Below are 57,671 nucleotides of genomic sequence, written 5' to 3'. Positions count from 1 at the left end.
CGAGGAGCCGCATCTGTCCGCCTATCAGGGCGCGCTCGAAGGCGAAGTGTCGATCGTGACGTTCGATGTGCCGATCTGAAGAGATCTGAATCGCGGTCGATCTCACGGGCCGGCGACAAAAGCCCGGCGACTTGCCCGGCACAAGTTCTCTGCTAAGAAGCGACCTCTGGCAAAACCAAGTACACTCAACCTGCGGAGCTCCCATGTCCTCTAATCCCATCAAGCTCGGCATCGTCGGCGTGGGGAAGATCGTCCGCGACCAGCATCTGCCGGCGCTGGCGAAGGACCAGGATTATCGCCTGGTCGCCGCAGCGAGCCGGCATGGCAAAGTCGAAGACATCCCGAATTTCCCGACGATCGAGGCGATGCTCGACTCGGTGCCGGAGCTCGAGGCGGTGTCGCTGTGCATGCCGCCGCAGTTTCGTTACGACGCCGCGCGCTTGGCGCTGGCGGCGAAAAAACATGTCTTCCTGGAGAAGCCGCCAGGCGCCACGGTCAGCGAGGTCGAAGACCTGAAGGCGCTGGCGGCAGCGAACGGCGTCTGCCTGTTCGCCAGCTGGCACTCGCGCTATGCGCCGGCCGTCGAAGCTGCGCGCGCATTCCTTGGATCGACAACGATAAGGTCGGCCGCTATCAACTGGAAGGAAGACGTGCGCCGCTGGCATCCGAACCAGGAGTGGATCTGGGCTCCCGGCGGTTTTGGCGTCTTCGATCCCGGCATCAACGCGCTGTCGATCGCCACCCACATCCTGCCGCCGATGTTTATCAGCTCGGCAGAACTCGATTTCCCCGAAAACCGCGCGGCCCCCATCGCCGCCCATATCGCCTTCCGCACTTCGAACGGTCTGCCGGTGACGATGGAACTCGACTGGCGTCAGACCGGCCCGCAAAGCTGGGACATCCTGGCCGATACCGAGGCCGGATCGATGGTGCTTTCTGGCGGCGGCTCAAAGCTCGCCATCGATGGCCGCGTCGTTCACGAGGAGCCGGAAGCCGAATACCCGATGCTCTACAAGCGCTTTGCCGAGATCGTGCGCGCCGGCACCTCCGACGTCGATCTCGCGCCCCTGCAGCACGTCGCCGACGCCTTCATGCTGGGCAAGCGCAATGTGGTGGAAGCTTTTTTCGATTGACGAGTGGGCGCCGGCCGGATCGCAGGTCTGGTCGGCGCACCGCACAAAATCAATTGACGATCGCTATTGCAAAGCCGTCATAGCCCTTGGCGCCAACAGTCTGGATCGCGGTGCCTTCCAGACGTTTGTCGCTGCCGATGAACGAGAACGCCGCGCGTGCCCCTTCGACATTGGCGTCGCGACCATCTTCATTCACCACCGCGCCGTCACGGATGACATTGTCGCAGACGATGACGGTCCCCGGCCTCGAAAGACGCATGGCCCACGACAGATAGTGCGGGTTGTTCGGCTTGTCGGCGTCGATGAAGATAAAATCGAACGGCCCGGCATTCTCGGCGCCTAAGGCCGCAAGCGATTGAAGCGCCGGTCCGACCCGCAGTTCCACCCGGCCCGACACCCCTGCCCGTTCAAAGTTCGACCGCGCGACACTGGCGTGGTGCGGATCAAGCTCGAGCGTCACGACCTTGCCGTCCATCGGCAATGCTCGCGCCATCCAGATTGTCGAATAACCGCCCAACGTGCCGATTTCGAGTACCTTCTTCGCTCCCTGCATTCGCGCAAGAAGTGAGAGCAGCTTGCCTTGTGCCGGGGAAACGTCGATAGGCGGCAGGCCCTGATCATCGTTGGCCGCCAGAACGGCATCAAGAGCGGGATCCGCCTCGAAAAGAGCTTCGACAATGTAGTCGTCGACAGAAGCCCAGATCTTCCTGCTCATCGTTTCTTCTCCGATCCGATTGAGGAACCAAAATGCGAAAAGGGGCCACTTAGGCCCCTTTTCTATCTTCTCTTGCTTGCGCGCTTACTGCGCCGCGTTAACCATGTCGGTCAGCATCGGCTCGGCGACCTCGACGCCGGACGCCTTGCGGCGCTCGTCGATGATCAACTCGTCACGCGAGGTGGCGATGCGCCGGATCTGGCTCATCGTACCGCCGGTACCGGCCGGGATCAGCCGGCCGACGATGACGTTTTCCTTCAGCCCCTGCAGCATGTCGGTCTTGCCGGCAACCGCAGCTTCGGTCAGCACCCTCGTCGTCTCCTGGAAGGAAGCGGCCGAGATGAAGGACGGCGTCTGCAGCGAGGCCTTGGTGATGCCGAGCAGCACCGGCTGGCCTTCGGCCGGCTTCTTGCCTTCCTCGACCAGGCGCTCATTGACCTCTTCCAGCTCAATCACGTCGACGTGGTCGCCCGGAATGTAGGTCGAATCGCCCTGCGTGGTGATCTCGACCTTCTGCAGCATCTGGCGAACGATCACCTCGATGTGCTTGTCGTTGATCGACACGCCCTGCAGGCGGTAGACCTCCTGGATTTCGTTGACGAGGTAGGAGGCAAGCGCCTCCACGCCCTTGATCGCCAGGATGTCGTGCGGCGCCGGATTGCCGTCGAGGATGTAGTCGCCCTTCTCGATGACGTCGCCGTCCTGGAGATGGAACGGCTTGCCCTTCGGGATCAGGTATTCGACCGGCTCAAGCGTCGAGTCATGCGGCTCGATGATGATGCGGCGCTTGTTCTTGTAGTCGCGGCCGAAGCGGATCGTGCCATCGATCTCGGCGATGATGGCGTGATCCTTCGGACGGCGTGCCTCGAACAGTTCGGCCACACGCGGCAGACCGCCGGTGATGTCCTTGGTCTTGGCGCTTTCCATCGGGATACGCGCCAGCACGTCGCCGGGGCGAACCTGTGCACCCGGCTCGACCGAAAGAATGGCCTCGACCGAGAGCAGGAAGCGGGCGTCGCCGCCCTTCGACAGCTTGCCGACCTTGCCCTTGGCATCCTGGACGACGATCGCCGGCTTGAGGTCGTTGCCGCGTGGCGTCGAACGCCAGTCGATGACCTCGCGCTTGGTGATGCCGGTCGATTCGTCGGCGGTTTCCTGAACGGAAATGCCATCGACCAGATCCTCAAATGCCACCCTGCCCTCGATTTCGGTGAGGATCGGGCGGGTATAAGGATCCCACTCGGCGATGCGCTGGCCGCGTTTCACCTTGTCGCCATCGTCGACGAAGATGCGCGAACCGTAGGTGACGCGGTGCGTGGCGCGTTCCTTGCCGGCTTCGTCGAGGATCAGCACCGCCATGTTGCGGCCCATGACCATCAGCTGGCCGTCGGAGTTGCGCACCACGTTGCGGTTGCGGATCTCGACCTTGCCCTCATAGGAGGCTTCAAGGAACGAGGAATCCACCACCTGCGCCGTGCCGCCCATGTGGAAGGTACGCATGGTGAGCTGGGTGCCCGGCTCGCCGATCGACTGCGCCGCGATGACGCCGACAGCTTCGCCCTGGTTGACGGGAGTGCCGCGGGCCAGATCGCGTCCGTAGCAGACCGCGCAGACGCCGACCCTGACCTCGCAGGTCAGCGCCGAACGGATACGGACCGACTGCACGCCGGCCTTTTCGATCAGTTCCACGTCACGCTCGTCCATCAGCGTTCCGGCCTTGACCAGAACCTCGCCGGTGACCGGGTGGGTGATGTCGTCGAGCGAGGTGCGGCCGAGAACGCGCTGGCCAACCGAGGCGACGACCTGACCGGCATCGACGATCGGCTGCATGGTGAGGCCCTTGTCGGTGCCGCAGTCGAGCGAGTTGACGATGCAGTCCTGCGCCACGTCGACAAGACGACGCGTCAGGTAACCCGAGTTCGCCGTCTTCAAGGCGGTGTCGGCCAGACCCTTGCGGGCGCCGTGGGTCGAGTTGAAGTACTCGAGCACGGTGAGGCCTTCCTTGAAGTTCGAGATGATCGGCGTCTCGATGATTTCACCGCTAGGCTTGGCCATCAGGCCGCGCATGCCGGCGAGCTGGCGCATCTGGGTGGGCGAGCCGCGCGCACCGGAGTGCGACATCATGTAGATCGAGTTCATCGGCTTCTGACGGCCGTTGTCCTCGAACTCGACCGCCTTGATGCGGGCCATCATTTCGTCGGCGACCTTTTCCGAGCACTTGGCCCAGGCGTCGACGACCTTGTTGTACTTCTCGCCCTGGGTGATCAGGCCGTCATTGTACTGCTGCTCGTATTCCTTGGCCAAAGCCTCGGTGTCGGAGACCAGCTTGATCTTGGCGTCCGGGATCAGCATGTCGTCCTTGCCGAACGAAATGCCGGCACGGCAGGCATGGCTGAAGCCGAGAGCCATGATGCGATCGCAGAAAATGACCGTCTCCTTCTGACCGCAATGGCGGTAGACGGTGTCGATCATCTTGGAGATGTTCTTCTTGGTCATCTCCTGGTTGGCGGTCTCGTAGGGCACGTTGTGGTTCTTCGGCAGCAGCTCGCCGATGATCATGCGGCCAGGCGTGGTGTCGTAGATCTTCGACACGACCTTGCCGTCGGCGTCGACCGTGCGGAAGCGCCCCTTGATCTTGGCATGCAGCGTCACCGCCTTGGTCTCGAGCGCGTGCTGGAGTTCGCCCATGTCGGCAAACACCATGCCCTCGCCCGGCTCGTTCTGGTTGACGATCGAGAGATAGTAGAGACCGAGAACCATGTCCTGCGACGGCACGATGATCGGCGCGCCGGAAGCCGGGTGCAGGATGTTGTTAGTCGACATCATCAGCACGCGGGCTTCAAGCTGCGCTTCCAGCGACAGCGGCACGTGGACCGCCATCTGGTCGCCGTCGAAGTCGGCGTTGAAGGCCGTGCAGACCAGCGGGTGAAGCTGGATCGCCTTGCCTTCGATCAGGATCGGCTCGAACGCCTGGATGCCGAGGCGGTGCAGCGTCGGCGCGCGGTTCAAAAGCACCGGATGCTCGCGGATGACCTCGTCGAGGATATCCCAGACCTCCGGACGCTCCTTTTCGACCAGCTTCTTCGCCTGCTTGACGGTCGAGGAGTAACCCTTGGCGTCGAGACGGGCGTAGATGAAGGGCTTGAACAGTTCGAGCGCCATCTTCTTCGGCAGGCCGCACTGGTGCAGCTTGAGCTCCGGACCGGTGACGATGACCGAGCGGCCGGAATAGTCGACGCGCTTGCCGAGCAGGTTCTGGCGGAACCGGCCCTGCTTGCCCTTCAGCATGTCGGACAGCGACTTCAGCGGACGCTTGTTGGCGCCGGTGATGACGCGGCCGCGGCGGCCGTTGTCGAACAGTGCATCGACGGCTTCCTGCAGCATGCGCTTTTCATTGCGCACGATGATGCCGGGCGCGCGCAGCTCGATCAGCCGCTTCAGGCGGTTGTTGCGGTTGATGACGCGGCGATAGAGGTCGTTCAGATCCGACGTGGCGAAACGGCCGCCGTCCAGCGGGACGAGCGGACGCAGATCCGGCGGGATCACCGGAACCACCTTCATGATCATCCATTCCGGACGGTTGCCGGATTCCATGAAGTTCTCGACGACCTTGAGCCGCTTCAGGTACTTCTACTGCTTGCGCTCGGAGGTGGTAGAAGCCAGCTCAGAACGCAGATCGCCGGCGATCTTCTCGAGGTCCATGCCGGCCAGAAGGTCGTGGATCGCCTCGGCGCCGATCATGGCGGTGAACGAATCCTCGCCATACTCGTCGACGGCCATCATGTACTCTTCCTCGCTGAGCAGCTGGTGCTCCTTCAGCGCGGTGAGGCCGGGTTCGGTAACGATGTAGTTCTCGAAGTAGAGGACCCGCTCGATGTCCTTCAGCGTCATGTCGAGCAGCGTGCCGATGCGCGACGGCAGCGACTTCAGGAACCAGATGTGGGCGACCGGTGCCGCCAGCTCGATATGGCCCATGCGCTCGCGGCGGACGCGCGACAGCGTGACTTCGACGCCGCACTTCTCGCAGATGACGCCCTTGTATTTCATGCGCTTGTACTTGCCGCACAGGCACTCATAGTCCTTGATCGGGCCAAAAATGCGCGCGCAGAACAGGCCGTCACGCTCCGGCTTGAAGGTGCGGTAGTTGATGGTCTCCGGCTTCTTGATCTCGCCGAACGACCAGGACAGAATCTTCTCAGGGCTGGCAAGCGAGATCCGGATGGAATCGAACACCTGCGCAGGCGCCTGGGGATTGAAGAGATTCATGACCTCTTGGTTCATGCCGTTCTCCTTTTCGGGGTCCTCGAAAACCCCTTGCATCTAGCGCGGGCCAAACGCCCGCCGACTTGATCGGCCATCGGCCGAGAATTTGGTGCGTCCGGTCGCGGGAAGACCGCGGCCGGACGTCTTGCTTACTCGGCCGCGTCGGGCAGCCGGATCGGGTTGTCGTCGAGCTTGGTGTTCTCCAGCTCGACATTGAGGCCGAGAGACCGCATTTCCTTGACGAGAACATTGAAGCTCTCGGGGATGCCGGCCTCGAATGTGTCGTCGCCTCTGACGATCGCCTCGTAGACCTTGGTGCGGCCGGCGACGTCGTCCGACTTAACCGTGAGCATCTCCTGCAGCGTGTAGGCGGCGCCGTACGCTTCGAGCGCCCAGACCTCCATCTCGCCGAAGCGCTGGCCACCGAACTGCGCCTTGCCGCCCAGCGGCTGCTGGGTAACGAGCGAGTACGGACCGATCGAACGCGCGTGGATCTTGTCGTCCACAAGGTGGTGAAGCTTGAGCATATATATGTAGCCCATCGTCACTTTGCGATCGAACGGCTCGCCGGTGCGCCCGTCATAGAGCTGCGATTGACCGCTGGTGTGCAGGCCCGCCTGCTCCAGCATGATGTTGATGTCGGCCTCGTGCGCGCCGTCGAACACCGGTGTCGCGATGGAGACGCCGCGGCGCATCTGCTCGCTGAGGCGAACGATGCTCTCGTCGTCATATTCGCGGACCGGCTCGTTGCGGTCGTTGGAAGGCATGAAGCTCTCGAGCGTCTTGCGCAGCGGCTTGATGTCGCCCGCCGTCTTGTACGCGTCGATCAGATCGCCGATTTTCCTGCCCATTCCGGCGCAAGCCCAGCCCAGATGCGTTTCCAGGATCTGGCCGACATTCATGCGCGACGGCACACCCAGCGGGTTGAGCACGATATCGGCATGCGTGCCGTCCTCGAGGAAAGGCATGTCCTCGACCGGAACGATCCGCGACACGACACCCTTGTTGCCGTGCCGGCCGGCCATCTTGTCGCCGGGCTGCATCTTGCGCTTCACGGCCACGAAGACCTTGACCATCTTCATGACGCCCGGAGGCATCTCGTCGCCGCGCTGCACCTTCTCGACCTTGTCCATGAAGCGCTGCTCGAGCGCCTTCTTGGAATCGTCGTACTGGCCACGCAGGGCTTCCAGTTCGCTCTGGAGCTTTTCGTTCTCCACGGCAAACTGCCACCACTGCGAACGCGGATACTCGTCGAGCGTGTCCTTCGACAGCTTCGAGCCCTTCTTGAAGCCCTTCGGCCCGGCAATCGCTTCCTTGCCGACGAGAACGTCGGAAAGACGCGAATAGACGTTGCGGTCGAGGATCGCCTGCTCGTCGTCGCGGTCCTTGGCGAGGCGTTCGATCTCCTCGCGCTCGATCGCCATGGCGCGCTCGTCCTTCTCGACGCCGTGGCGGTTGAAGACACGCACTTCGACGACGGTGCCGAAGGTTCCCGGAGGCATGCGCATCGAGGTGTCGCGCACGTCCGAGGCCTTTTCACCGAAGATGGCGCGCAGCAGCTTTTCTTCCGGCGTCATCGGGCTTTCGCCCTTCGGCGTGATCTTGCCGACCAGGATGTCGCCCGGCTGCACTTCCGCACCGATGTAGACGATGCCGGCCTCATCGAGGTTCTTCAGCGCTTCTTCCGAGACGTTGGGAATGTCGCGCGTGATCTCCTCCGGCCCCAGCTTGGTGTCGCGGGCCATGACTTCGAACTCCTCGATGTGGATCGAGGTGAAGACGTCGTCGGCGACGATGCGCTCGGACAGTAGGATGGAATCCTCGTAGTTGTAGCCGTTCCACGGCATGAACGCGACCAGCACGTTACGGCCGAGGGCCAGATCGCCGAGCTCGGTCGACGGGCCGTCGGCGATGATGTCGCCCTTGTTTACCCGGTCGCCCATGCGCACCAGCGGACGCTGGTTGATGCAGGTGTTCTGGTTCGAACGCTGGAACTTCATCAGCCGGTAGATGTCGACGCCGGACTTGCCGGGATCGAGATCTTCCGTGGCGCGGATGACGATACGCGTCGCGTCCACCTGGTCGACAATGCCGCCGCGGCGGGCGCCGATGGCGGCGCCCGAGTCACGGGCGACGATCGGCTCCATGCCGGTGCCGACGAACGGCGCTTCGGCGCGCACCAGCGGCACGGCCTGACGCTGCATGTTAGAGCCCATCAGCGCACGGTTGGCGTCATCGTTCTCGAGGAACGGGATCAGGGCCGCGGCCACCGACACCATCTGCTTCGGCGACACGTCCATCAGATCGACGTTTTCGCGCGGCGCCATCATCACTTCGCCGGCGTTGCGGCAAATGACGAATTCGTCGACGAAATGACCATTCTTGTCGAGCTCGGCATTGGCCTGCGCGACGTGGTGCTTGGCCTCTTCCATAGCCGAGAGGTAAACGACCTCATTGGTCAGCTTGCCGTTGACGATCTTGCGGTACGGGCTCTCGATGAAGCCGTATTTGTTGACTCGCGCGAAGGTCGCAAGCGAGTTGATCAGGCCGATGTTCGGGCCTTCCGGCGTCTCGATCGGGCAGATGCGGCCGTAATGCGTCGGGTGCACGTCGCGCACTTCGAAACCGGCACGCTCGCGGGTCAGACCGCCCGGTCCAAGCGCCGAAAGACGGCGCTTGTGGGTGATCTCCGAAAGCGGGTTGGTCTGATCCATAAACTGCGACAGCTGCGAGGAACCGAAGAACTCGCGCACGGCGGCAGCCGCCGGCTTGGCGTTGATCAGGTCCTGCGGCATCACCGTGTCGATCTCGATCGAGGACATGCGTTCCTTGATCGCGCGCTCCATGCGCAGCAGGCCGACGCGGTACTGGTTCTCCATCAGCTCGCCGACCGAGCGCACACGGCGGTTGCCGAGATTGTCGATGTCGTCGATCTCGCCCTTGCCGTCGCGCAGTTCGACCAGCGTCTTGACCACGGCCAGGATGTCGTCCTTGCGCAGCACGCGCACGGTATCCTCGGCCTTGAGCTCGAGGCGCATGTTCATCTTGACGCGGCCAACGGCCGACAGATCATAGCGCTCGCTGTCGAAGAACAGCGAATTGAACATGGCTTCAGCGGTTTCCAGCGTCGGCGGCTCGCCGGGGCGCATGACGCGGTAGATGTCGAACAGCGCGTCCTGGCGGCTCTCGTTCTTGTCGACGTTGAGCGTGTTGCGGATGTAGGCGCCGACGTTGACGTGGTCGATGTCGAGGACCTTGATCTCATCGTCACCGGTGCCAAGCAGCACTTTCAGCGTCTTTTCGTCGATCTCGTCACCGGCTTCGAGGAAGATCTCGCCGGTCGCGTAGTTGACAATATCCTCGGCAAGGTAGTTGCCGAGCAGATCCTCATCGGTCGCCTTGATCGCCTTGAGACCCTTTTCACCAAGCGCCCTGGCCTGGCGGGCGGTGATCTTCTTGCCGGCCTCGACGACGACTTCGCCGGTGTCGGCGTCGACAAGGTCACCAACGGCCTTGAGGCCGCGGAAACGCTCGACGTTGAACGGGATGCGCCAATGGTCGCCGGCGCGCTTGTAGGTGATCTTGTTGTAGAAGGTCGACAGGATCTCTTCGCCGTCCATGCCGAGCGCCATCAGCAGCGACGTCACCGGAATCTTGCGGCGGCGATCGATGCGGGCATGCACGACGTCCTTGCTATCGAACTCGATGTCGAGCCACGAGCCGCGATAGGGAATGACGCGCGCGGCAAACAGAAGCTTGCCGGACGAGTGCGACTTGCCCTTGTCATGGTCGAAGAAGACGCCCGGCGAACGGTGCATCTGCGAGACGATGACGCGCTCGGTGCCGTTGACGATGAAGGTGCCGTTCAAGGTCATGAGCGGCATGTCGCCCATGTAGACGTCCTGCTCCTTGATGTCCTTGATCGACTTCGCGCCGGTATCCTCGTCGATATCGAACACGATGAGGCGCAGCGTCACCTTGAGCGGCGCCGCGTAGGTCAGGTCGCGCTGACGGCATTCGTCAACGTCGAATTTCGGTCCCTCGAACTCGTACTTCACGAATTCCAGCATCGAGGAGCCGGAAAAATCGGAAATCGGGAAGACCGACTTGAAAACTGCCTGCAGCCCCTCGTCAGGACGCCCGCCCTTGGGCTCCTCCACCATCAGGAACTGGTCATAGGATGCCTTCTGAACCTCGATCAGGTTCGGCATCTCCGCAACTTCCGGGATCTTTCCGAAAAACTTGCGTACGCGTCTGCGGCCATTGAAAGTCTGGGTCTGGGCCATCGTCGCTCCTTAGCTCAATTCTCGGGACGAGCCTCGCCGCGGCTCGCCTTGCATCTCGGGCCACCTCGGCGGCCCTGTCTTGTTGCCCGCCGCCTGTCGGCGGCTTCTTGTCTTTTCACCCACCACCAATTTGGCGGCGGGCCAGAAACGGGAGAAAACCCGTTTCCTGAAGGCCGGTTTGCGGCCCTCAGGAAAGAGGTTTTCGCACTCTTCGCGTTACGCAGCCTCCCTTCGACGCGAAAGGAGTGGCGGGCCGCGCGCCGCCCGCCGCCGGGACTAAACGCGTTCTTGAGTTCGACCTTGGCGCCGGCTGCTTCCAGCTGGGCCTTGAACTTGTCCGCGTCGGCCTTGGAAACGGCTTCCTTGACCGGCTTCGGAGCCGCCTCGACCAGGTCCTTGGCTTCCTTGAGGCCAAGACCGGTGATGGCGCGAACTTCCTTGATGACGTTGATCTTCTGAGCGCCTGCCTCGGTGAGGACGACGTCGAATTCCGTCTTTTCCTCGACCGGAGCAGCAGCGGCCGCAGCGCCGCCGGCAGCGGCAACCGCCACCGGAGCAGCGGCGGAAACGCCCCACTTTTCTTCAAGAAGCTTCGACAGCTCGGCCGCCTCGAGGACGGTCAGCTTCGAAAGGTCGTCTACGATCTTTGCCAGATCAGCCATTGCAATGTTCCTTCATAAGGTTCGAACGTGTGTTTGTGATAGCGAGGAACGGCCTCATGCCGCCTCGTCCTTCCGGGCGTAAGCGCCGATGACGCGCGCGACCGAAGCCGCAGGCGCATTGACGATCTGGGCGATCCGGGTTGCCGGCGTGGCGATCATGCCAACCAGCCTGGCGCGCAGCTCATCGAGCGACGGAAGTGTGGCGAGTGCCTTCACACCGTCGGCATTGAGCGAGGTGGTACCCATTGCGCCGCCGAGAATGACGAGCTTGTCATTTCCCTTGGCGAAATCGGACGCGACCTTCGGCGCCGCAATCGGATCCTCCGAATAGGCGATCAGCGTCTGTCCCTTGAACAGCTCGATGATCGATGCGGAGTCCGTGCCCTGAAGAGCGATTTTGGCGAGACGGTTCTTCGCGACTTTGACGGTGCCACCGGCGGCGCGCATTTTCGACCGAAGGTCGTTCATTTGCGCGACGGTGATACCGGCGTAGTGGGCCACGACGACTGAACCAGCGCTTGAAAACGCATCATTCAGGCCCGTGACGAGTTCGCGTTTTTCCGCTCTGTCCACTGCCTATCTCCAGTTGACCCCTGCCCTCTACGAAGGACAGGCGTCGGGTTGCCTTTTGCCGGCCGGGCCATCCAGTAACGGATCTCCCGAACGACGCTCGAGGATCCTGCCCCCTTTCGCCACACCTGCCGGCAAGCCGGACGGTGCGCAGACAAAAGGCAAACACGGTTCGAACCTTTCATTGGAGCTTGTGGCTCCTTTGTCCGGTCTTCACCCGTCTCATGCAGGCCCGCATGAATTAAGGCCCACATCACCTAAGGCTTGGGGGCCGCCTGCAATCTCGGACAGGATGTCCGGAAGCCTTTCGACTTCCGGTACCGGGCCGCCGACAGGTCGGAGGCCCGGAATTCTTCCACGGATCAGCGTTTTAGCGGCCGATCCAATTGTTCGTATCAGGACGCCGCGAGCGTCGAGACGTCGAGCTTGAGGCCCGGGCCCATCGTCGAGGTGACCGACACCTTCTTGACGTAGTTGCCCTTGGCACCAGCCGGCTTTGCCCTGGTCACCGCGTCAGCGAAGGCGCGGACGTTTTCTTCCAGCGCCTTGACGTCGAACGAGACCTTGCCGACGCCGGCGTGAACGATGCCGGCCTTCTCGACGCGGAACTCGACGGCGCCGCCCTTCGATGCCTTGACGGCGGCGGTAACGTCGGTGGTGACGGTGCCGACCTTCGGGTTCGGCATCATGCCGCGCGGACCGAGCACCTTGCCGAGACGGCCGACCAGCGGCATCATGTCCGGCGTGGCGATGCAGCGGTCGAAGTCGATCGTGCCCTTCTGGACGATGTCGACCAGATCCTCGGCTCCGACGATGTCGGCGCCGGCGGCCTTGGCCTCCTCGGCCTTGTCGCCACGCGCGAAGACGGCGACGCGAACGCTGCGGCCGGTGCCGTTCGGCAGATTGACCACGCCGCGGACCATCTGGTCGGCATGGCGCGGGTCGACGCCGAGGTTCATCGCGACTTCGATCGTCTCGTCGAACTTCACCGAGGAGCGATCCTTGAGCAGCTTCAGCGCCTCACCCAAAGCATAAGCCTTGTTGGGATCGATGCCTTCGCGGGTCTTCGATACACGCTTTGCAATCTTTGCCATGATCTCAGCCCACCACTTCCAGACCCATCGAGCGGGCGGAGCCCTCGACCATGCGCATGGCCGCCTCGACGTCGTTTGCGTTCAGATCCTTCATCTTCTGCTCGGCGATGGCGCGCACCTTGTCGCGGCCGATCGTGCCGGCCTTGACCTTGCCCGGCTCCTTCGAGCCCGACTTCAGGTTCGCAGCCTTCTTCAGGAAGTAGCTCACCGGCGGCGTCTTCATGACGAAGGTGAACGACTTGTCCTGGTAGTAGGTGATGACGACCGGAACTGGCGAGCCCTTTTCCATTTCCTGGGTCTGCGCGTTGAACGCCTTGCAGAACTCCATGATGTTGATGCCACGCTGACCAAGCGCCGGGCCGATCGGGGGCGACGGCGTGGCCGATCCCGCGGAAACCTGGAGCTTGAGCTGGCCTGCAATTTTCTTAGCCATCTCTCTTCCTGCCTTTTCTCATGCCGGTCTCGCCGGCGGTTGCAGTCTGGTGGTGCGGTCCGCGCGGCCGGCTAAAGCCGCATTCGCCTCCCACCCGTTTTTGGCCGCGCGATCTCCGCGCCGCCTTCCCTGCCGCCGAAACCGGTGCAGGATTTCGGATCAGCCCTTCTCGACCTGTCCGAATTCCAGATCGACCGGCACGGCGCGCCCGAAGATCGAAACTTCTACCTTGAGCCGCGCCCGCTCCTCGTCCACCTCCTGGACGAAACCGTTGAACGACGCGAATGGTCCATCCGAAACGCGGATCGCTTCGCCGATCTCGAACGTCACCGACGGCTTCGGCCGCTCGACGCCTTCCTGAACCTGGTTCAGGATACGCTGGGCCTCGGCTTCGGTGATCGGCACCGGCTTGGAGTCGCCCAGGAAACCGGTGACCTTCGGCGTGTTCTTGACGAGCGAGAACACGGCATCGGTCAGATTGGCCTTCAACAGCACATAGCCCGGAAAGAACTTGCGCTCGGCATCGACCTTGCGGCCGCGGCGGATCTCGACGACCTTCTCGGTCGGCACCACGATCTGCTCGATGTCGGCGGACAGGCCCTTCTGCTTGGCCTTGTTCTCGATGTCCTCGGCGACCTTCTTTTCAAAGTTCGAGTAGGCGTGGACGATGTACCACCGCGCGGTCATTTCAAGACTTCTCCGTAATCGCCGGACTTACTGTCCGAGGCCGAGGATTTTTTCGACCGCAAAGCCCATGGCCACGTCTGCGGTAAAGAAAAAGATCATCGCGATGACCGCGAACACAAGGACCATCACCGTCGAGATCATCGTTTCGCGCCGCGACGGCCAAGTGACCTTGGCGGTCTCCGCGCGAACCTGCTGGAGAAAGGTGAAGGGATTTGTGGTTTTCGAAGCCATATGCCGCTCTGTCTGCAAGACCCGTTGGCCGGGTCTCCTGGATGATCCCGCTGGCCGGGACGTGCCGCTTGAGCGTGCGTTCGCGCCGAATCAGCGCAATCATTTCGCCCATGCAAATCAGACGCGTAAAGCCGGCTTCCCAGCTCCACGCGTCGCGTGTCTGTTTCGTCTACATAAAACCGATTCTTGATCCACGCAAGTGGCAAGTGTCCGCTTTATGCCCAAACGCCGCCTCGGAACCATCCAGTCGTTCCGTCCCGGCTATGCGGCCCTTATGCCGCAACTTATGCTATATGGCAAGTCACAAGCCGGTTTTCAAAGGCCGCACTGCAAAAGAATCGTTTTAGGTATCCATTCAAAGAATGGCACGGGCAGCAGGGCTCGAACCTACGACCTGCGGTTTTGGAGACCGAATAGCCTATCCACATCCCATTGTTTACACAGCAGTATTTGGCACTTTTTCTGCGGCTGTGCAAGGATTTGTGTAACAAACGTCGATCGCACAAAAATCCCGACCACGGCCCATTGAAGCGCGTTTGAGTTGCCAGCAGCGCTCGGCTATTGATGTCGCCCCCGACGGCATTTGAGAGGTGATGCATGAAACCCTATGAGCAAGGCTTTAAGGCTGGCACGGATGCGGTTCAGTCAAAGTCGGAAGCCACGATCAGGTTGGACGCTGATCCATATAATGATCAGCAAAGACGAGCGTTGGTCGACGGCATAATCGACGCGGTGGCAGAAGCCGGCCGGACGATCAAAGGAATACGCGTAGAGACGTCCACTTTCTTGGCGCTAGACATCAAAAAGGACAGGGCGAATAGTGGAGTCTATCGCGGGGCGATCGTGGTCGAAGCTATGCTTGATGGCTTCGGATCACCTATTGAGGTTGTCGTCAACGCAGTTTAATCCCAGTCAACGCCGCTAGCCCGCTGGGCCTAGAGACATAGGGGAAAGGCTGGTTAGCGATACTGCTACCGACAGTCCTGACGAGGGCCCCCAAGGGTCTGACGATATCGCCGCATGCAGTCACGCGCGACCCTCAAAGAACCAGAGGACATTCGCGCGATGTTCGACCGCCGCGTTGCTCAAGAAGTGTCGGCGCCAGGCCCTGGTCGGTGGTTGAGGAGGTTGGGTCCAACCGGGTCACTGTTTGCAAAGACATCCGAGTCCGCTTCGAGGTTTCTACCTCTCGTCAAATGGTAAACCGCCATTTTCAGCGCGAATTCCATTTTTGAGTAGATGCGAAACAGTTCGTCGCTGCGAGGCGGCAATAGATTGGCGGCATCAAGGCTGACCGGCATCTCAAGACATTCCGCGCTCGATGTGCGTTTCCACGAGGAAGGTGGCGATGGCCCCAGCGGTGTTGACTGCCAAACTTGCATGCCGTGCTGACGGGCGGACCGGCAGTCCGCCACGCCCGTGGGAATCTGATAGACGGTTTCTGAGCGTTCCGAGCCCGTTGACTAGGTTCATTGCGCCGCCGAGGATGGCCTTGATCGGCTCCTCTGCATGCTGGTTCGGTGCAAGGTTGAGAGCTTTTGCGGCCATGCCATACAGCTTCGGCAAGTCTTCTGTATCGGTGTAAGGTAGCTGCAAATCATCCAGGATTCGCTTGCAAACTATTTCAAGCAGAGTTCGTGCGACCGTGATGGCCCCCTCGGGATCACTCACACGTCGTGTGAGCGCTTTCGTCCAGACAGAGTTCACGCCTTCGGCGTCAAACGTCTGCAGTATGTTGGTTGTGACGGCATCGCCCGGCGAATCCCGCCCACCCTCAAGGTGTTCCATGAGCGGGGCAAAGCCTTCCGCTATGATTGCCCGCCGATCACGCCAATGAGGAGACTGGGCCTGCGTCCAAGTGCGAAAGGCGGTGAGATCTCGGTGCGCGCGGAGGAATTGCGGAAGCAAACCCTTCAGATCGTCGCGCAACACAAAGTCGCGGCGGAGTTTTTCATACGCAGCATTGTCGGGGGCGCCGTTGGTGGCAGCCGCAAGCATAACGCCTTCCAGCATTGTGGCGCGTTCGATCATCGTCTGCGGCAAATCATCGTCAGGCGCCATGCGTTCTAAGACTTTCATCGGTTTTCCAAGTGAGTCTAACGCAGGTTAGGATACCTTGCCACTGGGTTCAGGCGTACGTTCCAGCCCGCTCAAGAGAGTTTGCTGTTCAGATATGTCAACTAGGTGCGTCGACCCTGGCATACAGTTTGCGGGCTGGCCTGACTTCGCAAGCGGCACAATGACAGTGAAAAGGTGTGCCGCCATTCACGCTTCGCGTTAAAGTAGCACAAAGGTGCCGCCAAAACTCCACGCCGACGGCACTGGCAGGTGCCGGAGAGCATGGTCAAAACATTGAGGGGGATTGCATATGGGAACGTCGATAGAGCTTGAAATCGCAGGTGTATCGATCGATTACGCCAAAAACCACATGGGCATTGACCACGGCGCACTCTTTCAGCCGATCGATGAAACGGTACGAGTGGCAGATCGTTTCGGTGACGAAGATGCCGAGGGCCTGCCTGATCAGTCGGCGTTTTGCAGGCTGCTATCGCGTATCATCCCGCGCCTCGATCTCCTCGGCCACACGCTTCAGACGGCAAGGCAGGAATATCAGGATCTTCTCGATGAAGATGTTAGCTATCAAGAGGACATTGGCAACGCAAAAAGAGACCTCATGAGCTTTGAGGAGTATTGCGAGTTTGCCTGCCGACGACCGCTTGCACTTTTGGACCACACCGTTGACCACAATTCGACCGAGGAGACATACCGGGCCGGTTTTCCAAACGATGCGGCGCTGCTAGCCCGATTACCGCAGACAACCGGCTCCGACCTGTTTTGGTCAGAAGCTAGCTATTTTCGCGCCGCCACCTGCATCCTGAGCGCCTACTCGATGTTGCAGGTCTTTGCCACCCTCGAAGCCAATCTGGATGCCGAGGTCGTGTGGCAGTACGGCCCAATCGTCGATGCCGGATGGGTTTCTCGGGACATGTTTCAGGCCGGTGTAAGACGGCGCCAAACGACGCTAATCGCAACGGAAGGAACCTCGGACGCTCGCATCCTGAAGCATGCGCTCGACCTTATTCGCCCGGACGTCGGAGATTTCTTCCGGTTCGTCGATGTCAACGAGAGCCACCCTTTCTCCGGCACCGGCAACCTGAAAAAGTTTGCAGAAGGGCTGGTCAGGATTGACGTCCACAACCAAGTTATTGTCCTTCTGGACAACGACGCCGAAGGTGTTGACGCATGTCGCAGGATTCAGGCGCTCGCGATGCCCAGAAACATGACGGCGACGCTCCTGCCCGACGAAGAAAGCTTCAGAGCGTTCCCTGCTCGAGGTCCGGAAGGCGACACTGCCAGCGACATCAACGGACGGGCTGCTTCAATCGAATGCTACCTCGATCTCAAGTTGCCTGATCGCCCGCCAGCTTATGTCCTGTGGAGTAATTACAAGAAGGAGATCGACGCCTGGCAGGGTGCGCTGGAATTCAAGGGATCTTATGTGGAGCGCTTCCTTGAGCTTAAACCCGAGGCACTGTCGGGGTACGAGGTCTCGAAGATTCGGCGTGTACTTGAGCACCTCATAGCTATCGCAATCGAACTCGCGATGAAGAGCCTTCAGGAGGCTTGAATTCTCCCGGCTGGTCCAGCGGCCAGTTTGCGCCTCGGCCGTAACGTGTCTTCCCAAGTGCTCTATCTAACCGAGCCTTGGCGCCGGTCGTCAACGCATCCAAGTGTTTGGCGATCAGACCGCTAAATCTCGATGGCGTCGAAGGCGATGTGTGCGTTCACATGATTGAGGACGTCACGGAACGACATTCCCATCAACGGTCCTAGACCGGGCAGACGCTGAGCAAAGGCGCGATGCAGGCCTACACGCGTGCGAATACTATCATTTCGGTGAGCGAAGGCGGTTTTCTCTGCCGAGTCAAATCCCTTTCGTATTGCCATGGCGAGAATTTCAAGCACGGCTGGGTTTGCTGGCACCCGCTCTGCAGCTGCGAGCTTTACCTTCGCCAGCTCAGTTAGGGCTGTCGCAATCATAGGAAAGCGACGGCTAGCAAGTTTCAGAACCAGGTCCCGAGTTCTTCCACAGGTCCCCACGTCGCCGGGAGCAACACCGAGCGCGATCTCAATTTGGTCAAATGGCTTGCCTTCTATCCAAGCGCGCAGGCCCAATTTAAGTCGGCCAAATTCAGCAACTGTTGGCGGTCCCCCAGCCTTTTTGCCTCTCGTGACAGCGTTGATCACGTCGGCATCCTTTTGAAGAAGGGCTAGGCGGGACTCTTCATCTTCGGCCAGATAATCCACTAACCAGTCACACCAACTGGCGACCGTTGAGGGGATAGCATCAAGGTTGCCATCCATCCGTACTCCCGCAGCTTGAAGCGCGGCTATTGGCATGCCTGTAAATGCGGAAATCCGCAGGGCATCCGCATCGAATGCTTCCACTTCGGCAGCCAGCGCAAGTTGCAGCCGGATGACCTTTTCATCAAAGACTTCAGCTTCGGCTCTCGCTCGCGCCTGAAAAGCCGCGAGCGATCGCCGGACAATCGCAATCGCAACTTCATTGGCAGCTTCTTCTGGTTCACCAGCGCGGATACGGCTCATAAAGTACCGAATATCCGTCTCAGCAAGGTCTCCGCCCTGAATGCGGTCAAGGAGCGTTGTCAGGGGGTCCTCGATCCTCACGCATTGGTCATTTGCGGGCAGGATTGATCTCAGTTTCCCCAGAGCTCGGGCCGAGGCCGTTCCTGCAGCGTCAAAGCCGACAACAGGTTCCGGGATCAAAATGACCGTGCCGTTGGCTAGGTGACCGGCACGACCAGCTCGCCCTGCGGCATTGAGGAGCTCATGCTGCTTGAGGTCAGTCCTCCCCTTGTCGTCGGTCCGTACGTCACCGGCGATAATCGCAAGCTGCGCGGGCAAGTTCATGCCCTGCGCCAGCGTCGGTGTCGCGACAATAATTTTGGCGCCGTCGCCCCGTTGATAGACGGACTCAGCTAATCGCCTCTCTGCAGAAATCATATCGCCGTTGTGAGGCAAGGCACCCGCCCGGGGATCGACGAGTGACACACCTGTTGGACCAAGCTCCAGTGCGATTTCAGCTTGCAGCGTCAGTTCACCCGGGATCAGATCCCCATTTAACGGAAGTCCCGCTGCCATCGTCCTTGCCGCCGAACAAGCGTGGTCCGCTTGCTGCACAAATACGATAGTTTTGAGCCCGGCTGTCGCTGAACGGGCTGCGAGCAATCCAGCGATGCGGTTGGCATTAGGGGTTGGCCCGTTTTTCCCGACAGCGATTGTTACCGGCTCTGCCATCAGCCGCACCAGAGCCGTGTCGTTCGGTGCTGCAGGATTCCAGTTATTCTGCAGGCCAAACAAGGCGTGCGCAACGACTTTCAATGAAGGTTTTACAGGTTGTAACCCGCGAGAAATCCCTCGGGCGTAGTTGATGATTGGATTGAGAGATTCTTGGGGGTAAACCACCACCCCACGGGCTTGCCGGCTAGGCTTCCAAGGGTCGTGGAAAAAGCTCGCTGGTCGCTGTGTAAGCTCCGCCAGCCAGTCTGCCATCTCCTGCCCGTTGGTGATCATCGCAGAGAGGAGGAGTAAATCTGCCTGCGGCGCGCGTTTAACCGAATGCAGCAGGCAAAGCATCGCGTCCAGGCTCCGGGTTCCACCTCCGAGAGGGCTTAAAATATGACATTCATCCAGGATGATCAGCCCAACTTCCGATACGTCAGCGTCGGCAAAGCTCAACATCGCGAGCAGTCGCTCAGGTGTCATGACTTCGATTTGACTAAGCTCCGGGCCGCTGGCTAAAACGGTCAGATCCCCGTCGGCCGACACAATGACTCCACCGAGATCAGCCGGGAAGCTTCGTGCGAGATCGCCACGAAGTTGATCCACCAATGCTAACGTGGGGGCTAGAAAAATCACTTTTCGACCGGCTGCCAGTGTTGCCGCGATCTTGAGTTCGGACACCGTTGTCTTGCCGGCACCTGTCGGCAAAACCATAACTGCAGAACGACCTGCATCAAGCAGGCCGCCCTCAATCGCCAGTCGATGATTGGGCCAAATCAGAGGTTTGGTTCGGGCCCGATTTTTGATCCATGTTCCCCATATCGCCACATTGACCACCCCAGCCGGTGCAGGCAGGTTGGCCAAGCCCGAACCGTCCAACTCGTCTGCTACCAAGCGTAGTAGCCTTGCCAGGTGGCGGGGGCCGGTGAATGCCGAGATGAGCGTGGCACCAGGATCTGGCATGGCAATGTCGCCCAGTGACAGAGTTTCCACTTGGGTGAACGCCTGCTGTGGTTGATCAAAGCGTCTGAAGGCGGAGGCTGGTAAAGGTTGATTGAGGATCTTGGAGACGAATTGAGCCAGTCCCGACCAACATAGGCCATAGAGGGCTTGGGTTGCCTGAAAATCCAAAGTCGTTTCCGGATTTGAGCGTAATCCCTGCAGGCGTCCGGCTCGTTGAAGGATGGACTCGAAGCGCTCCGCGCTCAGATCTGCGATTGTTTCTAATAGCGCGGTCAGAAGAAGATCGTCTGTCGCAAGACCTTCCAACCGACGCCCAGCTTCCCGGGCATCGGGGCTTTGCCCGGCGATCAAGAACAATAGGGGAGCTGCAACCAGTGGATGGATCGCAGATGCTAGCAGGAGCTCAGTGGCAGGCACATTCTCAGGGGAACCAACACGTCCGACAATTTGATAGGCCGTTGCGGCCACAAAAGCTGCGCCACGTCTTGCTGCGGGCTCTCGGGAAGTGTCGGCGATGGCCTCATAGATACTGGCGATGCCAAGGAGCCGATCCAGGTTTAGCTCGCGCGCGGCATCGGCATCCGGTTCACCAATACGCAATCGTAACGCCACCAATTCCGCATATGCCTTGGTAAGCTCTTGTGGGAGATTTTCCGGCTCAATACCCTCAACGGCTGGCGCGGTCCGGATAAGCGCGGCGGTCCCAGCGTCAAACATTGAATTGCTCGATTTTGGACCACACTACGGCAGCAAACGCCTTAAACCATCCGCGTATGTCATCCAACGGAAACGTATCGCCGAACCGTGCTGCGACCTCCAACTCCAGTTCCTCGTAATCTTTGAAGAGTTTAACGCATTCAGCTGCGGGAAAGACTTGGGGACTGACTGTTAGTGCGGCGCGAAACGACAATGGCCGCTTCAGAATGATGTCCGCATATGCTTTTTCATGCTCCATATCGGTCAAATTATAGCGGTCTAAGAGCCCTATGGCGATTTGCATCAATTCATCGTCACGTACCCCTACAAACCAGTTCTTGAAGGCTGGGAGCACTTCGTCTCGAAACTTGCCGCGGGCGTCGTCGGAGCATTTCTGTTCATAGACAGTTACGCCGACCAATTCCCGTCGTGCCGGGTCAAAAACTACCTTGACCGTGTCAGCGCCTTGCTGGGTGGCTCTTCGATGAGGATCAGATAGCACCTCGTCGGGGCCAGCGCCCATTCTTGCAACAATCCAACACATTGTTTCGAAAAGTAAACCGTCGCGGTGCCAGGTATGCACTCCATCAGCGAGCACCAGCTCTCGCTGCAGCCTTGCTTTTGTCGTTGGCAGAATGGTCACTGGGCCGTGCTCTGCCCCATCAAGAATACTGCCGACCCGGCGGGCGCGCCCGACCATGACAATTGCCATCAGGCTCGCCAAAGCGTCGAGATCATCAATAAACCACTGATGTCCGCCACACCTCGGGTGCGCAGGATTATCAACGATAGTCACCGGCATTTAGATTCCCCCAACCCTCATGTGTATTTCTTGCTTTGTCGTTACTTCGGAAGGGTCACCGATAGCCGGGGCGCCTCCAATATCTGCAACGCTTGTATGAATCAAGTTAATATCCCAACGCACTGGATACTGCAGCAGTTTATTAAGAATGATATCCAGGTCCGTCCGGTTACACGAAAGTTACATGGAAGCAATCGACGGGATTGAGGTTCATGTAACTGATTGAAAAACTTGGCGCACCCGACGCGATTCGAACGCATGACCCCTTCCTTCGGAGCGCCCCAAGTACGATAATCCCAGATTATCGAAATTGGTAATCATTTGTTTTTGTGTCATTTTTGATGACTTGATGATCATCATTACTTCACTTTCCATGTAACATTTGCTATAAATCGGTTACATGGAAGTTACATGAAATGCCCCAATTATTTTTAACTGACGATCTAGTTTTTACCGCAAATTGCCCTTCTGGGAAAGGCCAGGAAATTTACTGGGATTATCCGGTTGGAATAGACGGCCGCATTCGCAACGACTCCGTTTCAGGGCTGGGTCTCCGTGTGACTGCGCTCGGAAATAAAGCCTTCGTCCATGCCTACCAGTTCAATGGCAGGCGCTATCGGAAAGTGCTCGGGACAACCGTCGTTCTCACCGTATCCTCTGCCCGACTGACGGTGGGCCAGCGGCAGCGCCGGCTGGAGGCCGGCGAAAATCCGGATTTCGACCGAACCGACCCCCGCCGCGCCCACCTTCTGACGGTCCGTGAGGCGATTGATCGCTATTGGGAAAGCCACGTGAGCGGCCTTTCCCAAGGCTACCGTTACAACTTCGCGATTTTCGTGGCCCATTGGCTGCGCCCTATCCCGAAGGTCGCCAGCAAGCGCGGCCACAACAGTCGGCGGCGTTACAAAGATTTCGGGACGCTGTTTGCCGACCGGCCGCTCTCCTCGATCAAGCCGCTCCATGTCGAAGAATTCCAAAAGCAGTTTACCTCGCCGTACGTGTTCAACAGCGCGCTCCGGCACGTCTTGGCGCTCTATAACTGGGCCATCCGCATGCAACTGGTGGACATGCGCAATCCCTGCACCCCCATCCGCGCGCGGAAGCAGATCCGCCGCCGCCGGGATTATTCCACCGAACAGATTCGCCAAATCGCGGCCCACATCTTCTACCCGGTGTTTGAGGCTGTGCCTGAAATCGATCACCTGGAAGGGTTCACCAAGCGGAACATGGCGCTGGTCAAGGGACAGGTGGCAACCGCCAACGACCAGATGCAGGAACTCTGCAATTTCATGGGCATCCTGTTCCTGACCATGGCCCGCCCCAGCGATCTCACCAAGGCCGAATTCGACCATTTCGATCTGGAAAAACTGGTCTGGCACAAGCACAACACCAAAGGCATCAAACTGTCGCGTTCACTCTACGAGTACGCCTACCGTTCGGTGCCGATCCATCTCCGGGTCGCCGGGATGGTGCAGGCCCAACGCCTTCGCTGGCCTGACAGCAAGTTGCTGTTCCCATCCCACACCGACATGACCCAGCCCCGCGACAACTTCCGCAAGGGGCTGGACAGGTTCAAGGCCCTGCCCGGCGTCCCCGAGTATTTCCAGCTCTACGACCTCAAGCGGATCGCGATCTCGCTGATGCTGGCGGGCCAAGGGGTGTCGCATGAGGCGATCTCGCACTACGTCGACCACAAGGGGAACCTTGAAACGACGATGATCTACGACCTTGGCCTGGTCGACCCCATGCGTCCGGTCACCGAAAAGCTCGGCGCCCTTCTCGGCATCTAGGGCTTGACGTCATTTTTTGGTTGTGAGGCAATGAACCTGCGGCGATCTCCGCTGCAAAAATCCCTTCAAGGAAAGTACGTTCATGGAAGCCTTACAAGCGTTGGTGCTGACCAGCACGCAATTGCGCGACATGCTGACGGAAGCTGCGCGTCAAGGAGCGGCGCTCGCCGTTGCAGAACTCCGCGCAGACCTTCACCAGGCACCAGAAGATGCGACTTTACAAAAGCTCCGCAGCTACCTGGTCGACCCGGCCTCCCTTGCCAATCCGAATGACCACTGGGCGCATAGCGGGCTCATCCGCCGGATTCAAACGACGGCAAGCGGCAAGCCAAAATCCACGGCCTGGTTCATGAAGTTTCAGAGGGAGACCGGCTTAAGCGAGTGCTTCACGCGCCCGAGCCCCGCGTACGGCCGGCGACGAGAATGGACATTCGCCGACATTAGACTGGCATGGGATGCCTACTACCGCTGATGCCCAGCAGGACGATTCCAGCCGCGGCCGGCTTGGCTTGACGCGACGGGGGATTGCCAATATGGAAGCCGACCATTCAGAGCGACCGCGACCTGCCATCCGGCACGAGTTTTGCTGCTCAGTCTGAACAACAATCGAAGGTTAGACCATGTCCCGCACCTGCGAACTCACTGCCAAGGCAGTCATGTCCGGCAACAATGTGAGCCACGCCAACAACAAGACCAAGCGTCGCTTCCTGCCCAATCTCGTCAATGTGACGCTGATCTCTGAAGCGCTGAACCAGAACGTGCGCCTGCGCATTTCTGCCAACGCGCTGCGTTCGGTCGAGCATCGCGGTGGCCTCGATGCCTTCCTGGCCAAGGCCGACGCCAAGGAGCTGTCGCAGCGCGCTCGCCTCCTGAAGAAGCAGATCGCCAAGAAGCTCGCCGAACAACTGGCCGCTTAGATTCATTTGATGCGACAGCGGCTCGTCTAGCTATAAGGCGTCTGCTTCGCGGACTTTTTTATTTCGCTTTTTCCGTCAGCAGCGCTTCTGTTGCAAGATCGAGCTTCGCCAGTAAATCGGCTTTTGCTTTTCCATTTTTGGCAGCATGCGTCTTCTGGCAAAGGTCGACTATCGCTTTGTGCTTCGGAGATGCCGGCTTAAAATGAGGGATGCTTAGGTGCTTGAATATGTTGCTCACCTGAATTTGAATGGTGTGGCTTTCGACATACTCCCTCACCATTGAGGAATTTAGCATCGCGCAAACGAAATACGCTTCGCTCTCGTCGTCGAAATCCGCGAAGTAGACCTTGTGGTCAGGTACATACGGCCGGTCGCCGACCAAGGGGACGGCCGACTTGGTCACTACTACTGCCTCAAATGTGGTTGACAGTTCCGCCCACACTACCTTGAACGGCGCGAACGAGTATGCGCCAACGTTGTAAATGGCATAATAAGGCGCTGCTTTCTGTCTCAGCCGGTAGGTTGAACGCTGGCTTAGCCTGTCTTTAAAGGCACGAAGATAGGTCGAAGTGGCCTTCAGCTTGGCGAGCTCCTTTTCGGCGACCTGATATGCAGCCTGAACAATGGCCCGGTTAGGAACCACAACGAACAGTTCCTCTTCAACGTGAAGATCACACGCTGAAAAATCACCCGCGCCTTTGAGCAGGGGATAGAGCCAATCCGGCTCTATCCAATATGTTCGGGCAGGACCAATGTCCGTTCGACCGGCCTCGGGACGGGTCTGGATCTGGACCAAATTTTGCGCTTGGTTCGTAGCGACAATTCTTACGATGTAAATCCCATTGAGGTCGGTAGTAACTCCCTTTCGCCCTGCCAGCCAGTCGCTAGTGCCCTGAATGGCACCCATCGCGGCGAACCGGCCCGCGGGCAGAATTGCCCAGGGCGAGTTACCGCCATCAACAGGATTTGCCTCCCACGGCTTAATGGTCACGCGTTTGAAAATTTCTTTCTTTTGGCTGGATTCAGGAATTGAGGCCGAGAAGCCGTCTGCCTTCTCCCAAACGCGGTAGGGCACAGGATATGAAGTGTGTTGGTCGGCGGGCACCTTTTTCAGCCGCATTATGGCGGTTTTGTTGGCCACCTTCGAAAACGGCTTCAGCTTCTTGAGGTCGTCGATACCGACAGGTATCAGGTTTGCCTCGTCGTTAATGGTGAAGCTCCGAAAGCCTTGAGACGACGGGGACTGGAAGTGCGTCTGGGTGATCAGGAACACTAATGTACCGCCCTGTTTCAGCCATTTGTCACCGACTGTGTAGGTGAGCATTCCTGAGATATCGAGCTCGTTGCCACCATGGTAAGGTGTCTCCGAGAATATGGCGTACTGCTCACAAGTCGGCTTGATACGCTCCCGGTACATCTCAGGCAGATTAGACCATCGCACCCACGGCGGATTTCCAATCACCACGTCGAACTCGCCGGCGACGGCTGACCAAAAAAAGTTCCTGACGATGCGAAACCAGATGCCGTTCCAGGATTTTTTGTGAAGCTCTAGAACCTGGCCGTAGGTGTCGCTAAGAGCACCTCGCCATTTTGCTGCCTCGGCAGGCGTAATCGTGTCGCGCTCCAAAAGACGTTTTTCAACTATCGGATAGGGATGCTCGTCGTCGACGGCCTCGGCCATTACGACGAAGGCGTTGTCCAAGCGTTTGCGATCATAGGCCAGCGCCCAAGGGAGGACCACCCGTAAGTCAGATTGCGCGCTACCGATCCGGTACTCGACATAATCCTTATCTGCCTGCGGGGAGTGAGCTGGCGAATACACCGCGTCTGCCAGCAGTACGGGGAGCTCGACCTCTATCTTCGCCTCTCCTACCAGGTCGGCTATGGCGATCAGGAAGTTGACCCGGGAAGACTGCACGGCCAGCGGATTGAGATCGAAACCCCAAACCGTTTCGAGCACATTGCTCAGGATAGCCTTCGGAGTGAGCTTCCTTTCAAGTCCGGAAGCCCGTTTCCGACGGATGGCTTCCAGCAGAAAAGACCCTGAACCACAAGTTGGATCCAAGACTCGGGCGGTGTGCCAATCGGCCACCTCTGCGCGATCGCACGCTATATCAACGAGCCAGTCAGGCGTGTAGAATTCACCGAGCGCCTTCCGTAGTGTCTCGGGCACTAGAGCCTGATAGAAGGCCTTCAATACGTCCCTAGACCGGGCCGCGCTTAGGTCATCCATCCTATACAGGGAAAGCTGCGTGAGAAACGAACGGATCCCATCACAAATTCCTGCGCGGCCCGCCGCTGAAAGAGAGATGTCGGTGTACCAAGAGAACACGGCTTCCTCTACGAAGCCTTTGATGCGCGCGGCCTCGAAATAGGCGCTTCGTTCGACTTCTATATCGAGCTTTTGCAGCAGGTCGTCGTTGCCATACCCGAGCAGGTGTTCGCAAAAGTCCGGATGTGCCGTCAACTTATATTCGGCCACAATCTCGGCAGCCAAAAGTTTCATAACAAAGGCGTTGTAGGTGTGAATAACAAAAAGGAGAGCGGCCACTGCATCGGCTTTGGGCAGGGCGAGCTCTAGTGGGATTTGTTTTTTTATCTCTGCCGCCTGCGCGGCAGAGAGGTCGGCCACTTGGCCGAAAAGTGTCCGCCATTCCTCGAACAGCATTTTTATCTTGCTGTTGCCGCCTTTTTTTACCTGGAGCACCAGTTCCGAGGCTAGCCCGCCCATCATCACCCGGCCGATCTCCGACCCGTGGCCGAAATCTTCGACTAGGTTTTCGGCGGTGACAGCGCGGCGCTTAGAATCGAAACACGCCTGAGCCACAAGTCCAATCGACGCCTCGTTGAACGGCAGCAGGTTGCGATGTGAGATTTCGCCGTCCTTAAAGAAGGCAAAGCTAATATGGTCGCCGTCAGTCGCGATACCGATGTAATCTTCCTGCGGAATTTCCTCCGCCTCTGCGCGGCGGGAGATGTATTTAGCGAGCCGCTCGAAAATAGCTTCCTTAAAGGCTGGGCTCTTGATGCTTCCTTTAAAAAGTCCCCGGTCCTTAAACTCGATTATGACTTGGTTGTACGAGGCATCATTTCGGCCACGCTCTGCATGGAATTTAATTCCTAAGCTGTTTTCAATGTGTTTGAGCCAGCTTTTTCGGACCTCTTCTTCATTCGCCCAATGCGGTCTATCTTTCTGTAGAACAGAATACAATGATGACATAAATCCCCCCGGACGAACTTCATAAAACTTGCTATTTTGGTGCTTGCTAGCATGGCGCGGATCGACATTCATGCTATTTGATACCAGCCACACGCGTCGTTGGCTCTCCAGCGGAAACTGGCGCTGGTGACTTCCCCAAATAATTTTGTACGGCCCTGCGGATGACCCAAGCTGCTGATACATCCTTGTTGGCGGCCAAGGCACAGGCTTCTCGGTAGTCGCCCTCATCAAGCGTCACCGTGAGGCGCGCTGGTTGCCTATGATTTTTGGGTCTTGCCACGCTGAGTCGTCCTGGTATTTTATTCACCACATTAACATGCAGGCCTACACCGTAAAGCTGACCGCGGTGGATAATGCCTATCGATGAAGCACTGTCATATGTTGAACCGTGCGATCTCAGGCGATGTTTCCGCCAGTCTTGTTCGTTGTAATGAATCGACCATTCGTGCGGCTTGGCGTGCCCGGTTCGGTCTAACACCCGTCGCGGGTGTCACCGGCGCGGGTCTCCCGCTAACCCGCCGAAAAACAAAAGATACGGTCACACAGCCGTTTTTGCCAGATGGTCATATTTGCGTATGAAGGCACTTTGGAGCACACCGACCGATTCCAAATCGGTACAATACTTATTCAAATAGCCGACGATCGCGTTCTGCAAATCCACCCAGTACAACACCTTGGGCGGTCCTATATTGACGATGATTCCAGTTTTGCTTCTCTTTTTGACGAGGTATCCACCCTTGCTTTGCCCTTCATGCAACAGGCCGCAGCGAATATCCCGATAAAAATCGGCTGCGGTCGTCGCAAAGGTCATTGAGAAAGGCGCTTCCTTACCGAGAAACGCCTTAAATAGCCTCGCGCTGTCGTTGTATTCGCCTTTCTTCAGATCGGGCTTGTCGAGCTTGTAGTTCTCGCCCGAGCGGAGCGCGGCCAGAAATTCAATCAATGCACACTGAATAGTAACAACGGCAAACCCCTCACCCTTCAATTGGTTGAGCCTTTCCAGCTCCCCTATCGGCCCCAGATAGCGAGGCTCAATGCGGCCGAGGAGATAGTCCTTCGCTGTTCGCTTCCATAGCTCCGCTGTGGGCTTGCTGTGCAGCTCCTTGGCACGAAGCGCCCAATCTGTAGGTCCGAACTTTCCAGCAAGCTTCACTTCTCGCGACGTTGTCATAAGATCCCCTCCCCTAGCTAGGTGGGACCACCCTAACGCACTTTTGCCTCGGGAAATTAGCGATGTTTGAGAACTGCTACGCCACGGGAGCTAGTCGCTCTACCGGACCAGATTGCTAATGGGCTCCGCCCCTCGCGCCTGCAAGAGGGCCGAGCCTCGGCTTCGCCTGCGGCCGCACCCAAACCCTCTTGCAGTTGCTACCCCCGGACCTCGCCGGTCAGGCAGGGGTGCAGGGGCACCCCTTTTCAACGAAGAAACAGGCCGGACAGAACGCGCCGCCAGGCGTCAATACCCGATTTTGGGGATGGAAATCTCCAGCCGGATCGGCAAGCTCACGGGCGAAGGAGTGACTGCCATGAGCGCCCTCACTTATGAGCTGGCCGACGACGACGACGGAGCCTGGACAATCGTATTCGAGCCCGACGACCTGCATCTTTACGTTGACTTTGTTAGGTCGAGGACGGCTGCAGATCCCGCCAATGGGATGACGATCGACGACTTCCTGGCGCGGCGGCCGCAAGATCAGGCTCACCACCGTGCGGTCGCCAATCTGGTTGCGCTGCTGTGCAGGACACTCGGCCGCGGTGACCCGATTCCGCCAGCGGCTGACCATCGCGCGCAAAGCCCGCCGTGAATCGTAAAATCGTATTTACGCTTTAGCCCCATGCCCGCTAAGGCCGGCAGGTGTATTGGCGGCCGTTGATCATCTTCATGGTCCCGTAGGTGCCGGGGCCGCAGGTGTTGGCAGGGCTGTCTGCCAGCTGCAGGACGGTGGCGTACACGTTGGTGGCGGAGACGGTGCCGGTGGTGGAGACACCGCCCGCGACGAGCTTGCCGCCGTAGTAATACCCAGTGGTGACACCCGCCTCGGTGATGCTGATGGAGTTACTATTGCCGTTGGCAATGACCTGGGCGGTGCCGGAAATGATGCGGTCGGCTGTGGTGGTGGTGCCGGAGGCATCGGCAAGATTGGCCCAGCCGCCGGTGCCGTAGCAGACCTGGAAGGTGCTGCCGCTGTAACGGATGGCACCGGAGCGGTTAGTATCGCAGGTATTGAGGGTGGTGGAGGTATCCATGGCCATGCGGATGGCGCCGTTGACATGGAGGGTGGTGGAGGGGGCGATGGTGCCTGTGCTTACCCCGTTGGTGCCGTTGGCCCACAGTGCGATTTGAGGGGTGCTTGCGCCTGCTGCGCTTGGGTAGAGATAGTTGGCGCCGTTGACGCCCTGCATGGCGAGATAATCCAGATAGCCATAATAGTTAACGGAGCCCCCGGTGTTTTGCAGTACCAAGGTGTGGGGGTTGCCATCGGTACTGATGCCCTTGAGAGCGGAGCCGTTGGCGATGACGATGGAACCGGAGACGTGGAGCGTGGCGGAGGGGGTGGTGGTGCCAATACCGACCTGGCCGGTGCCGAGGATACGCATCAGTTCAGTTGCACCGGCCATGAAGTAGTGGTTACGGGTGCTATTGTAACTACTGTAATAGAGGTTACCACTGGAGCCGTTAATGCTGGAGTAGAGTCCGGTTATGTCACTGAGACGGATGATGGGCGATGCGCTCATGATATTGAGTGTTGTGCTGGGAGTTGTCGTACCGATACCGAGGCTACTGCTGATATAACCGTTGGTGGCGGAGACGGTGCCCGTGGTGCTGACGCCGCCTGCGACCCAGATGCCGTTGTAGTAGTAGCCGGTGGTGACGCCGGCTTCGGTGATGCTGATGGAATTGCTGCTGCCGTTGGCGATGACTTGCGCGGTGCCGGAGGTGATGCGATCTGCGGTGGCGACGGTGGAGGAGGCATCGGCCAGATTAGCCCAGCCGCCGGTGCCGTAGCAGACCTGGAATGTGGGGCTAACGTAGCGGATGGCGCCGGCGCGGTAGGTGTCGCAGGCTTCGCCGCTGTAGCCGAGCTTGACGGTACCGGAGACTTCCAGCGTGGCGTAGGGGTTGAGGGTATAGCTGGTGTTGATGGCGACTCTGCCGACACTGCCACCTGAAACTTCGGAGGCCAGCCACATGTAGTTGGTGGAAACCGAGTAGATGTTCAGCCCCTTGCTGCTGGCGAAATCGATGTAGCCGGTTTGGCCGGAACCGCCACGGAGAGCCAGTTTACCGTATTCAAAGCCGCCTTTCCCGATCATGAGCGGTGTACCGATGGAGGCCAGATAGCCGTAGCCGCTGCTATTTGCACCGTTGTTGACGTTGAACATGAGGGTGCGGTCGGTACTGCTGAATCCGCCTTCGTCAGCGCTACGGATGCAACCGTGAGATCGTGCTGTTGCTGACGTTGTAGCGGTGGGCGACCTGCACCCTCGCCTCGCCGGCGGCAAGCCTTGCCAGCGCCTCCCGTTGCTGCTGCTGCGAGAGCTTCGGCTTGCGGCCGAACTTGACGCCTTTGGCCTTGGCGCGGGCGCGGCCGTTGGAAGTGTTTTCCAGGATCCTGCGCCGTTGCCATTTGGCGGCCCAGCCAACCAGGAAGAGGATTAGGTCTGACATTTCCGACGTGGTGTCGATAAACGGCTCATCGAGCAGGCGCAGCCCGGCCCCGGCCGCTGTCACTGTCCTCAGGATGTTCAGCATGTCAAAGGGATCCCGCGCCATCCGGTCGCTGACGACGGCATGGACCACGTCACCTGGCCTCAGGGCTTTCAGCAGCCGCTGTAATTGACGGCGGTCGGCATCCTTGCCGCTGCGCTTCTCAAAGAAAATCTTCTCGCAACCTGCCGCTTGCAGGCGCTCGATCTGGGCGGCCAAGTCCTGTGCTTCAGTGGACACCCGCGCATAGCCGTATTTCATCCAAGTAAACCCTCCCCTAGTTGCTGCATAAGTCACGAGTTTTGCAACGGCCCCGTTATCATATATTTGTCGGCATTTTCGAGCGCGGGTCACGATTGTTTGCCTAAAGCTTGTGCATAAAAGCCAAGACGGGCTTAATTAGCGCGAGCTTATAGTCGATCCCAGAACTCGTGATTTCTGGCTAAGGATCGGGTCCCCGAAACCTCCAGAAACAGGTGTATTTTGAAACGCAACGTAGCATTTTCGATGCTGGCGGCTGGTTTGCTGTCGGCCTGCAACCCCCTGGCGGCTCAACAGCCGAAAGACCAAATCGTTGGCCGGTGGGAGAGCCCGACCTGGACGAGAAACGAAGTGCCTTTGTTCGCCCAATTCAGCGCAGACGGACGGGTGCAGTATATGGACTCCATGGGAACGACCGGTCGAGCCGAGTGGATGTTTCTCGAGAGCGGGGATCTGCAATTGACTTACCCGGCTGGGCTGTCGCGACGGTGCACTGTCGGGTTCGACCAATCCAAGAACATGAAGCTCACCCCGCCAACCTGCCTTTATGGTTGGGATGACATGGGTGAAAGCGTGGTGCTGGCCAAGCAGTAGGGGGCTCATTTGGTATTCAGGCGAATTGCGGGCGTGGCGGCAGCCTGCCTCACGGCAACATTGGCCATCGCGGCGGGAAACGGTGCGCCCGGCGAACTCATTGAGGTTCGGGTGAGGCTGTCGTCCGACACCGGTTGCTGGTTCTATTTCGGAGACGCCACGATTTTCACCGGTAAGTTCAAGAAAGGCGCCTACATCGGCGTCTCGATGGTCACGATCGGCAGAGATGGATTCCCCGAAGCCCCCGACCAGGAAGAACGGTCGCCAGTGCTTGACGCGCCGGAGCTGAGCGGAGGCCCAGCAAACCGGCACTGGTTTGGCCCACTCGCCGCCTCCAAGGATTACCAGATTATGTTTTCGCCACGTGCCTCGTTCGGCTCCACCGCACTGGTGACGGTTTGTGGCCGGACTTCGCTAGAAAACTGAATGTCGCGGGACGAAGGCTTTTTGCATTGACCGCAGACACTTGTTAAAACTCAGAAATGGTCAAGCCGCTTCTCGATCCAGATGTCGCCGACGAGGCGCCGACGTCTCCGGTCCTTACCGGATATGATCAAGAGCACATGGTGACCTATATGCGTTTGCTCGATGCCGCCGCCGAGGATGCCGACTGGCGAGAGGTTGCCAAGATCGTCCTGCGCATCGATCCAGCCAAGGAGCCCGATCGCGCCTTCCGGGCCTGGGAGACCCATCTCGCGCGCGCCCGCTGGATGACCACGACCGGTTATCGATATCTGCTGGCCGGTGGCGCACCTCACTGAAGCCCTGAAATCCGGCTGGGCGGGCGGGGCGCGCGAGGGGCGGATCAGGGGCGCCCTCGCCTGTTCTCAGTCGGTTCGATACTGGCCTGAGGACATTCCGGCGCAAAAAACCCGGAACATCGCTGCCCCGGGCCAAGGCTTTCCGGCCTCTATTCGGCGTCGAGCACCACCTCGTCACGGCTTACCCCTTCCTGGCTGACCGGCATCCATAGCGCGGCGGGGAGCCAGCCCTTGCGCCCAGTTCCTTCTCGGCCTGCAAGATGCCGTCGGGTTTCGGCGCACGCTCAACCGCTTTCGCGGCATCCTTCGGGCATCCGGCTTCGCTCGTCACACCGGCGATGTCGGCCTTCGACAGGCAAGTGAGGAACACCGCATCCGGCGCCTTCTGTGCCGAAGTCTTCTTTGCGCGATGAGGCCGCTTGCTGAACAGGTCAGCGACTTCCTCGGCAATCACGGCCAAAAGCATCAAGATTGCAAGCTGTGCGAAATGATCGCCTGCAAATGGAAGCACCGAGGCCCAGCCCGGCTTGGCCTTTTCAATCAGCACCACCACGAGATCGGTGATCAACGCAATTCGCATAAACACGGACATAACAGTCTCCCTGTCGTGACCGGCCGATCGTCTACTTTTTTTTGAACTCGCCTAGTTTGTGGCCAAGCAATGCCAGCCCGCTACGGTCTACGCCGGCATGCACCCTTTGCATTCTGTCGCCTTCGACCGTCTCCGTCGAAACATAAGGCAGATGAGTTAGCACTCCTGCCGCATATTAGCTTTGTCCAGCTTCAACCAGCGCACGTTGGTGTGCGCACATCAGGAGCGATAGCGAGTGGTAACCACTTGCGATTACTAGGCACATGCGCTAAGCGCTGTTGTTCGTTAGAAACATGCCGCTGCTGGTCAATCTGCCTGTCGGCACTTAGTTCGGGGGCAGTATGGGTGACTGGGCGGACGTTTATATCAACGGCCTTGATGAGAGGCTGTCACTTCAGCGGTTGGCGCTGTTTTACATCCCATCGGCGCTTAAACTGATGAGCGATAATGGTATTACCAAAAGCTCTCTAGCGACCTTCTCCATGAATATCAAAGGGAAGCCTTCCGCTGGCCGTCAGGCAATAGCGAAAGTGGCCGAATGCAAACCGGTGGTTTATGATTCCGCAGTTGGATTCGTAAGTGCTTTCAATATGTACTGTGAACGTGAAAGTAAAAGTGCCCAATTGGAAAGTTTGGACATCGTAGCTTGCGTATTCAGACTAGAAGGCCTCGATGCTCGGCTGAAGGCATTGAATGTGACGGTTGAAGCGCTATGTTCCGAAACCAAGATTTCGGCGGCGGTTCTGGCGTCGGCGATCAATGGCTTTCGCGTTCAGCTAGCCGACGGTAAGCGCCAAGCCGACCCCATCTGGCGCGGCTTGAGGTGATGAGCGAGAGATAGTGACACTGAAGAAGCCGAGGAGCTTACAGTGTCAATTTCTATGTCTGCGCCTAAGCCTGATGATAGAAGTTTCCATGTCCTTGAGGCGGTCCCGAACCGGCTGGAGGCAAGCCCGCAGCGTCCGCGGCGGCGCTGGTCGGCGGAAGCGAAGTCGCGGCTGATCGAGGCGACACTGAAGCCGGGCGCGAATGTATCGGCCATCGCCAGACAAGCGGGGATGGCGCCAGCCCAGCTGTTCGGCTGGCGGAGCAAGGCGATCAAGAGCGGTGCGGTCACGCCGCGGCGAGATGCGGATCGGCTTGGCTTTGTCGAGGTCACCCAAGCGGCGTCTTCGGCAGTGGAGATCTGTTTGGGCGATGTGGTCATTCGGGCCGGCGCCGACGTCGGCCAGGATCATTTGGCCAGGATTATCCGGGCGGTCCGCCAGGCATGATCCCGGCCGGCGTGAAGGTGTTGGTCGCCAGTCATCCCGTCGATTTTAGAAAAGGTCCCGACGGCCTTCTGGCACTGGTGCGCGATGCCGGTTCGGATCCGTTCAACGGCGCGCTTTATGTCTTTCGCGCGAAAAGAGCGGACAGGATCAAGATCGTCTGGTGGGACGGCAGCGGCGTGTGTCTTTATGCCAAGCGACTGGACGACGCGAAGTTCTGCTGGCCGCGGATCGGCCACCACCGGGTCCAGCTCAATCATGCTCAGCTCATGGCTCTGGTCGACGGAATGGACTGGAAACGGGTTCGGACGGAGACCGTCAGGCGGCCGCAATCGGTTGGGTAAAACCCTGCGGCATGATGAATCAGGGAGCTGAAAAAGCGGGAAAATTGCCCGCGAATATGCTCTGATTTTGGCCATGTCGGCACCCGAACTCGCGCTCCCGGACGACGTTGACGCGCTCAAGGCGATGGTTATTGCCATGGCCGAAAAGGCCGCCCTTCTCGAGGAGCGCAACCTCCATCTCGAGCTGGTCAACAAGAGCGCCGATGAGCGGATCGCACGACTGACGGCGGTCGTGAAGATGCTGGAGCGGGCGCGCTTCGGCAGCCGCTCCGAAAGGTTGCGGACCGGCGCGCTGAGCGAGGAACAGTATGCTCTGGTCTTCGACGAGATCGAAACCGGCGTGGCGGCCATCGAAGCGCAGATGGAGAAGTCTGCGGGCGGCTCGAAAGCGAAGCGCGCTCCGCGTCCTCGCAAAGGCTTTGCGGCCCATCTCGAACGGGTCGAGGTGGTTATCGAGCCCGAAACGCCTGCTGGCTGCGAAGCGCTGGAAAAGATCCTGATCGGCGAGGACGTCTCCGAACGGCTCGATGTCACCCCGGCGAAGTTCCGGGTGATCGTCACGCGTCGCCCCAAATATGCCTACAAGGGTTGGGACGGCGTCACCCAGGCAGCCGCACCCGCCCGCATCATCGAAAGCGGCATTCCGACCGAAGCGCTGCTGGCGCAGATCGCAGTGTCGAAATACGCCGATGGCCTGCCGCTCTACCGCCAGGAAGCGATCTATGCCCGCGATCAGGTCGAGATCGACCGGTCACAGATGGCGCAGTGGATGGGCAAGGTCGGCTTCGAGCTCGAGCCGCTCGCCGATTACGCACTGACCCGCATCAAGCAGGGTGAGCGGGTCTTTGCCGATGAGACCACCCTGCCAACGCTGGCCCCAGGATCGGGCAAGGCCAAGACGGCCTACCTCTGGACCTATCTCCGCGATGATCGGCCGTTCGGTGGCAGCGGACCGCCCATCGTCGCCTACCGCTTCGAAGACAGCCGTGCCGGCGAATGTGTCGCCCGCCATCTGGACGGCTATCGCGGCATCCTGCAGGTCGACGGATACGCCGCCTATAACCGGCTGGCCCGATCGGATCGGGGCAATGACGGCGTGACGCTGGCGGCGTGCTGGTCGCACGTGCGGCGCAAGTTCTACGAACTGCATGCCGCAGGCTCCTCCGTTATTGCCTCGCAGACGGTGGCGCAGATGGCCCCGCTGTGGGCCGCCGAGGAGGCCGTGCGCGGCCAGGACCCGGTAGTTCGGATAGCTGCGCGTCAGGAGAAATCCGCCGCCGTCGTTGCCGCTCTCTTTGCGCTGTGGGAAAAGGAGCTGCCGAAGCTGTCGGGAAAATCGAAGCCCGCCGAGGCGATCCGCTATGCGCTCGGCCGGCGTGCCGCGCTGGAGCGCTTCCTCACCGACGGCCGCATCGAAATCGACTCCAACACCGTCGAGCGCGCGATCAGGCCACAGACAATTACCCGAAAGAACAGCCTCTTCGCTGGCAGCGACGGCGGTGGACGGACATGGGCCACCATCGCCACGCTGCTGACCACCGCCAAGATGAATCAGGTCGATCCGTACGCCTGGCTCACCCAGACCCTCGAGCGCATCGCCAATGGCTGGCGAAACAGCGATATCGAGGCGCTCATGCCTTGGAACTACCAGCGCTAAACGGCATCAGCTAGGCGCTTACAGCCGACGCACTGACCGTCCTAAATATCTTGAACAAGCTGGCGGAGGCCCGGACTCCCCCTGTGCCTCCTTTGACGATATCCGATTTCATCGTCATTTCCCCGAAGCTCAACAGGATGTCGATTTCAAAAGTTTCTGATGAAACATACGTTTACTCGAGATATGACCTGAAAAATGCGCCTTCGGACGGCCATCCTTGGACAATAAAAGGGAAGCAACCCGAACGGGCCGCTTCCCTTAGAAAGGTTCCTAACTGAATATTGCCCCCTTTACCACCAGGTCTGGGGGTAGCGATCGCAATTGCCGGCAGACCTCGACATCGAGGTTTCCGCTTATGTAGACGTTTCTGCCTATCGTTTGCAGAGTGTCGCAGCCCTCCAGATCCACATTTCCAAATACCGTTAGATTACTGGGCAAGGCGCGAATGTTCGTCCCAATAAGATTAAGATTGCCGTAAATAGTCAATCCATCGGGAAGGTGATCCACTTCATCATACCCTTCTAAGTCCAAAGAGCAGTTCAGCGTAGCAGGTCCCGATATCGAGATAGAGCCGTCCACTATACCGATCTGACAGTAAATACCGTTGACAGTCATGAGAGTACCTCCTGCCCCACACGCGGGGCGCTGTGGGATTGAGGATGAAGCTTTTCGATGTTTCGGCGTATTCCACATGCTGCCATTAACCTCGCCGAGCGTCAAACTATTCGTATGCGGCGCGATCTATCATTCCGACATGACGGCTTTTTAAAGCATAGCTTTGAAAGAAGCCGATCAAAAACTCCCGCGCTGGTTGATTCTCTTATCTAGCTTAGCTCTTTAGATAGTTAACAAAAAGCTGGCGAGGACCGGGTCCCGGATCTACGTTTGTTATTGTCTGAAGGGTGGGGGAGCGCGAGGGGCGGGTCCAGGGGGCCTCGCTCGGCCTCGGCCGGTTCGACACCGGCCAGGGGACGTTCGGCACGCAAGAAGGCCGGGATTTCTCTGTCCCGGCCCGCTTGTAGGGTAATCTGCTATTCGGCGGCGATCGACACCTTCTCAATGGCTGGTGCTGGCGCTTTCAGGGCTGTGGGCAGCCAGCCCTTGCCATCCAGTTCCTTCTCGGCCTGCAAGACGCCTTCGGGTTTCGGGGCGCGTTCAACCGCTCTGGCAGCATCTTCCGCACACCCGGCCTCGCGCATCACGCCGGCGATGTCCGCTTTCGACAGCCGCGACAGGAATGCCGCCTCCGGCACCCACCACTGGCCCATGTCCAGACCCACCGCCATTGCCATCAGGTCGGCGTTGGCAATGCGTTCCTTGCCGGGTTCATGGCGGGCGACCACGGCGTTGAGGTTGGCGGCAGTCACCACCGCCAACAGGTCAAGCAGCACGTCCTGCGGCTGCGTCACCAGCCATGGCCAAAGGTCGGCAGGGTCCCCGGGCAGGCGATGCCCCCAGCCCTCCAAAACCTCGTTCCAGCCGGTCAACGCACGGCAGGCCTCCGGCTCCTTAATGGGCGGAACCAGATTGCGGCGCTGGCCGGTGACCTCCACCGCTGTCTCGATACGCCCATGGTGGTAATCGTAGAACAGGCGGCTGACCAGCGCATGCAGGATGGCGACCAGCGCCACATCGGGACGGTTCGACAGTTCCACGCGCAGCGCTGCCGTGCGGATGGCCGTCAACTCCTCGGTCAGGGCTGCCGATATGCCGGTGTCCTCCTCTTCCGGGCGTTCCGCCTGCCTCGCTTCGACGCCCTCATCTTGGTCGTCGGCTTCGTCGCCGCCCTGCAAAGTGGCAAGGGCCTTGCGGTCGTCGGCCTTGACCAGTCCCGGCGTCACCTGCAACATCCCATCGTAGGATAGCGTCACAAGACAGCCCGCCTGCGCCATTTCACTGGGGTCAAAGGCTTCCGCCGCGTTCTGGATCGCCTCGATGCGGCTTTCCAGCGCCTGCACCTTGGCCTCGTCGATCCCGATTTGCGGGTCGCCTTCGGCGTAGGCGTCGATGGCTTCGGCCAGCTCGTTGTATTGCGCATCCAGTGCCGCCAGTTCCGCCTGCTCGGCCTCGGTGAGGTCGCGCCGCACCGCATGGATGCGCCCGAACCCGCCACTGTGGATGAAGGTACTGTCGAGGCTGATTTCCACCCATTTCCAGCCCAGCGGGCGCAACTCATCGGCCACCGCCTCGAGCCGGTCACTGGCAAGCTTCACCAACAAGGGCCGGTCGGTCAGGAACGTCAGATCGTCGGCGGCGAACAGGTCACGCAACACCCCGCCCCCTGCGGCCTCGTACGCCTCAACACCAACAAAGCGGGCCAGCCGGTCGTTGCCGCGCACATGGGCGCTGGTCAGGAACGAGCGGATGCTGCCCGGATTACGGCTCCAGCCATCCTGCTCGAACCATGCAGCCTCCTGCGCCGCATGGTCGTCGCTCAACGCCAACGCCTTGGCCTGCTCAAGGGTCACTTCATCAGCGCGCATGGCGTCGAGGATGCGCGGCGACAGGCTGGCCAGTTTCAGCCGCTGGCGTACCGTGACAACGGACTTGCCGAAGCGGGCGGCAATGTCCTCGGCCGCCATGCCCTGTTCGACAAGGTCGCGGTAGGCAATGACCTCGTCCACCGGGTGCATCGGCTCGCGCTGGTCGTTCTCGGCCAGCGAAATCTCGGTGCCGCTGCCGTCCTCGCTCAGGATGGCCCTGACTGGGTAGTCCTTGGTCACCGCCACGCCCTGCACGGTGCGACCTTCCTCCAGCAGCAGCCGCAACGCCCCCAGCCGCCGCCCTCCGGCAACGACTTCGAACTTGGCACCTTTAGGCGCCTTGCGGGTCACAAGGTTGTGGATGAGGCCGTGCGCCTCGATACTGGCGGCCAGTGCGGCCCTCCCCGCCTGCGCATTGACGCGGCGGACGTTGGATGCGCTCGGCACCAGCTTGCCGAGAGGGATGGTGATTTCATTCGTGTTCATGGACTTGCTCCTTTGATTGTCGTTCAGGATTTTCCCTTTCCCTTACGGGTTCAGGTCACCTGAACCCCTGCCTCGCGGCGAGTAGCGGGGAGAGAGGGGGCAAGCCCTGGGGGCGGAGGGGTCTCCCCGGTCTGTACGGAGCGAAGCGGAGGAAGATGGGGGAAACCGCCAGCGGCGGCTTGCTGGGAGAGAGGGCCGCGCGCCTCTCTCCCTGTCACACAACAAACGTGCCGACAGGCACATCCATATCGGCGCAGCCGTGCCGCGTAAGCGGCCACAACAAAAAGGGCGTACAAAGCGGAGTCGATGAAATGTCCGCAGGGCGGACAAGGGTCATTTCATCGGCGGAGCCGGTTCGTGACCCCGAGACCGGTTCAACAGGGCGGCCTAAGGAGGGTCAGCATAGCGCCGCCACAGGCGGGACGCGGGACTGACCGCCCCCGGCAAGGGGTGCCATTCAGCTCAGACGACGTCGTGCCGTGGCATCGAGTCTTTCCCCGCTTAGAGGCGTGCCTCGGAGTTGCAGACAGAAATGGCTACGCGCAAAAAAAGACGCCCCGAACCAAGGTTCGGGGCATCTGGTGGAGCCGGATCCTTTACGCGGATCCTCAGTAGCCAACGGGGGCCATAACAGAGCACCCCACAGCGGCACATACTGCGAGAATGGTGATCCCGAAGAGAGTCCCCTTCATGATCAGGATGAGCTTGCTCGGATCGAAGTAAGTTTCATTCATTTGGCAGTTCCTCCTTGCAGAAGAACTGGTACCAAAATATGGCACCATTTGTCAAATGGATTTTTGAAACTATCCGAGCGAATGCCTCATATCTGCCACAACAGGCTTGCGCTGCAGAATGGCAGAGGCGGTATCGAGCGTTGCCCGTGCCCGCGCTTCGACGTACTCAATAAGGTCAGGCGTCGGGATAACGTTCTTTCGACGTCTGTCCTTGGGATCGTCTTCGAAGGCGACGAAGCCCAGTCGTTCCGCTTCGGCCACGTATTTCTTGCAGGTGTCCAGATGGTCTGCAGGAACCATCCGGCAGGCTTGCGAGCGCGACACCGTCTTTCCATCGAGGTGACGCAGGTAGATATTCATCAGGAGACGCTCGATAAACGCGTGCAGCCGCTGGTCGTCGACATTGTCATGGAGCTCGGTGATAAAATCGCTGAACGTGACGATGTTGTGCCTCACTGCATCCAGGAGCTGGTCCCGGCTATAGTCATTGTTCATCCGAAAATCCTTCTCGCCGGTGGAATGGCATGGCGCTTTGGTACCATATAAGGGCACCAGTTATGGTATCATTACAGCGACACCCACAATTAATCGCAAAGTCGGCCACACAGGTCGTGATGCCGCCGAAACGCCGAAACGGTCATGTGTGATCTTTCGCGAAGTGCGTTATCTTATAACATTTAGGAAGATATTCCGCAAGAAGTTGACGTGGCAGCTGCCCCCGAAACTGAACCAGTCGCCGCAGGATCAGGCACGCCTACTGGCGCACCAACGGTACTTCGTCTACCGGTTCAGGCGGTAGAAGCGCAATCACTTCGACGCCTGCTCGGGCGTGTTGGGCAAGTTCGTTGGCGCGACCTACCACCGCCAATTGTCCGGCATACATCGTACTGCCGCGGAGCTTCGTCAAAGTCTTCACCGACAACCTCCGACGGCATGGGGCGCACAGGTCATTGTGTTCCCGATCTGTTCGGCGCGCAAGGGACGGTGTATCGTTCGCACATGGAATCATCCATCTCCCGGTCCCGCAGAACCGAAACGTCGCCGCAGCGTCCGATAACGCTCGACAACCGCACCTGCGTCTATTGCGGAGACGTGCTTTCACCCAGCACCATTTCACGTGAGCATGTAATCGGGCGCCGCTTCGTCCCCAAAGGCAAGCTAAACGGCCAATGGAACCTGATCCTCAATGCCTGCCGAGGCTGCAACGCGCGCAAGGCCGATCTTGAGGACGACATTTCCGCGATCACTCTCCAGCCCGATGCCTGGGGCCGCTATGCCCATGATGACATAGGCGCGATTGAGGACGCGCGTCGCAAGGCGAATAATGCCGGTAGTCGTCGCACTCGGAAGGCGGTCAAGGATAGCGGCGAAGAGATGAAGTTGGACGGGACCCTCGGGCCTGGGGTGGACATCTCGTTTCGATTTTCCGGTCCGCCGCAGATCGATGACAATCGCGCGTTTGAACTGGCCCGCTTGCACCTAACGGCGTTCTTCTACATGCAGACCTATAACCGCGAGACCCGTCGTGGAGGGTACTGGCTTCACGGCTATCATCCAGTCGCGACGGCTACCCGCAGCGATTGGGGCAACGCACTGATGACCGCATTCATGCGTACGGTCGAGCCTTGGGATTGTCGCGTGCTTGCGATCTCCGCTGACGGGTTCTTCAAACTCATCACGCGCAAGCATCCGACCGCTGAAACATGGGCCTGGGCCTTGGAATGGAACCGCAACCGCCGCTTAATCGGCTTCTTCGGTGAACTTGAGCCCGCGCAGGCAATCTTCGACAGCCTCCCGAGGCTGACAGCGCACACGGTCTACCAAGCTCCCAATGAGTCCCTCTCCTATCGGACTGACGTCGCGCTGAAAGAGGATGAGGACACCCTGTTCCTGGTCTTCGATACAACCGAAATACCCGAGTAGCATACATCACTACGATGCCGCCCCGGGAACTGCCATGGACCGCCCCCCTTTTGGAGGCGGTCTGCCGGGGGGCTTCCTGCGGCAGTCGATGCCTATTGCAACAAATCGCTCCGCAAAAGCTCTCCGCAGCCGCTCGTCGCCATCCACCGCGCCCGCGCCAAGTGCGATGCCCAGGCCCGACGTGCCCGTTCCGGCTCACGGTCGGGATCGATGTTCAGGCTGACACGCGCCACGTCGCACCAGTCGGCGCCCTCCGCTTCCGCGATCAGCAGGGCGGCGTAGGTCGGGATGTGTGCCACGTCGTACACCGTGACGACGTCCAAGTCCGGCGCCTCGTCATCGATCCTGCGTTCCAAGGCGGTAAATGGCCCCTCGAGCCAGGCTTCCGCTTCCGGTGGAGGCGCGCCGATACAGCGGCCAATCGAGGCCAAGTGCGCCACGATCTGGTAACGCAGGTGGTCGCGGCTGCCGTAGCGCGCGTCGATTTCGGCGAGCTTCTTGTACAGCCCCCGACGCTTGCCGCGCGGAACATCGGCATCGCCCATGGCGTAGTACCTCGGACCGACGGCACAGATGTCGCAGCCGGTTGCGGCCACCTCATCCACGAACGCCGGAATGTCCTTTTCTCGCATCCGCTTCATTTCAAGAGCCTCTTCGCATCACATTCCCTATCACAACATTCCGGATTCTCAACCGTACCGTGTACTCCGGCGAGCGGGGTCCAGTGCGTTACCGCTTTCACAGCCATGTCCCGGCAGGGCTCCCCTCGTACGCAAGCCGATTCTACGATGGTGACAGGCTTTGGCTAGTCGGCCTCAGGTACTTCAAGGCACTGTCAACAAGATTGAACGCCACCCGGAGGTGGCGTTCTTTCTTATGAAGGCCTCATGCTCGGATGTGGCCGAGGCGCTGAGCCTCACTCGCATAAGCCGACAGAGGCTTGTCCGCCCGGAAATGCAGGTCACGTTCGACCGGCAATCCAAGGCGCCCTCGCACTGACGCGAGTTCGGTCAGGCTGACGCTGCCGAGTTCGGGACAACCGAGCCCGAGGTCACAAAGACCGAAGGCGATATCCGGGTCTTCCGGATCGATCTCGGTGAGGAGCCAGGTCGCGCCGGCATCCGGCGTGAACAGTTTGACGACGGGCATGAAGTCGATTTCGCCGTCGGTGCCGCGGAGAGGAAGCTGCTGGCGACCATTCGCCAGCAGCTTCGCCCGCAGGTCTTGGGTCAAGAGCTGCATGGCGGCCTCCTACTCGTCGTCTTCGACTCTGGGAGCGCGAAGGACGATGCGTCCGTCGAGCGGCAGGGCGTCGAGGAGGAGCGTGCCGCCTTCGCCGTCGTCGTGGGCGAAGAAGGAGCCGATGCGGGTCCAGAAGCCCTTCTGGCCTTCCTTGCCGTCCCGCACGGTGTAGGCGTGATAGATCGGCATCTTGGGCTCGGACTTCGCTTCGGTGTTGCGTTTGATGGTCATGGTCTTTTCCTTTGGTTGATGGTTTCTGTCCCGGAGGACGGTTCCAAAGGAGACGGCGTAAAGGGCTGGCTTGTCCCCAACACGGGAGCGCAGCGAAGGAGCGGGCAGGAACGGGACAAGACGGCCGCGCCGGCTAAAAGAGAACAGTCATCAGCTCCGGGCAGACCATCGACGGAAACGCCATGGCCAATCGCACGACATCGGACGTGACGAGCCAAATTCGACAACACGATCACGCTGCGGCGGCGGAGGCTGGAGGCCTGCCGGACGGGCCGCAGTCCTGGCTCCCGTATGCACAGACTGCGCAGGCGGTCGCCACCGACCCGCCAAGCCCGGCCCACAGGGGCCCCGCTTGCCGCGCCGAACGCAATCCGGGTACCGGGCCAATGCGGTTGGCCAGGAACACGGAGAAGCGTGACGAGCATGGTCGGGCATGGAATGTCCGACGATGCCGGCGGCCGGCGGTCTGTCACTCGCCAATGTATTGGGGAGTGACAGACCGCCCCCAAACCCACAGTAGATGCCGGGTTCGTGCAAACGCCACCACATGACTCGCAAATGACGCCGCGCTTCGCTGATCATTTCCGGTGCAATGTGCTGGCCAATAGCAGGCGACAGCCTCCACTATCCCGGCGGGCAAAAAACTGCCTGATCCATCTCACCCGACCTTTTCCCCAACCAAAGGAGAGCAGAATGACTGCTTATCGCATACGTGCGCCGCCGCGGCGGCCACACCTCCGGTTTCGACCTCTCGGTAACCGGATGCCCAACAGGGCAAACCATATCGGCCAGCCGCCCGGCTGGCTCGGGAGGCTCATACCGTAAGGAAAACTACGCATTCCGGCCCTGCCGCGAATGACCTTCGCGGGGTGTCACGCTCTACGGACGTGCATCGGCCATCAACACTCAGCCAAAAACAAAAAGCGAGCATGATGGACGATCTGACCATGGATCTGGTGCGACTGTGCCAACGCAACCGGGATGGCTCTTATGGCACTCAAAACAACCGCCGGCGCGGCCTGTCCGCAATGGCCAACGACCTCGTGGACCTCGGCTACAAGTTGCCGTCCGCGACCTCCCTCAAACCCAAGCATGTCGACGCGCTTGTCGAACGATGGCTTGATACCGACACCTCGGATGCCAGTATCCGCAACCGCCTCACCTGGCTTCGCTGGTGGGCGGAGAAGGTCAACAAGGTCAACGTCGTCAACCGCGACAATGCCGCGTACGGCGTCGCCGAACGTGGCGAGGTCACGCGCAACCGTGCGCAAACCCTCGACCATGCCAAGCTCGGCACCATCGAATGCCCCTATATCAAGGCCTCGGTTCTCCTCCAGGTGGCGTTTGGCCTCAGGCGCGAGGAAGCCATGAAGTTCCAGCCACAGGCGGCCATCCGCGCCGACCAGATCGCCTTGCAGGCGAGCTGGACGAAAGGGGGCCGGGCGCGGACCGTGCCCGTCACCACGCTGGAACAGCGGCAGGTCCTTGAACATATCATGCGCCTTGTCCCCGGCGGCGGATCCCTGATCCCCGCGCAGATGACCTATGTCGAACACCTCAAGCGGTTCGAGTACCAGACGCTCAAGGCAGGGCTGCGCAACACCCACGGATTCCGCCATGCCTACGCCCAGCAACGCTATGCGGTACTGACCGGCCAGTCCTGCCCGTTGGCAGGCGGCAAGCGCTGGGTCGACATGAGCGGAAACGAACGTGCCGCCGACCGCGCGGCGCGCCACCGGATTTCCGCCGAGCTGGGCCACGGCCGCCTGAAAATCACCGACACTTACCTCGGGAGTGCCTTCTGATGAAACGCGCGGAAGGCAATGTCCTCATGGCCACCAATACGAGGACGAAATACGCTGAAAGGCTCTTCAAGCCCGCGACGATCGCGGCCGCCATCGATGAGGCCGCCTTCCAAGGCCATCGCCGCTACCGTGTGGTGCAGGAGTTTCCATTCGACCTTTCTGATACGGAGGCCGCCAAGGCGCTTGAGAAATGGCTCGATTCCGAGCAGTTCGAATACGTCTGGCGTCCGACCCGTCTCGAACAGGATGATTTCCGCCCGTCCATCGTGGCGGAATACCCGGAACTTGAGATTTCCTGGTGAACGCTGGAGGCGAGGCAGTTATGAAAACTAGCAAATGAGGCGTACGCCTGAAGAGGCAAAGGGATGTTCATCCCCGTCTTTTGTTTTGGCTTCGGTTCAGGAGGCAGTGGGCGGCAGTGCAGGCGCACGGCTTTGGCGGTGTTCGCCGCAGTCGTGCACTAACTCACGCAACACGTCGGCCCGACGCGCTGCATTGAGCGGTTGACGTTAAATCGCCCTGACAAGATAGAACGGATAGCTATAACTGGTCTGAAAATATTGGATATTTCAGAGCCCTAACAAAAAATTTGCCTCGTCCCGGCTCTTTTTTCATTTCTCTGCAGAGCACTTGGACATGTTCGATTTTCGTTGCGGAGTAGGCCTTGGTCTCAAACTGCATAATGGCTCGATAAAGGTAGGCGCATATATCAACCGCCACGTATTCGTGGCTGAACGAAACGATAAATTCAGTCAGACCTTTATCGATTCTCTGCGTTTCCATCGCTACATTGATTGAGCTGCCTTGCACAATCACCGTGTCAAACTTCGAAAGGAGGTGACAGAGTTCCCCTAAGAACTCTTGACTGGTAATTCGATGCATCGGCTCGCTGACGAGGTAGCGCTTCCTTTGCAAAAGCTCTGTCCAAATCGAATGGACGTAACCAAGCTCAGGCCCAACGATAAGGCGGAGCCCAGTATTTTCTCGGATGTTTTCCAGAGTTCTTTGAAACTCGCTTTCAAAAAACGAGTAGTCGAGCAGCCGTCGGAAAAATTCGTATCGAGTTTTCATATGCTCCGCACCCCTCAAGGGGCGCGGAACATATCAAAGTCTAATCATTTGTGTAGCCGGAAAAGCGTTTGACGCAGCGAAATCTTTTCATGCGTCGACAGTTTGGTGGTTGGAAGTTCCACATCAAGCCGCTTCAACGTGTCATCAAACGACAACGTCTGCTTGTTCTTGCTCTTATTCTGAGGGGAAACGGATTTTTCGATGGTGCCAGGTTGTGTTGCCACTAATCTATTCCTTCATTCGATCAATGGGCAAGACGATTGCTCGTCCTGCCATGACGCAGTGACGAGCTCGACATTCGCTCAATCCGATGATAGGACATAATTCCCAGCCCGTAAACTACTACCCGAATACAAATCCGCAGCCTATTTAATGCATATTTTGGATAAGAAAAGTGGTGTTTTTTCGCAACACTTTCAATGTTTTTCCCAGAATGCGAGGAATTGCCCGGTGGATAAGTTGGTCGCTGTCGCCGCTTAGCATGAAACGGGTGACGCCAGAGCACACATGGTTGATCTAAACAACGGGAGGCGAGTCTAGCCCCCATCCGTGTCCCCAGAGCAGTCTTGCGCTGCTGGAGGCAGTCGATATCTAGGGTCTCGAGCGTTGGCCATTTCTCGCAGGTCGGACTATCAGAAAGTACGTATGTCTTGAAAACACGGGCATTCGGCTACGGCTCTTCTGTGCCCACATCAAAAGCTCGGATCACCCGTCGGTTGTCACGGAATACCCTGAACCGGAGATTTCCTGGTGAAATGCCGGAAACAAGGGCAACTGCAAGGAACAATAATCAAGGCGTCAAAGTACGGAAACAAGGCGTTCGCCTGCTCAAGAGGCAAGGGGATGTTCATCCCCCTCTTTTGTTTCTTGCCTCCGCTTCCGGAGGCCTCTGGCACAGCAGTTCTGCTGTGTGATTGAAACACCGCATCCCGGCCCGTCAGCTTTCCACTCCGGCCCTTACCGTAGTCTCTTCACGAATCCGCTAGCGAATAGTCTGAAAATTCATCTGGCCCCTGCCAGAGGGGTTTATGCCAGCTGTTTCTTAGTGTTACATCGTCCAGTCTTGCGGGGGCTGGGGCATGCCGGATTGGTTCAAGGATTTCGATCCCTTGAAGGGAATGGAGCCGTTCGGATCGTCCCGCAAAGGGGCGACAGAAGGCCTGTCCACCGGGATTAAAATCGGCAGCGCCATCACCAACATGTTCGCCCAACGGCGGGCGCGCAAACAGATCGAAAACGAGCAGCGCGAGGAGCAGCGGCGCGTCGACGAGGGCATCGCCAATCCGCCGCCGCTGCATGGTTCGGCGCGCTGGGCGGAAGCCTCTGATCTCCTGAAAGCCGACCTGCTGCACCCGACGGCGAAATTCGAGAGCCCTTCTTCCATTTTGATCGGGGCCTTCGAGGACCCCGCTCTCGGCGGCGCCGTCGCCGGCCAGATTCACTGGGATGGCGAAGGGCACCTCCTCACCGTGGCGCCGACACGCTCCGGCAAATCGACGACGACGATCATCCCCAACCTGGTCCGCTACAAGGGTTCATGCGTCGTGCTTGACCCCAAGGGCGAGCTCTACGCGCAAACGGCGGCCTGGCGCCGGCAGAACGTCGGGCCGGTTTACCGGATTGCACCGTTCCAGCCCGAAACCGATGCCTACAACCCGCTCGACGGCGTGGTCTCGTTTTCCGATGCCCAGGCGCTTGCCGACCTGATCATGCCGCCGGATCCGAACGCGCCGGACTTCTTCCGCAAGGATGCCATCGCCATCCTGACCGCCATCATCATGTTCGTCACCGAGTCCGCGCCGCCGGGGCATCGCAGCATGGCCGAGGTGCGGCGCATTACGGCCGCGCCACTCGATCTCTTCACCGAGGCGATCAGGACCATGGCCGGCTCGCGCAATCATGCCATCGCGAATGCCGCCAACATTGTCCTCGGCAAGGACCGCAGCAAATCCATTCCGAATCTCCGTGACACGATCAACACCGAGTTCGCCCTTTGGGACGACCCGGGACTCCACCGCGCGACCTCGGTGGCTTCATTTGATTTCCGTTCGCTGAAGGATGCACCGGCGACCGTCTACATCACCGTGCCGTTCCACAAGATGTCCGCGTATGCCGCGTTCCTGAAGATCACACTCACCACCGCCCTGGACGCGATGCTCCAGAACGAAACCATCCCCGACATCCCGGTCCTCTTCATCCTTGATGAGTTCCTGAGCCTGGGGCCGTTCCCGCGCTTCCGCGACGCCATCCGCACCCATGCCGGCGCGGGCGTCCGCCTCTGGTTCTTCCTGCAGGACGTGCCCACGCTGGAAGAACATTACCCCGCCGGCTGGAAGACGTTCTTCAACACCTCGGTGAAGACGTTCTTCGGCACCGACGAACACTTCACCGCCGCGATGATCTCGGATTTCCTCGGCGACCAGACGCGCGGCTACCGCACGGCAGGGACCAGCAACAGCGCCTCGACCGGCCCGGTCTTCAGCGGCAATGGCGCAGGCACCGGCTCGGTCAATCACGGCATCGCCTATTCCGGCCGTCCCCTGCTGACGCCGGACGAAGTGACGGAACTGCTCAGTGGCTCCGCCGCGGACCAGACCCGCATCGGCCTGGTTTTTGCGCGGGGCGTCCGCCCGATCCGGGCCAAGCTCGTGCCCTGGTATCTGGGGCAAGACTGCCGTGAGCGCGTCATTCCACCAGCCAATCGCAGAACGTGAGGAGCGGTATGACCTCTGGTGCTTTACTGGACGACGTTAAGCCCCTGGCTGCCAGGTATTTGACGGCCACGGCGCTGCGGCTCGGCTGGTACGCGATCAACAGCGGCCTTAGGCTTTACCCGAGCGTTGTTCTGCCGCTGCCGCCCCACCTTGATTGGCCAGGCCTGTTCGTGCTGGTCGACCTGGGGCTTACGGTCTGGCAGGGGGTGCTCCTCATCAAAGTCGTGAAAGCCGCCTTGATCCGCTATCAACCGGATACCGCCGCAACGCTCCACCTGACGACCGCGCCGGGTGAAACCCGGGAACGTGACCTGACCTCCTTAAGCCGCACCGTCGTCAGCACCCCGCTCGTGCTGGCGGGTACTGTGCTGTTTACCTGCGTCTTCATGCAATGGTTGATCATGGGCGGCCTGCTCGGTGTGCCCTTCGTGTCGATGCCGCTGGACAGCCCGGGATGGGTGATCGGCGGACTCTTGGCGGTTGCCGGCCTCGTCTACGGCAACAGGTTTACCGCCCGGGCCAAGGCCAGGGTCGGCAATTCGTTCGGGGTTGAGTACCTCCAGGCCGATCACCCGCTTGCGCAGCGTGTCGCCGGACATGCCGCGACGCTTGGCATCAAGCCGCCGGCCGTCGGCGTGGTGAATGTCACCAACGCCTTCGCCATGGGAACCCGCAAAGACGCGGCGGTCGTGATTGGCAAGCCCCTGTTGAACCTGCTGTCGCCGCAGGAGCTGGACGCGGTGATTGGCCATGAACTCGGGCACGTGGTCTACAACGACGTGGAACGGATGCAATTCGCGGAAGGGTTCCAGACCATGATGGGTCACGTGGCGAATTTCGGCACGGTCATCGCGACGACAGTGGTGGCGCAGGCCACCAAAGACAAGCGCTATGGGCGCGATGTGACGGAGGTGACAGGCGCCATGGGCACGGCGGCCCGGCACACGCTTTTCGCCGGGTCCGAGCTTATGGTGAAGGGGCTGTCGCGCGCCCGTGAGTTCAAGGCCGATGCCATCGGTGCCAGCATTGCTTCACCGGAGGCGATGATTGGCGCTCTTGAGCGGGTCCATGGCATACCGGCCAAGCCGACCGGGGTCGAAAACAAATACGGCTACCTGATGTTTCGCGGCGGCAAAATGGGGGCTTTGTTCAGTACCCACCCCACGCTCAAACGCCGCACCGATGCCCTTCGCAGCGGCGCCCACCTGAAAATGCTTCCCGGGAAAAAGGCCGCCTGATCCTTGCAGGCTTAGCGGTCTCGCTGCCATTCCGGGTTTAAGTCCCGCTCTTCCTCATGGCCACCGGAAGCAGTTGCGCCGGGTGACCGCTTGACCCACCATGGATCGGCGTCGGCCTGGATCTGACGTTGCATGCCATCGAAATGCGCCGGGTTAACAGCGCGCATCTCCTCCAACTGGTCGCGGAGCCCACGATACTCGTGAAACAAGGCCGGAAGCCGCAAGCTGGCGTCGATGGCCTGCTCCTTCCGGGTCTCGTCCCGGGGCATCTCGCCGAGCGAGAAGAGATGGTTTTTCAGGATTTCGTACGAATGGGCGTCGTTCAAGGCGAACTTGGTCCACTCGCCATAAGCGACATCGGGCTGCTCAAAGCAGCGCCCGAAGAGATCGGCAAACTGGCGGTTGAGCTGAACCATCCGCGTGGTCAGTTTCTGCATGTCTGCTTCCGGGTCGATCGAAAAATCCTTCGCCATCGCGATATCCTTTGACAGACCGTAGGAATAGTGTCCTATTTTTCCTATGCGGCCCTATTGGATCAGAAGGTTAGACTACGAACTTGCTTTAGCAAAGCGGCGCCGCTGGCGCGATTGGCCAACATGGTTGTGGTTTCACCTGGTGAAACGACACTACTATGCCTGCCTGCTGTACCGTCGCCGCAAGCTCGGAACCTATCGGGAAGGGTTGCCACCCAGCGCTACCGCAACCCGCGTGCGCCGCATCACGCTCGCAGAGGCGCTGCCTCCCAGGCATTTTCCAAAAGATACACTGCACTAGCGTTCCACACATCCCGGCCGGGACGCCAGTCAGCGGGTCCGCCACCAGGCCTCGCGGTCCCGTTCAGGTGCGTCAGGTTCGCTTTCGGGTTGCCTTTGGTGTTCGGCATTGACCCACCACGCCCTGTCGTTCTCCGCAGTGAGTTCCTGAGCGTTCGGGAGCGGATAACGGTCAGCCGGTTGCTCGACCTCGGCAATCATCCTGTCCTGCGCCGCCTCCAGCTCATGCGAGGGTATCAGGTCGCCCTCGGGACCTGGAACAGGCCGATCGCGCTCGGCAACCGGATCGCCTCGCTCGTGATCGCGCGACTGCCAATAGAGCCAGAATTCGTCACGTTCGTGCTCACTCATGTCCGACGCCGGCTCGCGGCTTTCGGGCGGCCAGTCCCGTCTCAGGGACAGGTGGGGATACAGGTCGGCAAGCGGGTTTGGCATTCTCAGCTCCTGTCGGACCGTGGCAATACGCTCTACGTCAATCTGCGCCCGGCGTGCCCGTCGCGCCTGGCGATCGGCACCCACGTGCTGGCCCGCGCGCTGGGCCGAACCAATCGCGGCATGGCTGCGGGAATCGATGCGGGCGTCGAGGCCGGCGCTGGCAAAGCTGGCATTGGCGATCTTGGCCCACATGGCACGCGCGTCGGTGACGAAGCGAACCCCGTCGGCTTCACGGAGCTTTCCGGCGAAGCCGCCCGCCGTGATCCGGCGCGTTGTCAGCAGCAGGTGGGCATGCGGATTGGTGTTGCGACCGTCCTCGTGAATCGCCAAATCGACGACGTAACCCTGGCGCGTGTACGCGTCGGCCATGGCGCCAGTCAGCTCCAGCCAAATCGCCGGCGCGAGTTCACGCGGCAGCGCAAACTCGATTTCCTTAGCGAGCCGCGCGTCTTTGCGCTTCTCGGCGGCTTCGACGGCATTCCAAAGCTTGGCACGCTCGCCCATCCACACGGGAGCCCCAGCCGGCATGCGGATCTCGGCGTGAACAACGTCGCGCCGGCCACCAAACGCGCTCTCGCGTTCTTCCGCATCGTTCGGCAGCGTTTCGCCGGCCCGATAGGCGGCGGCAGCGACAACCGAACGGCCGTCACCGCGGCTGATGTTTTTGACGTGCAGATGAAAGATTGCCATGGGTCACCCGTCCATCCGCACTTTGTCGGGCCCCGGCGCACAGTCAAGGTGAAACGCGGTTCTCGATGCTGAGCGGGGTTCCAAGGGGCTTGCCCCTGGCGCACTTGCCGGTTTTCTCCGGGCCGCCCCCCGCGCCCGGTCAGAAAACCGAGCAACGCATCGCTTCTCTGGCTCAATGCGTACACATTGGGCGATGCGTAAGTGCGCTGTACGCATTGCTATAAGCTCCCGGAAAACTTTCAAGCCTGCCCGGTCAAAGGAGGCACCTCAACTCTCAATCTGCTCCACCGTCTCGGGCTTGGCCCGCTGCGCAGGCTTGGGCTTGCGCACGTTGATGGCCGCCGCATCGAGGCGGTTTTTGAGGTGCACGGCATAGTGCTTCTCGATCATCTCGACGCTTGTCCGGCAGTTCTTGGCGATCTGGTAGATGTCGGCGCCCTCAAGCAATCGGAAACTGATGTAGCTGTGGCGGAGCGAGTACAGCGTCCGCCGATTGCCCTCGCGGTCGGATTTGAGGCCGAGCTTATCGAGGATGCCGTTGAACTGCTTCTTGTGGTCGACCGGAAAGACCCGGTCGGTGGGCTTCGGCTTGTTGCGGGCCACCATTCGCTGGAAGGGAAAAACAGCACCGGACGTACTTTTGCAGTACCCTACCCCGCGCTTGCCGCGCACCTGGATTTCCAGGATCTTTTGGCCGCTCGCCTCGTCCTTGACGACCTCGACGTCCCGATATTCGAGCCAGGTGGCTTCGTCCGGCCGGAGGCCCGTATTGGTCAGGAAAAGGATCTTGTCGTGGAGCTGCTCGGCCAGCCAGACCCGGTGGGCCTTCTCGCCCTTCTTGGCTTTGTGGCTGGCGTCCCGCCTCTCCTGCGCGTGGGCCCGCGTCGCTTGGTACAGCTGTTTGTATTCCTCTGGCGTAAACCAGGCGCGGTGGACGACCTTCGCCGACTTCTTGTAAGGCTGGGAGATGTCCGGCAGATGCGTCAGCCATCGATGCCGGACGGCCGCTTTCAGGACCAGGCGCAAGGTCACGGTTTCGTGGTGCAGCGTACTGCGTGAGGGGAGCTTCTTACCCTCCTCCGGCGTCAGCCGGGAAATACGGTACTCCTGCACCGTGCCCGCGTTGATGGTCGAAAGCCCCATCTTGCCAAAGTACGGCACCAGATAGGTGCGAACCCGTCGATAGTGGTCCTTGACCCAACGGGCGTTTCGCTCCCCGTTTGTCAGCACCTCGTATTCCGTGATGAACTGGTCGGCGGCATCCTTGAAGGTCTTTTCGGCTAACAGTTCGCCGCGCCGGCCTTTGTCCTTCAGGCCGAAGTACCAGTCCTCGGCCCAGTCCTTGGCCCTTGCCAGGCTTTCTTCCTTGGTGCTGACCCGCCAGTTTTTGCCTTTGAGGAACGTCGAACAATGCCAAATCGGGCTGTCGTTGCGCCGATAGACGTGAACTTTCCCTTCCAGAATCGTGTGCTTTTCCGCCATCGCCAGACACTCCCTGCGCGCGTGCAAGTTTGTGAAAGAGATGTGTAAGGCTACTTTCGGCGTCCTCGCCAAGCAAGGCGATTTATAAGTGCCTGATTTCCATGAGGAAATGGCACGGGCAGCAGGGCTCGAACCTACGACCTGCGGTTTTGGAGACCGCCGCTCTACCAACTGAGCTATGCCCGTATGCGCATGTCGGCGCAGCAGGCGCTTCCTAAAAGCTTCCGCGCGCTCTGTAAAGAGCGACGTGCGCTACCCGGCCTTCATCTTCGAAAGTCCAGGCGTCCTCCCGGCCATTTCCCGTCGATCCGTTGATTGCTGACGATCAAGCCGACCCAGGGACGCACGATTTTCGGGTCGGTCAGATTGATATATTTTCCAACCAGCCCTTTCGCACCCTCGCGCCGCGCATCGATCAGCCCTTTGCGCACGCCATGATGCCAATCGAACAGGAGGAAGACCCTCTCTCCCGCCGTTTTCACCTCGCCCCGGCCGGACTTCCATTTATCCTCGGTATCGCCCGGGATCGTGGGATCGGCGCCGCCACTCCATCGGCTGGACCAGCTTCCTCCGATCGCGTCGTCGCAATCGCCTTCGATGCCCCAGGCTTCGGCGTTCTGATCGCTTGAAAGCCCTTCCAGTTTTACGCCGGCGGCGAACGCCGACACCTCCTCGTCGTCGGGACTGGGGACATCCATCACACCGAACGGGTTTCGAGTTCCGCGACCGCTGTCAAAGGCGCTGTCTGAATTTTTCTTGCCTTCCGATCTCATCACAAGCCTCCGGTTCTCAGTGTGGCCCGCCAGTCGACGGCGACTTCAAACCGTTAGCCTGGAGGACCGAAACCTCCATAGCCACCCGTTTTCCTGGCCGGCAGGGTTTTCGACCGAATCGTGCCCGGTCAGTCTCCCGAAGGCGGCTTGTAGGGGCCGCCTGGCACCCCCCAACCCCAGGCCGGCATTGGTTCGGTCTCGGGATCGCAGGTCGGGCCCTTGTTGGAGTTCATCTTGGCCAGCCGCGATCCCCATTCGACATAGGCCATGAAAGCCGAGCGGAATTCGGGATCGTCAGGCAACCCGATCTCGTCGGCGGCGTCGGCGAGAAGATTGATCCAGCGCCGGCGCTGCTCCTCGGTCAGATGCTTGCCAAGATGATGCATCACCATCTCGCGATGGCCGCCGTGCTTTTCGCTGTAGGTTTTCGGTCCACCAAAAACTTCGCCGATGAAAGCCGCGACGTGAGCGGGATGATCCGGCGACATATGCTTGAACACCGGCCCGACGATGGGGTCCCGAGAGACGTTGTCGTAGAAGGCTTGGGTCAGGCGGTTCAGCGCTTCGGAGCCACCAGCCCATTCAAACAATGTCGGGACATCCTGGCTCATTCGCGATCCCTCCCATGCTGGTCTTCAACCGCGCTGGACGATAGCGGAAACATCGAGCGCCGCTCAACCTGCCTCGATGGGCAGTCGGCCGCAATGCCCGCGTTACGATTTGACCGGCGTGCTGGCCTGAGCCTTGGCGCCCGAGGCTTCGCGGCAGTTTTCCGGCCGTGGCTCCGATCTGCAGATGCCGGGGCCTGTCAATTCGTCTGCCGATTGATGCCCGGTTATCAGCCCGTATTTCAGCATCCTGTCGAGTTCGAGCTGCCGTTCGACTGAATACAGCTGAATTGCGGTAAACAGACCGGGGCCGATGGCCATGTCCTCGAGATAGGCCTTGACCTTTTGCTCCTGCCCTACCGAATGCACGCTCAACTGCGCACGCGGGCCGACCAGGCGTTTGACACCGCCGGCGAGCATGATCGGACAGGCCGAGCCGCAACCGCCGCCGGCATCGACCGTCAGCCCGTTGTAGACGCCGTCTTCGGCCGTGCAGTCGGCCTGCCGCGGCTCGCAGCCAATGAAATCCGTCCGCGCCACAGCGACGTCGAGCTTGCGTTCGCGGATCAGCCTTCCGGCCGCCAAAGCACCGAGCACATCACCACCCGGCGAGTTGATAACGATGGGCAGGCGCCGGTCGCCGACGCTGTCAAGCAGTTGGCGCAATTTTTCGGGCGTGTCAGCGGTAATTGCGCCTTCGGCCGAGATCCATTCCGGGCAGTTGGGATTGCAGAGCGGGTTGCTGCCGCGGACCAGGACGAAGCGCATGTCAGCGAGCTCCTTCGCCGGCTGGGTTTCGAGCCCTGAAGGTGCAGGCTCGGCGCTCGCCACCATTTCGCCGGTCGGCTTCGCGATATTCGCCGGCACTTCCCTGCAACTCGCCGGCAACGGATTGGATCGGCATAGCGTTGGCGCGATCAGCAAGTCGACGGCATCCAGGCTGGTGACGAGATTCATTTGCAGCATGTCGTAGGGAACCAGTTGCTGGATGCTGCTGGCCGGCGTGCTTTTCATGGTCTCGAGCACGCCCAGGCCGACGCCCATCTCCTTCAGATAGGCCGCCAGCTTCCGCTCCAGCGGTTTGTTCATTTCGTAGGTCTTGTAGCTGCCGGCGTTCTTCCGGCTGACGACCCTGGTGCTGAGTATCTTCTTCTTGCCTTTCACCATGCGGTAGGTGGTGCGGTACAGCAATTTCGTCCGGATATAGGTGGTGGTGATCTGATGGACGCCGAGAAAGGCCCATTCCCCGACCACGCGCCGGATGCCACCGGAAAACATCAACGGACAAGCGGAATTACAGATGGCGCCGTTGGCATAGGCTTCGCCGAAATAACGGGCGCCCTTGCCGTCGTTTTCCTTGCAGTTCTTCATATCTGGCAGACAGCCGACGAAGCCGGTTTTACCGACGGCGATATCGAGCTTGTTCTTGCGGATCAGGCGGCCAAGTGTCAGCGCAGCTTCGACATTGCCGCCGGGGGAATCGACGACGATCGGCAACTTTCGGCCGCCAAGCGCCTTAAACGTGCGTTTGAAAAGGGCCGGCGTGCCGGCTTCAATCGAGCCTTCCGCCGATATCCATTCCGGACAGGTCGGCTCGCAGCCCGGCGCGCTGCTGCGGACGACGACGAACCGCATCGTCGGGCCGAAATCCGGCGTGGATTTTTCCGGCGTGGATTTCTTTGCATCCGCTGCGAAGGCAGCGTGGCCCATGGCAAGCAACGACACCAGGCAGATCAGCCCTAGCGACCACCATGCCTGACTATGCAAACGGCGCCATGGAACCATTCGGGCAGCCCCCTCGATGCAACCTATACTAGTTATGGCAGAGGCGCTTGCAACAGGATTTGAAGCAATGCGGTTAATCCATTGCCAGAATATCAGAATCAAAAAGGGCGGCCCGAAGACCGCCCCTTTGCATCCGATCTCAACCGGCAGCGCCGGCGATTACTCTTTGATGGTGACGACGATGCCGGCACCGACGGTGCGGCCGCCTTCACGGATGGCGAAGCGCAGCTTCTCTTCCATGGC

At 59.9% G+C, this 57,671-nt stretch carries 50 protein-coding genes, 1 tRNA gene and 2 pseudogenes (1 of these 53 running past the window's edge); 20 read left to right on the top strand and 33 right to left on the bottom strand.

Going from position 1 to position 57,671, the window contains the following annotated elements:
- Both NKK47_RS26050 and NKK47_RS26045 read left to right on the top strand, forming a co-directional pair.
- Window positions 1-79: the end of a transcriptional regulator gene (locus tag NKK47_RS26050; protein WP_352578773.1), read on the top strand. 203 nt of this gene lie to the left of the window's left edge; only the last 79 of its 282 coding nucleotides appear in the window; the start codon falls outside the window, past its left edge; its stop codon occupies window positions 77-79.
- A 124-nt stretch (window positions 80-203) separates the two neighbouring features.
- A complete protein-coding gene (locus NKK47_RS26045) occupies window positions 204-1,133 on the top strand; it encodes a Gfo/Idh/MocA family protein (RefSeq protein WP_352578772.1) in 930 nt (309 codons plus the stop codon).
- 49 nt (window positions 1,134-1,182) lie between these two features.
- Here NKK47_RS26045 and NKK47_RS26040 read toward each other — a convergent pair whose 3' ends face one another.
- The 9 genes and pseudogenes from NKK47_RS26040 to secE all read right to left on the bottom strand — a co-directional run bounded on the left by NKK47_RS26040 (window position 1,183) and on the right by secE (window position 14,074).
- A complete protein-coding gene (locus NKK47_RS26040; RefSeq protein WP_352578771.1) occupies window positions 1,183-1,848 on the bottom strand; it encodes an O-methyltransferase in 666 nt (221 codons plus the stop codon).
- 84 nt (window positions 1,849-1,932) lie between these two features.
- Window positions 1,933-6,129: pseudogene (gene rpoC / locus NKK47_RS26035) on the bottom strand (DNA-directed RNA polymerase subunit beta').
- Between the two features lie 131 nt (window positions 6,130-6,260).
- On the bottom strand, window positions 6,261-10,397 hold the full coding sequence (gene rpoB / locus NKK47_RS26030) for a DNA-directed RNA polymerase subunit beta (protein WP_023680443.1): 4,137 nt from the start codon (window positions 10,395-10,397) through the stop codon (window positions 6,261-6,263).
- 287 nt (window positions 10,398-10,684) lie between these two features.
- Window positions 10,685-11,059 (bottom strand): annotated as a pseudogene (rplL, locus tag NKK47_RS26025) (50S ribosomal protein L7/L12); the annotation flags it as partial.
- A 54-nt stretch (window positions 11,060-11,113) separates the two neighbouring features.
- Entirely contained in the window at window positions 11,114-11,632 is a 519-nt protein-coding gene (gene rplJ, locus NKK47_RS26020; RefSeq protein ID WP_008875657.1) for a 50S ribosomal protein L10, read from the bottom strand.
- A gap of 392 nt (window positions 11,633-12,024) precedes the next feature.
- A complete protein-coding gene (rplA, locus tag NKK47_RS26015; RefSeq protein WP_023680441.1) occupies window positions 12,025-12,723 on the bottom strand; it encodes a 50S ribosomal protein L1 in 699 nt (232 codons plus the stop codon).
- Between the two features lie 4 nt (window positions 12,724-12,727).
- Window positions 12,728-13,156 carry a 50S ribosomal protein L11 gene (gene rplK / locus NKK47_RS26010; protein WP_023680440.1) on the bottom strand — a complete coding sequence of 143 codons (429 nt, stop codon included), beginning with the start codon at window positions 13,154-13,156 and terminating at the stop codon, window positions 12,728-12,730.
- A gap of 159 nt (window positions 13,157-13,315) precedes the next feature.
- A complete protein-coding gene (gene nusG, locus NKK47_RS26005; protein WP_006333333.1) occupies window positions 13,316-13,843 on the bottom strand; it encodes a transcription termination/antitermination protein NusG in 528 nt (175 codons plus the stop codon).
- 27 nt (window positions 13,844-13,870) lie between these two features.
- Window positions 13,871-14,074: a preprotein translocase subunit SecE gene (secE, locus tag NKK47_RS26000; protein WP_023680439.1), complete on the bottom strand. Its 204-nt coding sequence runs from the start codon at window positions 14,072-14,074 to the stop codon at window positions 13,871-13,873.
- Window positions 14,075-14,671: 597 nt separating this feature from the next.
- On the opposite strand from secE, the gene NKK47_RS25995 reads away from it, so the two are divergent.
- Entirely contained in the window at window positions 14,672-14,980 is a 309-nt protein-coding gene (locus tag NKK47_RS25995; RefSeq protein WP_352578770.1) for a hypothetical protein, read from the top strand.
- A gap of 396 nt (window positions 14,981-15,376) precedes the next feature.
- Here the strand turns inward: NKK47_RS25995 and NKK47_RS25990 are convergent, their stop codons facing one another.
- Entirely contained in the window at window positions 15,377-16,153 is a 777-nt protein-coding gene (locus NKK47_RS25990; protein WP_352578769.1) for an abortive infection family protein, read from the bottom strand.
- 289 nt (window positions 16,154-16,442) lie between these two features.
- On the opposite strand from NKK47_RS25990, the gene NKK47_RS25985 reads away from it, so the two are divergent.
- Window positions 16,443-17,702, top strand: coding sequence for a HEPN/Toprim-associated domain-containing protein (locus tag NKK47_RS25985; RefSeq protein WP_352578768.1), 1,260 nt, complete (start codon window positions 16,443-16,445; stop codon window positions 17,700-17,702).
- A gap of 122 nt (window positions 17,703-17,824) precedes the next feature.
- Here NKK47_RS25985 and NKK47_RS25980 read toward each other — a convergent pair whose 3' ends face one another.
- On the bottom strand, window positions 17,825-21,058 hold the full coding sequence (locus NKK47_RS25980) for a DEAD/DEAH box helicase (RefSeq protein ID WP_352578767.1): 3,234 nt from the start codon (window positions 21,056-21,058) through the stop codon (window positions 17,825-17,827).
- The gene (locus NKK47_RS25975; protein ID WP_352578766.1) at window positions 21,051-21,839 is read right to left on the bottom strand and encodes a hypothetical protein; all 789 of its coding nucleotides are present in this window, start codon (window positions 21,837-21,839) and stop codon (window positions 21,051-21,053) included. Before NKK47_RS25975 ends, NKK47_RS25980 begins: the two co-directional genes overlap by 8 nt.
- A 557-nt stretch (window positions 21,840-22,396) precedes the next feature.
- Here NKK47_RS25975 and NKK47_RS25970 point away from each other — a divergent pair.
- From NKK47_RS25970 to rpmB, 3 genes are all read left to right on the top strand, one after another.
- A complete protein-coding gene (locus NKK47_RS25970) occupies window positions 22,397-23,629 on the top strand; it encodes an integrase (protein WP_352578765.1) in 1,233 nt (410 codons plus the stop codon).
- An 82-nt stretch (window positions 23,630-23,711) separates the two neighbouring features.
- Complete coding sequence (locus NKK47_RS25965) at window positions 23,712-24,101, top strand: hypothetical protein (RefSeq protein ID WP_352578764.1); 390 nt, start codon at window positions 23,712-23,714, stop codon at window positions 24,099-24,101.
- Window positions 24,102-24,249: 148 nt separating this feature from the next.
- Window positions 24,250-24,546 (top strand): 50S ribosomal protein L28, encoded by a 297-nt coding sequence (gene rpmB, locus NKK47_RS25960; RefSeq protein ID WP_352578763.1) that lies wholly within the window; start codon window positions 24,250-24,252, stop codon window positions 24,544-24,546.
- Window positions 24,547-24,604: 58 nt separating this feature from the next.
- Here rpmB and NKK47_RS25955 read toward each other — a convergent pair whose 3' ends face one another.
- On the bottom strand, window positions 24,605-27,838 hold the full coding sequence (locus tag NKK47_RS25955) for an Eco57I restriction-modification methylase domain-containing protein (RefSeq protein ID WP_352578762.1): 3,234 nt from the start codon (window positions 27,836-27,838) through the stop codon (window positions 24,605-24,607).
- Between the two features lie 466 nt (window positions 27,839-28,304).
- On the bottom strand, window positions 28,305-28,937 hold the full coding sequence (locus NKK47_RS25950; RefSeq protein WP_352578761.1) for a hypothetical protein: 633 nt from the start codon (window positions 28,935-28,937) through the stop codon (window positions 28,305-28,307).
- Between the two features lie 304 nt (window positions 28,938-29,241).
- Here NKK47_RS25950 and NKK47_RS25945 point away from each other — a divergent pair, with 304 nt between their 5' ends.
- Window positions 29,242-29,571 carry a hypothetical protein gene (locus NKK47_RS25945; RefSeq protein ID WP_352578760.1) on the top strand — a complete coding sequence of 110 codons (330 nt, stop codon included), beginning with the start codon at window positions 29,242-29,244 and terminating at the stop codon, window positions 29,569-29,571.
- A 37-nt stretch (window positions 29,572-29,608) separates the two neighbouring features.
- On the opposite strand, the gene NKK47_RS25940 is transcribed toward NKK47_RS25945, so the two are convergent.
- Together NKK47_RS25940 and NKK47_RS25935 are read right to left on the bottom strand one after the other, a co-directional pair.
- On the bottom strand, window positions 29,609-31,150 hold the full coding sequence (locus NKK47_RS25940) for a hypothetical protein (RefSeq protein WP_352578759.1): 1,542 nt from the start codon (window positions 31,148-31,150) through the stop codon (window positions 29,609-29,611).
- 40 nt (window positions 31,151-31,190) lie between these two features.
- Complete coding sequence (locus tag NKK47_RS25935; protein WP_352578758.1) at window positions 31,191-31,736, bottom strand: recombinase family protein; 546 nt, start codon at window positions 31,734-31,736, stop codon at window positions 31,191-31,193.
- A gap of 222 nt (window positions 31,737-31,958) precedes the next feature.
- Between NKK47_RS25935 and NKK47_RS25930 the strand changes: the two genes are divergently transcribed.
- The 3 genes from NKK47_RS25930 to NKK47_RS25920 are packed head-to-tail and all read left to right on the top strand — an operon-like array spanning window position 31,959 to window position 33,091.
- Window positions 31,959-32,330: a hypothetical protein gene (locus NKK47_RS25930; RefSeq protein ID WP_352578757.1), complete on the top strand. Its 372-nt coding sequence runs from the start codon at window positions 31,959-31,961 to the stop codon at window positions 32,328-32,330.
- Between the two features lie 33 nt (window positions 32,331-32,363).
- Window positions 32,364-32,756, top strand: coding sequence for a hypothetical protein (locus tag NKK47_RS25925; RefSeq protein ID WP_352578756.1), 393 nt, complete (start codon window positions 32,364-32,366; stop codon window positions 32,754-32,756).
- Window positions 32,757-32,812: 56 nt separating this feature from the next.
- Window positions 32,813-33,091, top strand: a complete 279-nt coding sequence (locus NKK47_RS25920; protein ID WP_352578755.1) for a DNA -binding domain-containing protein — start codon at window positions 32,813-32,815, stop codon at window positions 33,089-33,091.
- Window positions 33,092-33,272: 181 nt separating this feature from the next.
- Here NKK47_RS25920 and NKK47_RS25915 read toward each other — a convergent pair whose 3' ends face one another.
- Window positions 33,273-33,683 (bottom strand): hypothetical protein, encoded by a 411-nt coding sequence (locus NKK47_RS25915; RefSeq protein WP_352578754.1) that lies wholly within the window; start codon window positions 33,681-33,683, stop codon window positions 33,273-33,275.
- 341 nt (window positions 33,684-34,024) lie between these two features.
- On the opposite strand from NKK47_RS25915, the gene NKK47_RS25910 reads away from it, so the two are divergent.
- From NKK47_RS25910 to tnpC, 4 genes are all read left to right on the top strand, one after another.
- Window positions 34,025-34,510, top strand: coding sequence for a hypothetical protein (locus tag NKK47_RS25910; RefSeq protein WP_352578753.1), 486 nt, complete (start codon window positions 34,025-34,027; stop codon window positions 34,508-34,510).
- A 42-nt stretch (window positions 34,511-34,552) separates the two neighbouring features.
- Window positions 34,553-34,957: a transposase gene (locus tag NKK47_RS25905; protein ID WP_352578752.1), complete on the top strand. Its 405-nt coding sequence runs from the start codon at window positions 34,553-34,555 to the stop codon at window positions 34,955-34,957.
- Window positions 34,954-35,298 (top strand): IS66 family insertion sequence element accessory protein TnpB, encoded by a 345-nt coding sequence (gene tnpB / locus NKK47_RS25900; protein ID WP_096453731.1) that lies wholly within the window; start codon window positions 34,954-34,956, stop codon window positions 35,296-35,298. The genes NKK47_RS25905 and tnpB overlap by 4 nt, the downstream gene beginning before the upstream one ends.
- 73 nt (window positions 35,299-35,371) lie before the next feature.
- Entirely contained in the window at window positions 35,372-36,955 is a 1,584-nt protein-coding gene (gene tnpC, locus NKK47_RS25895; protein ID WP_352578751.1) for an IS66 family transposase, read from the top strand.
- Between the two features lie 270 nt (window positions 36,956-37,225).
- Here the strand turns inward: tnpC and NKK47_RS25890 are convergent, their stop codons facing one another.
- The 3 genes from NKK47_RS25890 to NKK47_RS25880 form a co-directional block, all read right to left on the bottom strand.
- A complete protein-coding gene (locus NKK47_RS25890; protein WP_352578750.1) occupies window positions 37,226-37,570 on the bottom strand; it encodes a hypothetical protein in 345 nt (114 codons plus the stop codon).
- Between the two features lie 416 nt (window positions 37,571-37,986).
- Window positions 37,987-39,924 (bottom strand): ParB/RepB/Spo0J family partition protein, encoded by a 1,938-nt coding sequence (locus tag NKK47_RS25885; RefSeq protein WP_352578749.1) that lies wholly within the window; start codon window positions 39,922-39,924, stop codon window positions 37,987-37,989.
- An 803-nt stretch (window positions 39,925-40,727) separates the two neighbouring features.
- Window positions 40,728-41,153, bottom strand: a complete 426-nt coding sequence (locus tag NKK47_RS25880) for a hypothetical protein (protein ID WP_352578748.1) — start codon at window positions 41,151-41,153, stop codon at window positions 40,728-40,730.
- Between the two features lie 504 nt (window positions 41,154-41,657).
- Here NKK47_RS25880 and NKK47_RS25875 point away from each other — a divergent pair.
- Window positions 41,658-42,581, top strand: coding sequence for an HNH endonuclease (locus NKK47_RS25875; protein WP_352578747.1), 924 nt, complete (start codon window positions 41,658-41,660; stop codon window positions 42,579-42,581).
- 92 nt (window positions 42,582-42,673) lie between these two features.
- Here the strand turns inward: NKK47_RS25875 and NKK47_RS35240 are convergent, their stop codons facing one another.
- The 3 genes from NKK47_RS35240 to NKK47_RS25860 form a co-directional block, all read right to left on the bottom strand.
- Window positions 42,674-43,222 carry a Y4lK-related protein gene (locus NKK47_RS35240; protein WP_502898225.1) on the bottom strand — a complete coding sequence of 183 codons (549 nt, stop codon included), beginning with the start codon at window positions 43,220-43,222 and terminating at the stop codon, window positions 42,674-42,676.
- Between the two features lie 244 nt (window positions 43,223-43,466).
- Complete coding sequence (locus NKK47_RS25865) at window positions 43,467-43,823, bottom strand: DUF2958 domain-containing protein (RefSeq protein ID WP_352578746.1); 357 nt, start codon at window positions 43,821-43,823, stop codon at window positions 43,467-43,469.
- A gap of 9 nt (window positions 43,824-43,832) precedes the next feature.
- On the bottom strand, window positions 43,833-44,054 hold the full coding sequence (locus tag NKK47_RS25860; RefSeq protein ID WP_352578745.1) for a hypothetical protein: 222 nt from the start codon (window positions 44,052-44,054) through the stop codon (window positions 43,833-43,835).
- A 932-nt stretch (window positions 44,055-44,986) separates the two neighbouring features.
- On the opposite strand from NKK47_RS25860, the gene NKK47_RS25855 reads away from it, so the two are divergent.
- Both NKK47_RS25855 and NKK47_RS25850 read left to right on the top strand, forming a co-directional pair.
- Window positions 44,987-45,859 (top strand): phage integrase N-terminal domain-containing protein, encoded by an 873-nt coding sequence (locus NKK47_RS25855; RefSeq protein ID WP_352578777.1) that lies wholly within the window; start codon window positions 44,987-44,989, stop codon window positions 45,857-45,859.
- Window positions 45,859-46,161, top strand: coding sequence for a type 2 periplasmic-binding domain-containing protein (locus NKK47_RS25850; protein WP_023721642.1), 303 nt, complete (start codon window positions 45,859-45,861; stop codon window positions 46,159-46,161). The genes NKK47_RS25855 and NKK47_RS25850 overlap by 1 nt, the downstream gene beginning before the upstream one ends.
- Window positions 46,162-46,399: 238 nt before the next feature.
- Here the strand turns inward: NKK47_RS25850 and NKK47_RS25845 are convergent, their stop codons facing one another.
- Window positions 46,400-46,930 carry a hypothetical protein gene (locus NKK47_RS25845; protein ID WP_023721641.1) on the bottom strand — a complete coding sequence of 177 codons (531 nt, stop codon included), beginning with the start codon at window positions 46,928-46,930 and terminating at the stop codon, window positions 46,400-46,402.
- A gap of 44 nt (window positions 46,931-46,974) precedes the next feature.
- On the bottom strand, window positions 46,975-47,154 hold the full coding sequence (locus NKK47_RS25840; protein WP_023721640.1) for a hypothetical protein: 180 nt from the start codon (window positions 47,152-47,154) through the stop codon (window positions 46,975-46,977).
- An 855-nt stretch (window positions 47,155-48,009) separates the two neighbouring features.
- Between NKK47_RS25840 and NKK47_RS25835 the strand changes: the two genes are divergently transcribed.
- On the top strand, window positions 48,010-49,644 hold the full coding sequence (locus NKK47_RS25835) for a type IV secretory system conjugative DNA transfer family protein (RefSeq protein ID WP_352578743.1): 1,635 nt from the start codon (window positions 48,010-48,012) through the stop codon (window positions 49,642-49,644).
- An 8-nt stretch (window positions 49,645-49,652) separates the two neighbouring features.
- Window positions 49,653-50,882 (top strand): M48 family metalloprotease, encoded by a 1,230-nt coding sequence (locus tag NKK47_RS25830; protein WP_352578742.1) that lies wholly within the window; start codon window positions 49,653-49,655, stop codon window positions 50,880-50,882.
- A gap of 11 nt (window positions 50,883-50,893) precedes the next feature.
- On the opposite strand, the gene NKK47_RS25825 is transcribed toward NKK47_RS25830, so the two are convergent.
- The 8 genes from NKK47_RS25825 to NKK47_RS25790 all read right to left on the bottom strand — a co-directional run.
- Window positions 50,894-51,355: a hypothetical protein gene (locus NKK47_RS25825; protein WP_352578741.1), complete on the bottom strand. Its 462-nt coding sequence runs from the start codon at window positions 51,353-51,355 to the stop codon at window positions 50,894-50,896.
- 330 nt (window positions 51,356-51,685) lie between these two features.
- Entirely contained in the window at window positions 51,686-52,780 is a 1,095-nt protein-coding gene (locus NKK47_RS25820; protein ID WP_352578740.1) for a MobA/MobL family protein, read from the bottom strand.
- 267 nt (window positions 52,781-53,047) lie between these two features.
- Window positions 53,048-54,262 (bottom strand): site-specific integrase, encoded by a 1,215-nt coding sequence (locus NKK47_RS25815; protein WP_352578739.1) that lies wholly within the window; start codon window positions 54,260-54,262, stop codon window positions 53,048-53,050.
- A 110-nt stretch (window positions 54,263-54,372) separates the two neighbouring features.
- Window positions 54,373-54,448 (bottom strand) — tRNA-Trp (locus tag NKK47_RS25810).
- Window positions 54,449-54,525: 77 nt separating this feature from the next.
- Window positions 54,526-55,035 (bottom strand): hypothetical protein, encoded by a 510-nt coding sequence (locus tag NKK47_RS25805; protein ID WP_352578738.1) that lies wholly within the window; start codon window positions 55,033-55,035, stop codon window positions 54,526-54,528.
- Window positions 55,036-55,163: 128 nt separating this feature from the next.
- Window positions 55,164-55,646, bottom strand: coding sequence for a group II truncated hemoglobin (locus NKK47_RS25800; RefSeq protein WP_352578737.1), 483 nt, complete (start codon window positions 55,644-55,646; stop codon window positions 55,164-55,166).
- A gap of 102 nt (window positions 55,647-55,748) precedes the next feature.
- Window positions 55,749-57,428 carry a COG3904 family protein gene (locus NKK47_RS25795; RefSeq protein WP_352578736.1) on the bottom strand — a complete coding sequence of 560 codons (1,680 nt, stop codon included), beginning with the start codon at window positions 57,426-57,428 and terminating at the stop codon, window positions 55,749-55,751.
- A gap of 159 nt (window positions 57,429-57,587) precedes the next feature.
- Window positions 57,588-57,671: EF-Tu C-terminal domain-related protein (locus tag NKK47_RS25790; protein ID WP_455749504.1), on the bottom strand; the 84-nt coding region annotated here is incomplete at its 5' end.

Origin of the sequence: Mesorhizobium sp. M0019 (assembly GCF_040323975.1) — a bacterium.
In the GTDB taxonomy this organism is placed as follows: domain Bacteria; phylum Pseudomonadota; class Alphaproteobacteria; order Rhizobiales; family Rhizobiaceae; genus Mesorhizobium.
Note: the sequence above shows the minus strand (reverse complement) of the source record. Positions and strands in the feature narration are given on the sequence as shown.

Coding starts and splice junctions, on each gene's coding strand:
- NKK47_RS26045 (WP_352578772.1), top strand. CDS start 204: ATGTCCTCTAATCCCATCAAGCTCGGCATCGTCGGCGTGGGGAAGATC.
- NKK47_RS26040 (WP_352578771.1), bottom strand. CDS start 1,848: ATGAGCAGGAAGATCTGGGCTTCTGTCGACGACTACATTGTCGAAGCT.
- rpoB (WP_023680443.1), bottom strand. CDS start 10,397: ATGGCCCAGACCCAGACTTTCAATGGCCGCAGACGCGTACGCAAGTTT.
- rplA (WP_023680441.1), bottom strand. CDS start 12,723: ATGGCAAAGATTGCAAAGCGTGTATCGAAGACCCGCGAAGGCATCGAT.
- rplK (WP_023680440.1), bottom strand. CDS start 13,156: ATGGCTAAGAAAATTGCAGGCCAGCTCAAGCTCCAGGTTTCCGCGGGA.
- nusG (WP_006333333.1), bottom strand. CDS start 13,843: ATGACCGCGCGGTGGTACATCGTCCACGCCTACTCGAACTTTGAAAAG.
- secE (WP_023680439.1), bottom strand. CDS start 14,074: ATGGCTTCGAAAACCACAAATCCCTTCACCTTTCTCCAGCAGGTTCGC.
- NKK47_RS25995 (WP_352578770.1), top strand. CDS start 14,672: ATGAAACCCTATGAGCAAGGCTTTAAGGCTGGCACGGATGCGGTTCAG.
- NKK47_RS25990 (WP_352578769.1), bottom strand. CDS start 16,153: ATGAAAGTCTTAGAACGCATGGCGCCTGACGATGATTTGCCGCAGACG.
- NKK47_RS25985 (WP_352578768.1), top strand. CDS start 16,443: ATGGGAACGTCGATAGAGCTTGAAATCGCAGGTGTATCGATCGATTAC.
- NKK47_RS25980 (WP_352578767.1), bottom strand. CDS start 21,058: ATGTTTGACGCTGGGACCGCCGCGCTTATCCGGACCGCGCCAGCCGTT.
- NKK47_RS25975 (WP_352578766.1), bottom strand. CDS start 21,839: ATGCCGGTGACTATCGTTGATAATCCTGCGCACCCGAGGTGTGGCGGA.
- NKK47_RS25965 (WP_352578764.1), top strand. CDS start 23,712: ATGGAAGCCTTACAAGCGTTGGTGCTGACCAGCACGCAATTGCGCGAC.
- rpmB (WP_352578763.1), top strand. CDS start 24,250: ATGTCCCGCACCTGCGAACTCACTGCCAAGGCAGTCATGTCCGGCAAC.
- NKK47_RS25955 (WP_352578762.1), bottom strand. CDS start 27,838: ATGAATGTCGATCCGCGCCATGCTAGCAAGCACCAAAATAGCAAGTTT.
- NKK47_RS25950 (WP_352578761.1), bottom strand. CDS start 28,937: ATGACAACGTCGCGAGAAGTGAAGCTTGCTGGAAAGTTCGGACCTACA.
- NKK47_RS25945 (WP_352578760.1), top strand. CDS start 29,242: ATGGAAATCTCCAGCCGGATCGGCAAGCTCACGGGCGAAGGAGTGACT.
- NKK47_RS25940 (WP_352578759.1), bottom strand. CDS start 31,150: ATGTTCAACGTCAACAACGGTGCAAATAGCAGCGGCTACGGCTATCTG.
- NKK47_RS25935 (WP_352578758.1), bottom strand. CDS start 31,736: ATGAAATACGGCTATGCGCGGGTGTCCACTGAAGCACAGGACTTGGCC.
- NKK47_RS25920 (WP_352578755.1), top strand. CDS start 32,813: ATGGTCAAGCCGCTTCTCGATCCAGATGTCGCCGACGAGGCGCCGACG.
- NKK47_RS25915 (WP_352578754.1), bottom strand. CDS start 33,683: ATGTCCGTGTTTATGCGAATTGCGTTGATCACCGATCTCGTGGTGGTG.
- NKK47_RS25910 (WP_352578753.1), top strand. CDS start 34,025: ATGGGTGACTGGGCGGACGTTTATATCAACGGCCTTGATGAGAGGCTG.
- tnpB (WP_096453731.1), top strand. CDS start 34,954: ATGATCCCGGCCGGCGTGAAGGTGTTGGTCGCCAGTCATCCCGTCGAT.
- tnpC (WP_352578751.1), top strand. CDS start 35,372: ATGTCGGCACCCGAACTCGCGCTCCCGGACGACGTTGACGCGCTCAAG.
- NKK47_RS25890 (WP_352578750.1), bottom strand. CDS start 37,570: ATGACTGTCAACGGTATTTACTGTCAGATCGGTATAGTGGACGGCTCT.
- NKK47_RS25885 (WP_352578749.1), bottom strand. CDS start 39,924: ATGAACACGAATGAAATCACCATCCCTCTCGGCAAGCTGGTGCCGAGC.
- NKK47_RS25880 (WP_352578748.1), bottom strand. CDS start 41,153: ATGAACAATGACTATAGCCGGGACCAGCTCCTGGATGCAGTGAGGCAC.
- NKK47_RS25875 (WP_352578747.1), top strand. CDS start 41,658: ATGGAATCATCCATCTCCCGGTCCCGCAGAACCGAAACGTCGCCGCAG.
- NKK47_RS35240 (WP_502898225.1), bottom strand. CDS start 43,222: ATGAAGCGGATGCGAGAAAAGGACATTCCGGCGTTCGTGGATGAGGTG.
- NKK47_RS25865 (WP_352578746.1), bottom strand. CDS start 43,823: ATGCAGCTCTTGACCCAAGACCTGCGGGCGAAGCTGCTGGCGAATGGT.
- NKK47_RS25860 (WP_352578745.1), bottom strand. CDS start 44,054: ATGACCATCAAACGCAACACCGAAGCGAAGTCCGAGCCCAAGATGCCG.
- NKK47_RS25855 (WP_352578777.1), top strand. CDS start 44,987: ATGGACGATCTGACCATGGATCTGGTGCGACTGTGCCAACGCAACCGG.
- NKK47_RS25850 (WP_023721642.1), top strand. CDS start 45,859: ATGAAACGCGCGGAAGGCAATGTCCTCATGGCCACCAATACGAGGACG.
- NKK47_RS25845 (WP_023721641.1), bottom strand. CDS start 46,930: ATGAAAACTCGATACGAATTTTTCCGACGGCTGCTCGACTACTCGTTT.
- NKK47_RS25835 (WP_352578743.1), top strand. CDS start 48,010: ATGCCGGATTGGTTCAAGGATTTCGATCCCTTGAAGGGAATGGAGCCG.
- NKK47_RS25830 (WP_352578742.1), top strand. CDS start 49,653: ATGACCTCTGGTGCTTTACTGGACGACGTTAAGCCCCTGGCTGCCAGG.
- NKK47_RS25825 (WP_352578741.1), bottom strand. CDS start 51,355: ATGGCGAAGGATTTTTCGATCGACCCGGAAGCAGACATGCAGAAACTG.
- NKK47_RS25820 (WP_352578740.1), bottom strand. CDS start 52,780: ATGGCAATCTTTCATCTGCACGTCAAAAACATCAGCCGCGGTGACGGC.
- NKK47_RS25815 (WP_352578739.1), bottom strand. CDS start 54,262: ATGGCGGAAAAGCACACGATTCTGGAAGGGAAAGTTCACGTCTATCGG.
- NKK47_RS25805 (WP_352578738.1), bottom strand. CDS start 55,035: ATGAGATCGGAAGGCAAGAAAAATTCAGACAGCGCCTTTGACAGCGGT.
- NKK47_RS25800 (WP_352578737.1), bottom strand. CDS start 55,646: ATGAGCCAGGATGTCCCGACATTGTTTGAATGGGCTGGTGGCTCCGAA.
- NKK47_RS25795 (WP_352578736.1), bottom strand. CDS start 57,428: ATGGTTCCATGGCGCCGTTTGCATAGTCAGGCATGGTGGTCGCTAGGG.